This window comes from Arthrobacter sp. D2-10 (genome assembly GCF_054161285.1).
In genome coordinates this window covers 2464385-2521201 of the sequence record NZ_CP096431.1, presented here as the reverse complement: position 1 = coordinate 2521201, position 56817 = coordinate 2464385, and the positions used below count along the sequence as shown (strand labels likewise).

The 56817-nt window shown below is 64.6% G+C and carries 56 protein-coding genes and 1 pseudogene (2 of these 57 only partly in view); 38 read left to right on the top strand and 19 right to left on the bottom strand.

Annotated features, from left to right (window positions below; all coding sequences use genetic code 11):
• Positions 1-362 carry the end of an FAD-dependent monooxygenase gene (locus M1D74_RS11750; RefSeq protein WP_458115429.1) on the top strand. It extends 1189 nt beyond the left edge of the window, so the window shows 362 of its 1551 coding nt (coding positions 1190-1551); the start codon falls outside the window, past its left edge; its stop codon occupies positions 360-362.
• 9 nt (positions 363-371) lie between these two features.
• Positions 372-1418, top strand: a complete 1047-nt coding sequence (gene mgrA, locus M1D74_RS11745; RefSeq protein ID WP_309072539.1) for an L-glyceraldehyde 3-phosphate reductase — start codon at positions 372-374, stop codon at positions 1416-1418.
• A 51-nt stretch (positions 1419-1469) separates the two neighbouring features.
• On the opposite strand, the gene M1D74_RS11740 is transcribed toward mgrA, so the two are convergent.
• Entirely contained in the window at positions 1470-2816 is a 1347-nt protein-coding gene (locus tag M1D74_RS11740; RefSeq protein WP_458115428.1) for a family 4 glycosyl hydrolase, read from the bottom strand.
• A gap of 74 nt (positions 2817-2890) precedes the next feature.
• Between M1D74_RS11740 and M1D74_RS11735 the strand changes: the two genes are divergently transcribed.
• A complete protein-coding gene (locus M1D74_RS11735; protein WP_309124759.1) occupies positions 2891-3976 on the top strand; it encodes a PfkB family carbohydrate kinase in 1086 nt (361 codons plus the stop codon).
• Between the two features lie 19 nt (positions 3977-3995).
• Here the strand turns inward: M1D74_RS11735 and M1D74_RS11730 are convergent, their stop codons facing one another.
• Complete coding sequence (locus tag M1D74_RS11730; RefSeq protein ID WP_309124760.1) at positions 3996-4793, bottom strand: SDR family oxidoreductase; 798 nt, start codon at positions 4791-4793, stop codon at positions 3996-3998.
• Positions 4794-4893: 100 nt separating this feature from the next.
• Here M1D74_RS11730 and alr point away from each other — a divergent pair, with 100 nt between their 5' ends.
• Genes alr through tsaD form a run of 5 tightly spaced genes read left to right on the top strand, consistent with a single transcriptional unit; the run spans position 4894 to position 8774 of the window.
• Entirely contained in the window at positions 4894-6057 is a 1164-nt protein-coding gene (alr, locus tag M1D74_RS11725) for an alanine racemase (RefSeq protein WP_458115427.1), read from the top strand.
• On the top strand, positions 6054-6575 hold the full coding sequence (gene tsaE, locus M1D74_RS11720) for a tRNA (adenosine(37)-N6)-threonylcarbamoyltransferase complex ATPase subunit type 1 TsaE (RefSeq protein WP_458115426.1): 522 nt from the start codon (positions 6054-6056) through the stop codon (positions 6573-6575). The genes alr and tsaE overlap by 4 nt, the downstream gene beginning before the upstream one ends.
• Positions 6576-7229 carry a tRNA (adenosine(37)-N6)-threonylcarbamoyltransferase complex dimerization subunit type 1 TsaB gene (gene tsaB, locus M1D74_RS11715; protein ID WP_458115425.1) on the top strand — a complete coding sequence of 218 codons (654 nt, stop codon included), beginning with the start codon at positions 6576-6578 and terminating at the stop codon, positions 7227-7229.
• Positions 7226-7708 carry a ribosomal protein S18-alanine N-acetyltransferase gene (gene rimI / locus M1D74_RS11710; protein WP_458115424.1) on the top strand — a complete coding sequence of 161 codons (483 nt, stop codon included), beginning with the start codon at positions 7226-7228 and terminating at the stop codon, positions 7706-7708. The genes tsaB and rimI overlap by 4 nt, the downstream gene beginning before the upstream one ends.
• The gene (tsaD, locus tag M1D74_RS11705; protein ID WP_458115423.1) at positions 7695-8774 is read left to right on the top strand and encodes a tRNA (adenosine(37)-N6)-threonylcarbamoyltransferase complex transferase subunit TsaD; all 1080 of its coding nucleotides are present in this window, start codon (positions 7695-7697) and stop codon (positions 8772-8774) included. Before rimI ends, tsaD begins: the two co-directional genes overlap by 14 nt.
• On the opposite strand, the gene M1D74_RS11700 is transcribed toward tsaD, so the two are convergent.
• Positions 8771-9592 carry a helix-turn-helix domain-containing protein gene (locus M1D74_RS11700; RefSeq protein ID WP_458115422.1) on the bottom strand — a complete coding sequence of 274 codons (822 nt, stop codon included), beginning with the start codon at positions 9590-9592 and terminating at the stop codon, positions 8771-8773. The genes tsaD and M1D74_RS11700 overlap by 4 nt on opposite strands.
• 51 nt (positions 9593-9643) lie before the next feature.
• Between M1D74_RS11700 and M1D74_RS11695 the strand changes: the two genes are divergently transcribed.
• Entirely contained in the window at positions 9644-10210 is a 567-nt protein-coding gene (locus M1D74_RS11695) for a maleylpyruvate isomerase family mycothiol-dependent enzyme (RefSeq protein WP_309072532.1), read from the top strand.
• Positions 10211-10274: 64 nt separating this feature from the next.
• Here the strand turns inward: M1D74_RS11695 and M1D74_RS11690 are convergent, their stop codons facing one another.
• Positions 10275-11429 carry a glutamate--cysteine ligase gene (locus M1D74_RS11690; protein WP_458115421.1) on the bottom strand — a complete coding sequence of 385 codons (1155 nt, stop codon included), beginning with the start codon at positions 11427-11429 and terminating at the stop codon, positions 10275-10277.
• A gap of 222 nt (positions 11430-11651) precedes the next feature.
• Here M1D74_RS11690 and M1D74_RS11685 point away from each other — a divergent pair, with 222 nt between their 5' ends.
• Both M1D74_RS11685 and M1D74_RS11680 read left to right on the top strand, forming a co-directional pair.
• Positions 11652-12170, top strand: a complete 519-nt coding sequence (locus tag M1D74_RS11685; protein WP_309124546.1) for a DUF421 domain-containing protein — start codon at positions 11652-11654, stop codon at positions 12168-12170.
• Between the two features lie 4 nt (positions 12171-12174).
• The gene (locus tag M1D74_RS11680) at positions 12175-12996 is read left to right on the top strand and encodes a shikimate 5-dehydrogenase (RefSeq protein ID WP_458115420.1); all 822 of its coding nucleotides are present in this window, start codon (positions 12175-12177) and stop codon (positions 12994-12996) included.
• Positions 12997-12999: 3 nt separating this feature from the next.
• Here M1D74_RS11680 and M1D74_RS11675 read toward each other — a convergent pair whose 3' ends face one another.
• A complete protein-coding gene (locus M1D74_RS11675) occupies positions 13000-14211 on the bottom strand; it encodes a class I SAM-dependent methyltransferase (RefSeq protein WP_458115419.1) in 1212 nt (403 codons plus the stop codon).
• A gap of 79 nt (positions 14212-14290) precedes the next feature.
• On the opposite strand from M1D74_RS11675, the pseudogene M1D74_RS11670 reads away from it, so the two are divergent.
• The 4 genes and pseudogenes from M1D74_RS11670 to guaB form a co-directional block, all read left to right on the top strand.
• Positions 14291-14695: pseudogene (locus M1D74_RS11670) on the top strand (ABC transporter ATP-binding protein); the annotation flags it as partial.
• 458 nt (positions 14696-15153) lie between these two features.
• Positions 15154-15450 (top strand): co-chaperone GroES, encoded by a 297-nt coding sequence (groES, locus tag M1D74_RS11665; protein WP_309071550.1) that lies wholly within the window; start codon positions 15154-15156, stop codon positions 15448-15450.
• 89 nt (positions 15451-15539) lie between these two features.
• The gene (gene groL / locus M1D74_RS11660) at positions 15540-17153 is read left to right on the top strand and encodes a chaperonin GroEL (RefSeq protein WP_309071549.1); all 1614 of its coding nucleotides are present in this window, start codon (positions 15540-15542) and stop codon (positions 17151-17153) included.
• A gap of 297 nt (positions 17154-17450) precedes the next feature.
• Positions 17451-18968 (top strand): IMP dehydrogenase, encoded by a 1518-nt coding sequence (guaB, locus tag M1D74_RS11655; RefSeq protein WP_309124278.1) that lies wholly within the window; start codon positions 17451-17453, stop codon positions 18966-18968.
• Positions 18969-19074: 106 nt separating this feature from the next.
• Here the strand turns inward: guaB and M1D74_RS11650 are convergent, their stop codons facing one another.
• The 3 genes from M1D74_RS11650 to M1D74_RS11640 form a co-directional block, all read right to left on the bottom strand.
• Positions 19075-19608, bottom strand: coding sequence for a hypothetical protein (locus tag M1D74_RS11650; RefSeq protein WP_458115418.1), 534 nt, complete (start codon positions 19606-19608; stop codon positions 19075-19077).
• Between the two features lie 83 nt (positions 19609-19691).
• Positions 19692-20363 (bottom strand): hypothetical protein, encoded by a 672-nt coding sequence (locus M1D74_RS11645; RefSeq protein ID WP_458115417.1) that lies wholly within the window; start codon positions 20361-20363, stop codon positions 19692-19694.
• A gap of 51 nt (positions 20364-20414) precedes the next feature.
• The gene (locus M1D74_RS11640) at positions 20415-21290 is read right to left on the bottom strand and encodes a hypothetical protein (protein WP_458115416.1); all 876 of its coding nucleotides are present in this window, start codon (positions 21288-21290) and stop codon (positions 20415-20417) included.
• A 70-nt stretch (positions 21291-21360) separates the two neighbouring features.
• Here M1D74_RS11640 and M1D74_RS11635 point away from each other — a divergent pair, with 70 nt between their 5' ends.
• From M1D74_RS11635 to M1D74_RS11625, 3 genes are all read left to right on the top strand, one after another.
• Positions 21361-22500: a GuaB3 family IMP dehydrogenase-related protein gene (locus M1D74_RS11635; RefSeq protein ID WP_309071544.1), complete on the top strand. Its 1140-nt coding sequence runs from the start codon at positions 21361-21363 to the stop codon at positions 22498-22500.
• Between the two features lie 50 nt (positions 22501-22550).
• Positions 22551-24275, top strand: a complete 1725-nt coding sequence (locus M1D74_RS11630; RefSeq protein ID WP_458115415.1) for a glycerol-3-phosphate dehydrogenase/oxidase — start codon at positions 22551-22553, stop codon at positions 24273-24275.
• Between the two features lie 132 nt (positions 24276-24407).
• Entirely contained in the window at positions 24408-24848 is a 441-nt protein-coding gene (locus M1D74_RS11625) for a PTS sugar transporter subunit IIA (RefSeq protein ID WP_458117180.1), read from the top strand.
• Between the two features lie 20 nt (positions 24849-24868).
• Here M1D74_RS11625 and M1D74_RS11620 read toward each other — a convergent pair whose 3' ends face one another.
• A complete protein-coding gene (locus M1D74_RS11620; protein ID WP_458117179.1) occupies positions 24869-26629 on the bottom strand; it encodes an ABC transporter ATP-binding protein in 1761 nt (586 codons plus the stop codon).
• 19 nt (positions 26630-26648) lie between these two features.
• A complete protein-coding gene (locus tag M1D74_RS11615; RefSeq protein ID WP_458115414.1) occupies positions 26649-28367 on the bottom strand; it encodes an ABC transporter transmembrane domain-containing protein in 1719 nt (572 codons plus the stop codon).
• 129 nt (positions 28368-28496) lie between these two features.
• Here M1D74_RS11615 and M1D74_RS11610 point away from each other — a divergent pair, with 129 nt between their 5' ends.
• From M1D74_RS11610 to M1D74_RS11595, 4 genes are all read left to right on the top strand, one after another.
• Positions 28497-29330: an SURF1 family protein gene (locus M1D74_RS11610; protein WP_309071540.1), complete on the top strand. Its 834-nt coding sequence runs from the start codon at positions 28497-28499 to the stop codon at positions 29328-29330.
• A complete protein-coding gene (locus tag M1D74_RS11605; RefSeq protein WP_309071539.1) occupies positions 29327-29791 on the top strand; it encodes a DUF3817 domain-containing protein in 465 nt (154 codons plus the stop codon). The genes M1D74_RS11610 and M1D74_RS11605 overlap by 4 nt, the downstream gene beginning before the upstream one ends.
• A 45-nt stretch (positions 29792-29836) precedes the next feature.
• Positions 29837-31423, top strand: coding sequence for a glutamine-hydrolyzing GMP synthase (gene guaA, locus M1D74_RS11600; RefSeq protein WP_309071538.1), 1587 nt, complete (start codon positions 29837-29839; stop codon positions 31421-31423).
• A 110-nt stretch (positions 31424-31533) separates the two neighbouring features.
• Complete coding sequence (locus tag M1D74_RS11595) at positions 31534-35622, top strand: DUF4011 domain-containing protein (RefSeq protein ID WP_458115413.1); 4089 nt, start codon at positions 31534-31536, stop codon at positions 35620-35622.
• Here the strand turns inward: M1D74_RS11595 and cpaB are convergent.
• The 3 genes from cpaB to M1D74_RS11580 form a co-directional block, all read right to left on the bottom strand.
• Complete coding sequence (gene cpaB, locus M1D74_RS11590; RefSeq protein ID WP_309071495.1) at positions 35619-36299, bottom strand: Flp pilus assembly protein CpaB; 681 nt, start codon at positions 36297-36299, stop codon at positions 35619-35621. The two genes, M1D74_RS11595 and cpaB, sit on opposite strands and share 4 nt — an antisense overlap.
• 134 nt (positions 36300-36433) lie before the next feature.
• A complete protein-coding gene (locus M1D74_RS11585) occupies positions 36434-36739 on the bottom strand; it encodes an FmdB family zinc ribbon protein (RefSeq protein ID WP_458115412.1) in 306 nt (101 codons plus the stop codon).
• A gap of 117 nt (positions 36740-36856) precedes the next feature.
• On the bottom strand, positions 36857-37525 hold the full coding sequence (locus M1D74_RS11580; RefSeq protein WP_458115411.1) for a 5-formyltetrahydrofolate cyclo-ligase: 669 nt from the start codon (positions 37523-37525) through the stop codon (positions 36857-36859).
• 72 nt (positions 37526-37597) lie between these two features.
• Here M1D74_RS11580 and galU point away from each other — a divergent pair, with 72 nt between their 5' ends.
• The 4 genes from galU (at position 37598) to M1D74_RS11560 (ending at position 41347) form a co-directional block, all read left to right on the top strand.
• Positions 37598-38500 carry a UTP--glucose-1-phosphate uridylyltransferase GalU gene (gene galU / locus M1D74_RS11575; protein ID WP_458115410.1) on the top strand — a complete coding sequence of 301 codons (903 nt, stop codon included), beginning with the start codon at positions 37598-37600 and terminating at the stop codon, positions 38498-38500.
• Between the two features lie 8 nt (positions 38501-38508).
• Positions 38509-39132, top strand: coding sequence for a GNAT family N-acetyltransferase (locus tag M1D74_RS11570; RefSeq protein WP_309124356.1), 624 nt, complete (start codon positions 38509-38511; stop codon positions 39130-39132).
• Between the two features lie 249 nt (positions 39133-39381).
• Entirely contained in the window at positions 39382-40119 is a 738-nt protein-coding gene (locus M1D74_RS11565) for a hypothetical protein (RefSeq protein ID WP_458115409.1), read from the top strand.
• Between the two features lie 19 nt (positions 40120-40138).
• Positions 40139-41347 carry a phosphotransferase gene (locus M1D74_RS11560; RefSeq protein ID WP_458115408.1) on the top strand — a complete coding sequence of 403 codons (1209 nt, stop codon included), beginning with the start codon at positions 40139-40141 and terminating at the stop codon, positions 41345-41347.
• Positions 41348-41531: 184 nt separating this feature from the next.
• On the opposite strand, the gene M1D74_RS11555 is transcribed toward M1D74_RS11560, so the two are convergent.
• The 4 genes from M1D74_RS11555 to M1D74_RS11540 form a co-directional block, all read right to left on the bottom strand.
• Positions 41532-42203 (bottom strand): response regulator transcription factor, encoded by a 672-nt coding sequence (locus M1D74_RS11555; protein ID WP_309071488.1) that lies wholly within the window; start codon positions 42201-42203, stop codon positions 41532-41534.
• Positions 42200-43900 carry an ATP-binding protein gene (locus M1D74_RS11550; protein ID WP_458115407.1) on the bottom strand — a complete coding sequence of 567 codons (1701 nt, stop codon included), beginning with the start codon at positions 43898-43900 and terminating at the stop codon, positions 42200-42202. The genes M1D74_RS11555 and M1D74_RS11550 overlap by 4 nt, the downstream gene beginning before the upstream one ends.
• The gene (locus tag M1D74_RS11545) at positions 43893-44342 is read right to left on the bottom strand and encodes a hypothetical protein (protein ID WP_458115406.1); all 450 of its coding nucleotides are present in this window, start codon (positions 44340-44342) and stop codon (positions 43893-43895) included. The genes M1D74_RS11550 and M1D74_RS11545 overlap by 8 nt, the downstream gene beginning before the upstream one ends.
• A gap of 79 nt (positions 44343-44421) precedes the next feature.
• Positions 44422-44904, bottom strand: a complete 483-nt coding sequence (locus tag M1D74_RS11540; protein ID WP_309071485.1) for an Lrp/AsnC family transcriptional regulator — start codon at positions 44902-44904, stop codon at positions 44422-44424.
• Between the two features lie 148 nt (positions 44905-45052).
• Here M1D74_RS11540 and M1D74_RS11535 point away from each other — a divergent pair, with 148 nt between their 5' ends.
• The 3 genes from M1D74_RS11535 to M1D74_RS11525 all read left to right on the top strand — a co-directional run bounded on the left by M1D74_RS11535 (position 45053) and on the right by M1D74_RS11525 (position 47184).
• Positions 45053-46303 carry an MFS transporter gene (locus M1D74_RS11535; RefSeq protein ID WP_458115405.1) on the top strand — a complete coding sequence of 417 codons (1251 nt, stop codon included), beginning with the start codon at positions 45053-45055 and terminating at the stop codon, positions 46301-46303.
• Between the two features lie 63 nt (positions 46304-46366).
• Positions 46367-46993, top strand: a complete 627-nt coding sequence (locus tag M1D74_RS11530) for an ArsR/SmtB family transcription factor (RefSeq protein ID WP_458115404.1) — start codon at positions 46367-46369, stop codon at positions 46991-46993.
• On the top strand, positions 46990-47184 hold the full coding sequence (locus M1D74_RS11525) for a hypothetical protein (protein ID WP_458115403.1): 195 nt from the start codon (positions 46990-46992) through the stop codon (positions 47182-47184). The genes M1D74_RS11530 and M1D74_RS11525 overlap by 4 nt, the downstream gene beginning before the upstream one ends.
• Here the strand turns inward: M1D74_RS11525 and M1D74_RS11520 are convergent.
• Positions 47181-47669: an Lrp/AsnC family transcriptional regulator gene (locus tag M1D74_RS11520; RefSeq protein WP_309071481.1), complete on the bottom strand. Its 489-nt coding sequence runs from the start codon at positions 47667-47669 to the stop codon at positions 47181-47183. The two genes, M1D74_RS11525 and M1D74_RS11520, sit on opposite strands and share 4 nt — an antisense overlap.
• Positions 47670-47747: 78 nt before the next feature.
• Between M1D74_RS11520 and M1D74_RS11515 the strand changes: the two genes are divergently transcribed.
• Entirely contained in the window at positions 47748-48704 is a 957-nt protein-coding gene (locus tag M1D74_RS11515; RefSeq protein WP_458115402.1) for an N-acetylglucosamine kinase, read from the top strand.
• Between the two features lie 15 nt (positions 48705-48719).
• Here M1D74_RS11515 and M1D74_RS11510 read toward each other — a convergent pair whose 3' ends face one another.
• A complete protein-coding gene (locus M1D74_RS11510) occupies positions 48720-49688 on the bottom strand; it encodes a pirin family protein (protein WP_458115401.1) in 969 nt (322 codons plus the stop codon).
• 76 nt (positions 49689-49764) lie between these two features.
• Here M1D74_RS11510 and M1D74_RS11505 point away from each other — a divergent pair, with 76 nt between their 5' ends.
• From M1D74_RS11505 to M1D74_RS11470, 8 genes are all read left to right on the top strand, one after another.
• The gene (locus M1D74_RS11505) at positions 49765-50214 is read left to right on the top strand and encodes an NUDIX hydrolase (protein WP_458115400.1); all 450 of its coding nucleotides are present in this window, start codon (positions 49765-49767) and stop codon (positions 50212-50214) included.
• Between the two features lie 191 nt (positions 50215-50405).
• Positions 50406-51479, top strand: coding sequence for a ribosome small subunit-dependent GTPase A (gene rsgA, locus M1D74_RS11500; protein WP_458115399.1), 1074 nt, complete (start codon positions 50406-50408; stop codon positions 51477-51479).
• A gap of 280 nt (positions 51480-51759) precedes the next feature.
• Positions 51760-52878, top strand: coding sequence for an ABC transporter ATP-binding protein (locus M1D74_RS11495; RefSeq protein ID WP_309071497.1), 1119 nt, complete (start codon positions 51760-51762; stop codon positions 52876-52878).
• 1 nt (position 52879) lies between these two features.
• The gene (locus M1D74_RS11490; protein ID WP_458115398.1) at positions 52880-53590 is read left to right on the top strand and encodes an ABC transporter permease; all 711 of its coding nucleotides are present in this window, start codon (positions 52880-52882) and stop codon (positions 53588-53590) included.
• Positions 53590-54339: an ABC transporter permease gene (locus M1D74_RS11485; RefSeq protein WP_458115397.1), complete on the top strand. Its 750-nt coding sequence runs from the start codon at positions 53590-53592 to the stop codon at positions 54337-54339. The genes M1D74_RS11490 and M1D74_RS11485 overlap by 1 nt, the downstream gene beginning before the upstream one ends.
• Positions 54336-55307: an ABC transporter substrate-binding protein gene (locus M1D74_RS11480; RefSeq protein ID WP_309071474.1), complete on the top strand. Its 972-nt coding sequence runs from the start codon at positions 54336-54338 to the stop codon at positions 55305-55307. Before M1D74_RS11485 ends, M1D74_RS11480 begins: the two co-directional genes overlap by 4 nt.
• Before the next feature lie 78 nt (positions 55308-55385).
• Positions 55386-56603, top strand: a complete 1218-nt coding sequence (locus tag M1D74_RS11475) for a pyridoxal phosphate-dependent aminotransferase (RefSeq protein WP_309071473.1) — start codon at positions 55386-55388, stop codon at positions 56601-56603.
• A 35-nt stretch (positions 56604-56638) separates the two neighbouring features.
• Positions 56639-56817: the 5' portion of a polyphosphate kinase 2 family protein gene (locus tag M1D74_RS11470; RefSeq protein WP_458115396.1), read on the top strand. 676 nt of this gene lie beyond the right edge of the window; the window shows 179 of its 855 coding nt (coding positions 1-179); its start codon is at positions 56639-56641; its stop codon lies beyond the right edge, outside the window.

Genomic DNA, 56817 nt, shown 5'->3' with positions numbered 1-56817 from the left:
TGAACGACGCCGTCCCCTCGCCCGATGCGAGCAGTACCCGCGCGCGCAGGCGCCGGGGCCGGGTGGTCGGCAGGCGGTTGCCGTGGACGGGACCGAACTTCGAGCCCCTCCGCTCCGCGACGTGGCAGGTGCACACCTACGGTGAGATGGACTGCGAGGTCGCCGCCGCCGTCGGGCATGCCCTGCAGGTGCCGGTGCACAGCTTCGCGGCCGCCGCGGACAAGGGCCTCGAGGCGGGAACCTGCTATCTGGTGCGCCCGGACGGGTTTGTGGCCGGCGCCGCGCCGGTGGAGACGGCGGTGTCGCGACTCCGTGAGATGCTTCCGGATAGGTGGTTCGGGTCACACCAAACTTCAACCTAGGATGATTTCATGACCTATCATCCGGCGGAAAACCGCTATGAAACCATGCCCTATCGACGAGTTGGACGCAGCGGATTGCACCTTCCGGCTGTCTCCCTGGGACTGTGGCACAACTTCGGTGATGACAAGCCGTTCGATGTTCAGCGTGCCATCCTGCGTCGGGCGTTCGATCTCGGTGTCACCCACTTCGACCTCGCCAACAATTACGGGCCTCCCTATGGAAGCGCCGAGACCAACTTCGGCAGGCACCTCAAGGACGATTTCAAGCCCTTCCGGGATGAGCTCATCATCTCCAGCAAGGCCGGCTACGACATGTGGCCGGGCCCGTACGGCAATTTCGGATCGCGCAAGTACCTGCTGGCCAGCCTGGACCAGTCGCTGGACCGCATGGGCCTGGACTACGTCGACATCTTCTACAGCCACCGCCCGGACCCGGAGACCCCGCTCGAGGAGACCATGGGTGCGCTGGACACTGCGGTGCGTTCCGGCCGGGCGCTTTACGCCGGGATTTCCTCATACTCTCCGGAGAGGACGGCGGAGGCGGCGGCAATTCTGCGCGACCTCGGTACGCCCCTGCTGATCCACCAGCCCTCCTATTCCATGCTGAACCGCTGGGTGGAGAACGGCGAACCCAACCTGCCGGAGGTCCTGGAGCAGGTCGGTGCTGGGTCCATTGCGTTCTCGCCGCTGGCGCAGGGCCTGTTGACCAGCAAGTACCTGAACGGCGTGCCCGAGGATTCCCGTGCGGCGGCGCAGAAGTCGTTGTCCGAAGACCACCTGTCCGAGGACAACCTGCGCCGTGTCCGCGGCCTGAACAGCATCGCTGAATCACGCGGGCAGACTCTTGCGCAGATGGCGATCGCGTGGATCCTCCGTCCGCAGAGCAAAGGCACCCCGATCACGTCGGCGTTGATCGGCGCGTCGAGCGTGAAGCAGCTCGAGGACAGCGTGGGTGCGATCAACAACCTCGATTTCACCGGCGAGGAGCTGCACGCGATCGACGAGTTTGCTGTCGAGTCCGACATCAACCTGTGGGCAAGGGCGCTCGAGGCCTAGGGATCTGCTCCTTCCCGCTGCCCCTCGTTAGCAGGCAGGGGTAGCGGGAACCTAGCGCCAGAGTTTCGACAGTTGGGGGAAAGCCTTCTCATACCCGCGCAGCAGTCGCTGGGCGGTGTGTCCGGAGTCGATCAGCGGATGCAGGGCGAATGCCCGGACTGCCAGTGTCCGGTCTCCGTGCACGACGGCGGCGATCACGTCCCGCTCGGAGGCCTTCACCTGCGCCATCAGGCCGAGCTGGTGTGGTGTGGGCTCACCCGCCGGAAGCGCCGCAACCCCTGCACGGGTAACGCGGGCAGGAATTTCGACGACGGCGTCTGCCGGAAGCTGCGGTATCGAGTCACCGTTGCGGACGTTCACGATCAGTTCCGACGGCTCGTTCCGGGTGAGCGAACGCATGACGGTCAGGGCCACCTGCTCATACCCGCCGCCGGCCAGATCGGCTTCATCGCGGGACTCCTCGGCCGTGCGGGCTTCAGCGAGGTAGCCCTCTTCCCGGGAGCGGCGGGCCGCCTCCCACTCGGTGAACGGATCACGCGCGCAGAGGAGCCGGGGGTAGAGACCGGACTGCTGGCGAACCAGCGATTCTCCGCGGGTTTCGGCAGCGGCGGAGACGGAGCGTCGGGCTTCTGCATGGAAGTAGTAGTAGAACAGGTACTCGTTCGGCAGGGCGCCGAGCATGTGCAGGAACTGCGGACCGAAAACCCGCCCTTCCTCGAATGAACCCAGCCGGGCAGGATCGGCGAGCAGCGCGGGCAGGAGGTCGCCGCCGTCGTGCTTGAGGCTCCGCAGCCAGCCCAGATGGTTGAGTCCTACGTAGTCGACGCCGGTGAGATCTCCGAAAGGGAGCGGCGCACCGGCGGCGACGGACGCCCGGCGGACCAGCCCCGACGCCGAATCACAAATACCCACGACACGGCGGCCAAGCACGGGCTGCAACGCCTCCGTGATGATCCCCGCCGGATTGGTGAAGTTGATGACCCAGGCGTCCGGGCACGTGCGGAGGATCTCATCAGCCAGTTTCAGCATTTCCGGGATGGAACGCAGCGCATAGGACAGGCCGCCGGCGCCTACCGTCTCCTGTCCCAGCATGCCCTCGGTGATGGCAACTCGCTCATCCACGACCCTCCCTGCGGCGCCACCGGGACGGATGGCAACGAAGACGACGTCGGCTCCCGCCAGAGCATCTTCCAACCGGTCCTCGACGGAGAGAACGGGCGGTTGAGCGCCGTCGGGAAGCGGCATGTCCAGCGCGACGCGTGCGATCGCTGCCGAGCGGGAGGGGTCGGCGTCGTGCAGGCACACTTCATCGGCGAGTTCAGCAAACGCCCCCGAACAGAGCGCACGGTAGATGAGCGGAACCCGGAATCCGCCGCCGCCGATGACAGCCAACTTCATGATGTGCTCCTTCGGTCGCTGTAAGCCTGTCCTGCGCGCTGTGCCGTGCCGGTTGCCGGGGTATCGTGCCGTACATGGCCACGCCGCATCGATTCGACCCGCTTGCCTCCGCGCGAACCGCCGACGACCCTGAGTTCGATCTGTTGCTGACCGGCTCGGTGTTCTTCGACATTATCTTCACCGGGCTCGATACGCTGCCCACACCCGGCACCGAGGTATGGGCCGAGGGTATGGGCTCATGTCCGGGTGGAGTGGCGAACCAGGCGATCGCTGCCAGCAGGCTCGGCTTGCACACGACCCTCGCGGCGGCCTTCGGCGACGACGGGTACGGCGCCTTCAACCGGAGCATCCTGCAGGGGCAGGAACACGTTGACCTGTCCCGTTCGCGGACCTTCGAGCAGTGGCATTCGCCGGTCACGGTATCGCTGTCCGTCGAGCGCGACCGGTCGATGGTGACGCACGGCCACCCGTCACCGCTGTCAGCGTCCGAGCTCATTGCCGACCTTCCACGCTGCCGGGCGGCCATGGCCGAGGTAGGGGTGGAGGTGGAGCCCTGGGTTCCCGCGGCCTATGCCAAGGGCATGCGGCTCTTCGGCGATGTGGGCTGGGACCCGAGCGGCGCCTGGTCCACAAGTGCCCTCGACTCGCTGCAGTACTTCCACGCCTTCCTGCCCAACGAGGCAGAAGCGATGGCGTACACCAAGACCAGCGACCCGTGGGCTGCTCTGTACGCGCTCGCCGACCGGGTGCCGGTCGCCGTGGTCACTGTCGGTCAGCACGGTGCCATCGCCGTCGACTCTGTGACGGGGGAGGAAGAGTGGGTACCGGCTCTGCCCGTCAATGCCTATGACCCCACGGGCGCAGGAGATTGCTTCGGCGCTGCCTTCATCACGGGCGACCTTGCCGGCTGGCCGCTGGCGGACCGGCTGGCGTTCGCAAACCTCTGCGCCTCACTCTCGGTTCAGGAGGTGGGAGGATCCCTGGCCGCTCCCGGCTGGGGCGACATCGCCGACTGGTGGCGGCGGATGAGTGCAGAGCGCGACGGCGTCCGGAAGCAATGGCTCCGGCGCTACGCTTTCCTCGAGGACATTGTGGCGAATGTCCCGCCCGGAGCGGTTCGGAGGGCGACCGCCACCATAGCCACGCAGTCGGACGCCTGAGTGCGTCTACAGGGCCCGCTCAGACCGACCGCCAATCGTCACTGGTGATGTGCGAACCGGCCTGCGGTCCCATCTGCAGCATGCCGCCGTCGACCACCCAGGATGCTCCGGTGACGTAACTCGCCGCGGGGGAGGCGAGGAACGCAATCACGGCGGCGACTTCACGCGCATCGCCAGGCCGTCCCAGCGGTACGCCAGGTCGGCGGATCCGGTGGGGATCCTCGTCCTCGTTACCCGTCATCGGGGTTGCAATCTCCCCGGGCAGGACGGCGTTGGCAGTGATGCCGCGGTCTCCAAGTTCCAGGGCAATGGTCCGGATGAGGCCCCCCAGTCCATGCTTGGAGGCGTCATAGGCTGCAGCGCCTACTCGGGGCTGCTCCTGGTGGACACTCGTCACCGCAATGATGCGTCCACCGTTTCCGGCGCTGGCCATGCGCTGTGCGGCCCGCTGAATGCAGACAAATGCGCCGTCCAGGTCAGCTGCAACCGTTCCGCGCCAGGTGTCCCAATCGAGGTCGAGGAAAGGCGTTCCGTCGCCGGTGCCCGCATTGTTGACGAAGACGTCCACGCCGCCGAGCTCGTCCGCCAGCCGGTCGATGACGTCCCCGCAGGCGGGTGTGTCGGTGGTGTCGAGCTGCGCCACGGCGGCTTTGGTTCCAGCTTCCCGAACCAGTCGCGCGGTTTCCTCGGCTCCTTCCTGATCCGAGTGCCAGGTGATGCCGACGTCGCACCCTGCCTCTGCGAGCGCGACCGCGGTGGCGCGTCCAATGCCCGAATCGGAGCCCGTGACTATTGCTGTTTTCGGTGAGAATGTCATGTTCCATCGTGTCGTCGTCGGGAAGCTGAGCGCAAGGGCGGCCAGTACTGCTGAGCGGCCCGATTCCTGACCGACCGTTCATAGCTGACAGAATGGGCCTGTGAGTTTTTCAGCGGGACCCGTGCCGGAACGGCGAGTGGACATTGACCTCGCCGCGGTGCGGCACAACGTTCGGCATATCGCCGAGATCGCCAGCCCGGCGCGCGTCATGGCTGTCGTGAAAGCTGATGCTTACGGGCACGGTGCTGTCCCCATAGCGGAGGCGGCGCTGAAAGCGGGTGCGACCTGGCTCGGTGTGGCGCATATCGCCGAAGCCGTCGAACTGCGCCGGGCCGGTATCGAAGCACCGATCCTCGCCTGGCTGCACACCGGGACGAGCGACTTCGCCGCCGCCATCGAGCTTGGCGTGGACCTTGGTATCTCCGGCTGGGAACTGGCGCACGTGGTAGCCGAGGCCAGGCGGCTGGAGCGCCCTGCCCGCGTACACCTGAAGATTGACACCGGGCTCGGCCGCAACGGGTGCCCTCCGGAGCACTGGGAGGCACTGCTGGGCCGCGCGCTCGAACATCAGGAGCACGGGCTGCTGCGGGTCGTGGGCGTCTTCTCCCATCTTGCCGTTGCGGATGAGCCCGACAGGGAAGAGACCGACGAGCAGATTGAACGCTTCCGCGAGGCCGTGGCCGTGGCCGAGGACGCCGGCGTCGACCTTGAGGTCCGTCATCTTGCCAATACTCCCGGAACGCTCTCCCGGCCGGATGCGCACTTCGACCTCGTGCGGGTGGGGCTCGGTATCTACGGGCTCTCTCCCTTCGACGGACAGTCGTCGGCCGAGCTCGGCCTGCGTCCGGCAATGAGCTTCCTAACCACCATCGCCAACTGCAAGGAAGTTCCCGCTGGTCACGGAGTGTCCTATGGCCTGTCCTACCGGACGGACAAGCGGACCACCCTCGGGCTTGTCCCGGTTGGCTACGGCGACGGCGTCCCGCGTGTCGCCACGGGTGCACCAGTTTCGATCGGTGGCCGGATCTACCCGGTGGTCGGCCGCATCGCCATGGACCAGTTCGTGATCGACTTCGAGGAAACGGGAATCGCCGAGTCTGCGGACAGCCCGCTTGGTCAGGAAGTGGTCATTTTCGGCGCCGGGGACGGGACGCCCACCGCAGATGACTGGGCCCGGGCGAGCGGCTCGATCAACTACGAGATAGTCACCCGCATCAGCCGACGCGTTGCGCGCCGGTATATCGATTCGGACGCCGACCAGTGACCGCTCCCGTCTGGTCCCAGGAGTTCACGGTCGCCTCCGTCGACGAGCTGCAGCGCGCGGCAGCCGGCCTCGGCGCCCAACTCGCAGCCGGTGACCTGCTCATCCTGACCGGTGAGCTGGGGGCCGGCAAGACCACCTTCACCCAGGGTCTGGGTAGGGGACTCAACGTGCGGGAGGGCATCATCTCCCCGACGTTTGTGCTGGTCCGGAATCATCCGTCCCTTGCCGGCGGCCCGGCGCTCGTCCACGTCGACGCCTACCGCCTGGAATCGGACGCCGAGATAGACGACCTCGACCTCGAATCGACGCTGGATACATCGGTCACGGTTGTCGAATGGGGCGCCGACCGTGTGGAGCACCTCGCCGACAGCTGGCTCCACGTCACCCTGGTTCGCCCCGCCGTCGCCTTACCGGCCACGCCGGGAACAGAAACCGACGACGACGACGAACCCCGCTCCGTGCGGATTGACGCCTTCGGCCCACGCTGGGCCGCACTGCAGCTGGGAGCGCTGGTCTAGATGCTGATTCTGTCTTTGGATACCTCAGCGGCGGCCAGCGCAGCGGTAGTGCGTGACGGCGTCGTACTCCAGCGGTTCGCTTCGACCGACACGCGCTCGCACGCGGAAGTGTTGGCCCCCGCAGTAGAGCGTTTGCTCGCTGACGCCGGCGTGGCCGGGACGGCGTTGGATGCCATTGTCGTGGGTGTCGGGCCAGGTCCCTTCACGGGGTTGCGTGCGGGAATCGCGACCGCCCGCATGCTTGCCTTTGTGTGGAACGTGCCGCTGCACGGCGTCATGAGTCTTGATGCGGTGGCGCTCGACGCCGGTCACCCCGAGGGTGAGTTTGCCGTTGCCACCGACGCGCGGCGCAAGGAAGTGTACTGGGCGCGGTATCGGGCGGCATCGCCGCTGCCGGAGCTTCTGGACGGACCGCATGTCGGTCGCGCGGAGACCGTGCCCGAGCTGCCCGTTTATGGTCGGGGTGCGGGTATCTATGCCGACCGGTTGCCCGGGCCGGCGGCGGCTACCGAGCTCACCCCCGACGCGGCCGCTCTCGCCCTGGTGGCGGACCGTACCCTGGCCGCCGGCGGTACCCTCCGCCCGACCACGCCGCTGTACCTGAGGGAATCCGACGCCAAAGTGCCCGGTCCGCGGAAGAAGGCACTGCTGTGACCTTCGCCCTTCGACCGATGCGCCTGCACGATATTCCGTTGGTCGGACGCCTTGAGCAGCAGCTCTTTCCGGTCGATGCCTGGCCGCTCGAGCTGTTCTTCGACGAGTTCGCGCTGACCGAGACCAGGCAGTACCTCGTGGCCGAGGTGGACGGAGAACTGATCGGATACTGCGGCATCATGGTGGTCGGATCCACCGCTGATATCCAGACCATCGGCGTCCTGCCGCAGTATGAGGGGCGGGGAATCGGAACGGCAATGCTGACCAGCATGCTCGATGAGGCCCGGCGCCGGGGCGCCGCCGAAACCCTCCTTGAGGTGCGCGAGGACAACCCCCGGGCGCGGCGGCTGTATGAACGGTTCGGGTTCGAACACATCCACACCCGGCGCGGGTACTACCGGGACGGTGTCAGCGCGCACGTCATGCGACTCATCTTCAACACAGCCGACGCAGCGAAAGGTGACCATGAACCGGTCTGAACCCCTCGTTCTGGGAATCGAATCCTCCTGCGACGAGACAGGCGTCGGCATCGTCAGGGGAACCACCCTGCTGACCAACGCAGTGTCCTCCTCGATGGACGAGCACGTCCGCTTCGGAGGGGTCATCCCGGAGATTGCGTCGCGCGCGCACCTTGACGCCATGGTGCCCACGCTCCAGCAGGCGCTGGACGAGGCAGGGGTTTCCCTGTCCGACGTCGACGCGCTCGCCGTCACCTCCGGGCCCGGTCTCTCGGGCGCCCTCATGGTCGGGGTCGCAGCGGCGAAGGCACTGGCGGTGGCTACGGGCAAGCCCCTGTTCGCTGTGAACCACCTGGTCGCGCACGTCGGGGTTGGCCTGCTCGACGCCGGTACGTTGCCCGAGAATCTCGGAGCGCTGCTGGTATCCGGTGGGCACACCGAGATCCTTCGGGTGCGCAACCTTGCTTCCGACGTCGAGCTGCTGGGGTCCACTATCGACGACGCCGCCGGCGAAGCGTACGACAAGGTGGCGCGCATCCTCGGGCTCGGCTATCCCGGCGGGCCGGCAATCGATCGAATGGCGGCGCAGGGCGATCCTCTGGCGATCAGGTTCCCGCGCGGGCTGAGCCAGCCCAAGTACATGGGCACGGCCGAGCTGCACGGCCCGCACCGATACGACTGGTCCTTCAGCGGCTTGAAAACCGCAGTGGCCCGGTACGTCGAGGACTGCGAGGCGCGCGGCGTGGAGGTGCCGGTTGCCGATGTCGCGGCATCGTTCCAGGAGGCGGTGGTCGACGTGATCACCGCGAAAGCCGTGCTGGCGTGCACCGAGAACGGCATCACCTCGCTGCTCCTGGGAGGGGGAGTGGCTTCCAACTCGCGGCTCCGCCAGCTCACCCGGGAACGCTGTGACGCGGCGGGAATCACGCTGACCATCCCGCCGTCGTCGTTGTGTACTGACAACGGAGCCATGGTGGCGGCGCTCGCCGCGCGCATCATCATGGACGGGGGCGAGCCCAGCGGGATCGGCTTCGGAACCGACTCCTCGATGCCGGTCAGTACCGTCCACCTCTCAGCGACCGGCTAGGGATTGTTCTTCCTCAGGTACGCTCCCGGCGTCATCCCGATCACCCGCGAGAAGTCCCGGGTGAAGTGGGCCTGGTCTGCGTAACCCAGCTCGGCGGCCAGGTCGCTGACCGTGCAGTCTCCTGCGGCCAGCCGTGCACCGGCTTCCTGCAGCCGACGGCGCTGGATCAGCCACTTCGGACTCAGGCCCAGGCGTTTGCGCGTGAAGCGTTGCAGCGCCCGCTCGTCAAGGCCGGTATGGGCGGCGAGCTTGTCCACACGTGTCAGGGACGGCGTCGTCTCCACCTGGTCCGTGATGGAGTTGATGAGCCGTTCGTCCGAGTCGAGCGGTGAGCACCAGGGCCGCAGTGCTGCGGTCACGAGGTCGATGCAGCGTGCATGGACAGCCGACGACGACGGCGCCACGGACATCTCCGTCCGTACCGCCTTGATCACCTCAGCGAAGGATGGTGAGACCTCAGCAAGCGGCAGTTCACGTCCGACCAGCCCGGGTAGACCGGAGCCATGCAGCCGGTACCCGGCGGCGGCCTGGAACAGGATCCCGAAAGCCCATGACGTGCCGCTGAGATGCTTGTGCGAGAGTGCCGGTTCAGGCCCTTTGGCGATGGCGTAGTCGGGGGCGATGACGAGCAGGGTGCTGGGGTACTGCAGGACCTTCTGGTGGGAGACAACACCCTCAGGAAAGTCCCAGACGGGGATCCAGAAGTGGCGGATGATGTGCAGGTATTCGGCCGTCGGTGCATACCGGAAAAGCTGCGGTGCCGGCGTGGCCGGATCCTGCAGTTGTCCGCGGCTGATGGGGTCCGTCGAGGATGCCACGTGTCGGATTTTATCAATACGTCCCTGCGCAGCGCGGTCTACGGTGGGGCCATGACTACCAATTCGGAATTGTTTGGGACAGCGAACGCTCGATTGACGGAGATAGTCGAAGGTGTGGAGGACTGGACGGCATCTTCACCCTGCACGGGCTGGACGGTCCGCGACGTCCTCGACCACCTGATCGACACGGAACGCGACTTCCTCGGACAGCATGAGCTTGACGCAGGCCCGCGGCCTGATACCGCCCAGGAACCTGCCGACGGGTGGCGGACCCACTCGTCACGCGTCCAGGCAATCCTCGATACTCCTGAACTTGCTGAGACCCAGTTCGACGGCTTCTTCGGCCCGACAACGGTGGGAGCGACCCTCGCGAGGTTCTACGGATTCGACCTGGTGGTGCACCGCTGGGACATTGCACGCGGTGCGGGGGTTGACAGCAGGTTCACCGATTCGGAGCTCGACCTCATCGAGCAGTCCCTTGAGGGCTTCGGCGAGCACCTCTATATGGAGGGCATCTGCCGGCCGGCGCTTCCTGCACCCGCCGACGCGAGCCGGGAGACCCGACTCCTCGCGAGGATGGGACGCGACGCGCAGTGGCGACCGTCCGTCAACGCCTGACCAGCTGCGTTGAGTGAGCAGGACACACCCCTGAAAGGCATTCTCAGGGGTATGTCCTGCCAACTCATGACGGGGTCGGTCCCTCGCGCAGTTGGCGCACCAGATCCAGTACGACGGCGCTCAGGTCGCCGTTGTTCTCAGCGGCCACGCGGCGCTGGCGCTGGTACCCGGCACCGCGCTTCAGGATCTTCTCGACGTCGGCCAGCTCCTCCGAGCAGCCCAGCTTCGCCGCAACGGGCTCGAGCCGGTTGAGCTCATCCATCAGGTGTTCGGTGACCAGCCGTTCGGTGCCGGCAGCGTCGAGGATGATGATGGCGTCCAGTCCGTACCGGGCGGCGCGCCACTTGTTTTCCTGCACATGCCACGGAGGCATGGTGGGGATGGATCCGCCGTTGTTGAGGGCGGTGGAGAAGTCGTCAACGAGGCACTGGGTCAAAGCGGCGACGGCGCCGACCTCCTCGAGCGTGGACAGTCTGTCACACACACGCATCTCAATGGTGCCCAGGTTGCCGACCGGGCGGATGTCCCACCGGATTTCGCTCACCGTGTCGATCACTCCGGTGGTGAACATGTCCTGCACATAGGCCTCGTACTCGCTCCAGGTGGGGAACTGGAACGGCAGCCCGGCGGTGGGAAGCTGCTGGAACATGAGGGCACGCTGGGAGGCGTACCCGGTGTCCTCGCCGCCCCAGAAAGGGGACGAAGCGGAAATGGCCTGAAAGTGCGGGAAGTAGTTCACCAGGCCATCGAGCACCGGCAGGACCTTGTCGCGATGATCCAGGCCAACATGGACGTGGACGCCGTAAATCACCATCTGCTGACCCCACCACTGGGTACGGTCAATGAGTTTGGCGTAGCGTTCCTTGTCCGTCACCGGCTGGGAACGGGGCGCACTGAAGGGATGGGATCCGGCGGAGAAGAGTTCGACACCCATCGGATCCGTCACTTCGCGGACAGCGGCGAGCGAGCGGCTCAGGTCTTCTTTCGCTTCCGCGACGGTATGGCAGATTCCGGTCACGATCTCAACGGTGTTGAGGAGCAGCTCCTGTTTGATGTGCGGGTGTTCGTCGTCGGCCTGCAGTTCAGGGTGCCGCTCGTTGACGCCCCGGAGGACTTCCTTCGCTACTGAAACGAGGTCGCCGTTGTACCGGTCGACGAGTGCGAGTTCCCACTCAACCCCGAGGGTCGACTGCTCGGACTTCGCGAACTCTAACTTCAATGCTGTGCTCCTGACCGGTACCGGACGGTGGGTGATTGCTGCCTCGGTATCGCGCCATCGCGGGTGAGAACTGAGCCCAATAGTAGTGCAGGCGGCCTGTCGAACCCTCGCTGAAGTCTTCCGCGCCACCTAGTGTGAAGAACATGTCTTCGCGAGCTGGTGGGGAAAACCGCCACGGACAGGGCGGCCGCGTGAGCGTTCAGGAACAGGGAAGGAATCGGTATGTGGTTCGATAGCTGGGCTGATATTGGGCGGATACTCCTTGTAGGATCGGCTGCCTACGCGCTTCTCGTCGTGGTTCTTCGGGTGTCGGGCAAGAGAACCCTCAGCCAGCTCAATATCTTCGACTTCATCGTCACTGTTGCCTTCGGGTCGACCCTGGCGACCATCCTGCTCAATTCGGATGTCTCGTGGACGGAGGGTGCGTTCGCACTCGCCCTGCTGGCGGGGCTGCAGTTCATGGTGGCTTTCGCCTCGTCCCGCCGCCCGGGCTTCAGGGAATCGATCACTTCGCGTCCGGCTCTCCTGTTCAAAGACGGCGAGATACTCGAGGCAGAGCTGCGCAGGAATCGTCTGACCAAGTCGGAACTGCTACAGGCAGCGCGCATGCAGGGCAACGGTGACCTCTCACAGATAGCGGCAATCGTGCTTGAGACGAACGGCAAAGTCAGCATCATCTCCACCCAGAAGTATGGGGATGGTTCCGCGTTGGAGAACGTACTGGGGCCGGAGCATAATTGAGCGGGTGCCGATCCTGAACAAAGACATGGTCCTGTGTATCTCCCTTGCAGCGAGGCCGAGCAACATCGGAACCCGGTTCCACAACTGGCTGTATGACGAACTGGGGCTGAACTACATCTACAAAGCGTTCACCACCACTGACCTGCCGGCAGCCATCGGCGGAGTGCGTTCGCTGGGTATCCGCGGCTGTGCCGTATCGATGCCGTTCAAGGAGGACGTTATTCCGCTCGTCGACCGGATGGACCTTTCAGCGACCGCGATTGATTCTGTGAACACCATCGTGAACGATGACGGTGTCCTCACCGCTTACAACACCGACTACCTGGCCGTCGCGGAACTGATCGGACAGCGCCGGGAGGTGACGCCGTCGTCGTCTGTTTTGTTGCGCGGATCCGGCGGCATGGCGAAGGCCGTTGCGGCAGCCGTGCGGGATGCCGGCTTCACCAGGGTCACCGTCGTGGCGCGGAACGAGGACGCCGGGCGGAGACTGGCGGAGCTGTACGGCTTCGAGTGGCAGGCAGAGCCCGGGAATACCACGGCAGACCTGCTCATCAACGTGACACCGCTCGGGATGACCGGTCAGGACGAGGACGTCCAGTCGTTCAGCGATGAAGCGGTGACGGCGGCTTCGCTGGTGTTCGACGTCGTTGCGCTGCCGTCCGAAACACCCCTCATCCGCGCAGCCCGCCGGGCAAACAAGCCGGTGATAACCGGTGCGGAGGTCATTGCGCTGCAGGCAGCCGAGCAGTTTGTGCTCTACACCGGGGTCCGGCCGACGGCTGAGCAGATCCGCCTGGCGGGCGAGTTCTCGCGCCAGCTCGCCTAAAAGTCAGCCCAGAACTGGTTCGACGACGACGGCGACCCTCTCCTCGCCGATCCTCGTCAGCACCAGCGTGGCCTTACGCACGGACTTCCTGGAGCCGGTGAGCAGCTGTTTGCGCAGCTCCTCCGGGGTGACGGAAGTGCCGCGCTTCTTGATGTCCAGGACGCCGATGTCGTTGGCCTTGACCCAGGCTTTCAGGGCCTTCACGTTGTAGGGCATGACGTCCAGGACACGGTAGGGCCGGGCAAACGGCGTCTCCACGAGGTTGGGCGCGCAGATGTAGGCGATGTTGGGGTCGACAAGGTGTCCAGCGATCTGGCGGGCGACGTTGGCGACCAGCCCGGTACGGATGATGGCGCCGTCGGGCTCGTAGAGGTACCCCTCAGCGGGGCCGATCGGGGCGTCGTCGTCCGCTCCGAAGTCACTCTCACTGGTGAGTTCCGTCGCGCCATCGGTACGGATGAGCAGGGCGCTCCGGCGCACGTTGTCGCGGCGGAGTGCGTTGAACCACAGGACCACTTCCGCGACATCGCCGTCCACCGATACCCACTGCGCTTCGCAGCCGGCAGGAATTGCCTCGTGGGGGATACCCGGGCCGAGCTTCACCCCGACGGGCATACCTGTGTCAGCGAGCGCTTCGACGAAGGACAGCGGCGGGGAGAACGCTTCGGGATCGAACAGGCGCCTGGTGCCGGAGCTGGAAGTGGTCCGCCGGGCGGGATCCAGCCAGACGCCGTCGTACCCCGCGAGGTCTACAGCTGACGCATCGGCATTCAGGACCGTCGCATTGGACCAGGGCAGGAGGTTCATCGTGGCGGCAGCTGCGGTGGTTTCATCGAGCTCGACGGCGGTGACGTCCCTCTCAAGGGTGGCGAGCGCCATCGAGTCGGCACCGATCCCGCAGCCCAGGTCGGCAACCTTCTGCAGCCCGGCGGTCACGTAGCGCTGGGCGTGCCGGGCAGCGACGTTGAGTCGGGTCGCCTGCTCAAGGCCAGCGGGCGTGAACAGCATCCGCGCCGCGAACGGGCCAAACTTGCTCTGTGCCTTGGCACGAAGGCGGGACTGCGTGAGGGCGGCGTTGACCACATCAGGGGCATGACCTGCCGCGCGGAGCTGCTCATTGAGGCGGAGACTGTCCGCTTCGGAGTAGGGGCCAAGCGAGTTGAGCAGTTCCCAGCCCTCGGGAGTCAGGACGGGCTCAAGAAGGTTCTGGGTCAAGATATCGCTTTCCGCTGGGCTTTCGGCTGAAGTTTGGAACGGCCTACGCCGGGTCCTTCAGTTTAGGGCGTCTGTTGACGGCAAGCGGCAGCGCGTGTGGATTGCGATGGCTCTTGCACAGCAGACAGACGTACTGCTGCTGGACGAGCCGACGACGTTCCTTGAAGTCACGCACCAAATTGATGTCCTCGATCTGCTGATCGACCTCAATCACATGCGCGGGACGACGATCGTTATCGTTCTGCACGACCTCAATCTCGCGGCGCGCTATGCGGATTACCTGGTTGCCATCGCTGAGGGCCGCATTTACGCGATGGGAACGCCGGCGGAAGTTCTGACGGAGGACACCATCCGTGCAGTGTTCGGGCTAGACAGCCGGGTGATCATCGATCCCACCTCCGGCGCGCCACTTATGTTGCCGCTCGGCCGCCATCACGGCCGACATACGGCAGAGCTGGCAGAACCGGAGTCGGCCCGGCGGTGACAGTTTCTGCTGCCAGGCCGGGCGGTGACACGGGGGTGCCGCTGCCCGGTCATGTTGCTGGTGATGTCCGGTTTTTCACTCGTTTACACCTTCGAGCGAAAATGTCGGTGGTGGGTGATCGACTTGTTTCATGACTATGAAGGAGCAGTGCCCTCCGGATGCTGATGGTGCGCGGATTGGGCTGACATCGGTGTGGGAGGGTTCCTCGGTGCCGGCTCCTGCCGGTCCGCCTGGACACGCGGCCTGTCGAAGTGCGCGGGGCGTCGCGTCGTCGTGCCCGGATTTACACCCCTCTGGCACTCGCCTTGACCGAGTGCTAACCGTTTGCATAAAGTCAGACTTGGCACTCTCGCTATGAGGGTGCTAATCCTTCGAGGATGCGCCAACCGGCACCGCGACGACGGTCAGCGCCTGCTCGATACCCCGATTCATTCAAACCAAGTGAAGGAGAGGTCCGAGTGTCGGTCTCTATCAAGCCTCTTGAAGATCGTATTGTTGTCCGCCCGCTGGAAGGCGAGCAGACCACCGCTTCCGGTCTGGTCATCCCGGACACCGCCAAGGAAAAGCCCCAGGAGGGCGAGGTCGTCGCAGTAGGCCCCGGCCGCGTTGACGACAACGGCAACCGCGTTCCGGTCGACGTTGCTGAAGGCGACGTCGTCATCTACTCCAAGTACGGCGGAACCGAGGTCAAGCACGGCGGCCAGGAGTTCCTGGTTCTCTCCGCTCGCGACGTTCTGGCGATCGTCGTCAAGTAGTTGTGCAGAAGAACCCCGGTCGCATCAGGCCGGGGTTCTTTCCTGTAAGTACACATCCCTGCACACGCCTGAAAGGAACGTAACAAACAATGGCAAAGCAGTTGGAGTTTAACGACGCCGCTCGCCGCTCGCTGGAAGCCGGCGTCGACAAGCTGGCCGACACCGTCAAGGTGACGCTCGGCCCCCGCGGACGCAACGTCGTCCTCGACAAGAAGTGGGGCGCCCCCACCATCACGAACGACGGCGTGACCATCGCCCGTGAGGTTGAGCTGGACGACCCGTACGAAAACCTCGGCGCTCAGCTCGCCAAGGAAGTTGCCACCAAGACCAACGACGTCGCCGGTGACGGTACGACGACGGCCACTGTCCTCGCACAGGCACTGGTCAAGGAAGGCCTGCGCAACGTTGCAGCCGGTGCAGCACCGGGTGCATTGAAGCGCGGCATTGAAGTTTCCATCGAAGCCGTTGCGGAGCGCCTGCTGGAGAACGCCCGCGAGGTCGTCGGGAAGCAGACCGCAAACGTTGCCGCCATCTCGGCCCAGAGCCAGGAAGTCGGCGACCTGCTCGCCGAAGCGTTCGAGAAGGTCGGCAAGGACGGCGTCATCACGATCGAGGAATCCTCGACCACGCAGACCGAGCTGGTCCTCACCGAAGGTATGCAGTTCGACAAGGGCTTCCTGAGCCCCTACTTCGTCACCGACGCCGAGCGTCAGGAAGCCGTCCTCGAAGACGCGCTGATCCTGATCAACTCCGGCAAAATCTCCGCTCTGCAGGAATTCCTGCCGTTGCTGGAGAAGGCGCTGCAGGCCGGTAAGCCGCTGTTCATCATCGCCGAAGACATCGAAGGCGAAGCACTGTCCACCCTCGTGGTCAACAAGATCCGCGGCACTCTGAACGTGGTTGCGGTCAAGGCTCCCGGTTTCGGTGACCGCCGCAAGGCCATGCTCCAGGACATCGCCACTCTCACCGGTGCGCAGGTTGTTTCCCCGGATCTCGGGCTGAAGCTGGACCAGGTCGGCCTCGAGGTGATGGGATCGGCACGCCGTATCACCGTTACCAAGGACAACACCACCATCGTTGACGGTGCCGGCAGCGAGCAGGATGTTGCCGATCGTGTTTCGCAGATCCGCGCCGAGGTTGAGCGCACCGATTCTGACTGGGACCGTGAGAAGCTCCAGGAGCGTCTCGCGAAGCTGGCCGGCGGCGTCGGCGTCATCAAGGTCGGAGCAGCCACCGAGGTTGAGCTCAAGGAAAAGAAGCACCGCATCGAGGACGCAGTGTCCTCAACCCGCGCCGCCCTTGAAGAGGGCATCGTGGCAGGCGGCGGTTCTGCCCTGATCCACGCGTCGAAGGTCCTCGACGAGGACCCGAACGTTCTCAAGCTTGAGGGCGATGCGGCAACCGCCGTCGGTCTCGTCCGCCGCGCTCTCGTCCAGCCGCTGCGCTGGATCGCCGAGAACGCGGGCTTCGAAGGTTACGTTGTCATCGACAAGGTCAGCCAGCTCGAGGTCGGCCACGGCTTCAATGCCGTCTCCGGAGAGTACGAGAACCTGGTCGACGCCGGCATCATTGACCCGGTCAAGGTCACCCGCTCCGCACTGCGCAACGCAGCGTCAATCGCCGCGCTGGTCCTCACCACCGAAACACTGGTGGTCGAGAAGCCGGCCGACGACGAAGAGCACGGTCACGGCCACAGCCACTAGCTGCAACTGCAACTGTGCCCCTGCGACGCCCCGGTCCCTCGGACCGGGGCGTCGTTGTCTTCATCACCGACGCCAGCGTCAGTGAATTTGATCACTCGATAGGGCGCCGAAAAGCCGGTGATACCCGGGATCACCAACTTTGCGTGCTGTGCCCGGCGGGCACATGCTTGGTGAAAGCGCGGTGGTCGAACCGCCCGGAATAGGGAGCGCCGTCCGTTCGTTACGATAGAACCCGCACAACCGGCGAATCGAAGCCGGTGGTCCCGTCCTCCACATCTCCCTGAAAGAGGCGCCGCGTTGAGCGAACAGTCGACTCCCCATGATCCCTTTGGCTTCGTCGGCCTGACCTACGACGACGTCCTTCTGCTGCCCGGCCACACCGACGTCATCCCGTCGGAAGCCGACACCAGCTCTCGGGTGTCCAAGCGCATCATCGTTCAGACCCCGCTGCTGTCCTCCGCCATGGACACGGTGACCGAAGCCCGCATGGCCGTGGCAATGGCGCGTCAGGGTGGCCTCGGTGTCATCCACCGCAACCTTTCGATCGCCGACCAGGCCGAGCAGGTTGACCGCGTGAAGCGCAGCGAGTCCGGCATGATCACCAACCCGGTCACCATCGGCCCCGACGCAACCCTCCGCGAGCTCGATGACCTGTGCGGTCACTACCGCGTGTCCGGACTCCCAGTGGTCGACGGCCAGGGCAAGCTTCTCGGCATCGTCACCAACCGCGACACCCGCTTCGTGTCCGAATCGGAATTCCCCCACCGTCTGGTCCGTGAAGTGATGACCCCGATGCCGCTGGTTACCGGCCACGTCGGCATCAGTGGCGAAGACGCTATCGGCCTCCTCGGCAAGAACAAGATCGAGAAACTGCCGCTGGTCGACGACGACGGCGTCCTCCGGGGCCTCATCACCGTCAAGGACTTCACCAAGGCGGAGCAGTATCCGCTGTCAACCAAGGACGACGAAGGCCGCCTCCGCGTCGGAGCAGCCATCGGCTTCTTCGGTGACGGTTGGGAGCGCGCCATGACACTGGTCGACGCCGGTGTGGATGCGCTCTTCGTGGACACCGCCAACGGTCACAGCGCCGGCGTGCTGGAGATGATCGCCCGGCTGAAGGCAGAGAAGTCCGCCGCGCATGTCGACATCATCGGCGGCCAGGCTGCCACCCGCGAAGGCGCCCAGGCACTGATCGACGCCGGTGCCGACGGCATCAAGGTGGGCGTGGGTCCCGGATCCATCTGCACCACCCGTGTTGTGGCGGGTGTCGGCGTTCCTCAGGTCACGGCCATTTACGAGTCGGCGAAGGCCGCCATTCCTGCCGGTGTACCCCTGATCGCCGACGGCGGTCTCCAATACTCGGGCGACATCGGGAAGGCACTGGTCGCCGGTGCTGACACCGTGATGCTCGGCTCCCTCCTCGCGGGTTCGGCCGAGGCACCGGGTGAGCTGATCTTCGTCAACGGCAAGCAGTACAAGACCTACCGCGGCATGGGCTCCCTGGGTGCAATGCAGACCCGCGGCAAGAACACCTCGTACTCCAAGGACCGCTACTCGCAGGGCGATGTGATCGGCGATGACAAGCTCATTCCCGAAGGCGTCGAAGGCCGCGTGGCCTACCGCGGGCCGCTGTCGTCGGTTGCGCACCAGTTGGTTGGCGGCCTCCGTCAGACCATGTTCTACACGGGCGCACGCACCATTCCTGAGCTGAAGGCCAAGGGCAAGTTCGTGCGGATCACTTCGGCTGGTCTGAAGGAGTCACACCCGCACGACATCCAGATGACGGTGGAAGCACCTAACTACGGCTCCAAGTAGCCCCCGAGCACGCAAAAGCGCCGGTGCCGTGCAGGATCGTGGGATTAGTTCCACGAACCTGCACGGAACCGGCGCTTTTGTCTTCCCTGGAGCGCTTGACGTGCTCCTACAGCGGTCCGAACTGCAGGCTGCCGCCCTGGCCTTCGTGCGTCAGGGCCAATTCCTCCAACGACTGCCTCAGCTCGGGTTCACTTTCGATCCGGGTGCGGAAGAGACGCGTTGCATTCTCGATGTGCCATGCGGGAATGAGGAGGGTCCCGGCAAAGAATGCGATGACGAAGAATACGCCGATAACGGCGCCGGCAACGGAACCCGGACTGAGGCTCGCTTCCCCGGAGAGTCCGAGCGCCACCATGATCCCGCACGAGCCGAGGGCCACCAGAGCAACTCCCGTCCAGGCACCACTCATCCTACGCGGAGCCCTCGACGACGCCGGGTGGCCGGACGAAGGGACCTTCCTGCTCCGCCGACGGGCCTGAAGTACCGCTGCAATGGCGCCGGTGATCAGGGCACCCGCAACGGCGTAGGGAACAGCGTCCGGTGCGGCGAAGGCAGATATCACTGCAATCAGAGCCAGCCATGCGCACCAGAAGTACATCATGAGGCAGGTTGCCCGGCTCTGTGCATCATTGAGCGCCATGCGCCTCAGGATGCTTGTGGTGCCCTGCCCGGAGGAACTGAGTTGGGGTGACATCCAATACTCAAGGCGACGCGAATACTGGTTCACGCCGAGCCTTCGGTAGGGCGATCCAGATCCAGTGCTTCCTCGAACAGCTTCAGCGCATCGGATTCGCTGACTTCGCGCTGGGTGGCTTCGTCACCTTCACCTGTAGCCAGATGCCATGCGCCCGATTCATCGACCAGCAGGTTCGCTGTCCTGGGTTCGACGCCCAGGCCATGGTGCTTGATCTGTGCGGCCACCGGACGGGGTTGAGGGCGACCGTTCGCCTCCGAACCAGGGCCTGAGTTGCGCAGGTAGTGCGCTGCTGCGTCGACCCCGAACTTCAGGACAGGATGATCGTTCTTCAGCGGGGTGAATCCGTGCGTGCCGTTCCCGTTCACGTTCGCCACGAAGACACCTCCCGCGGAGGCGACGACGAACATCACGTGATTGCCGTTGGGGGTCAGCAGGGCGATCTCGAGCCACTCGCCGGCGGTAACCATGACGGCCGCAATGAATTCCGCTGGTCCCGAAACGACGAGGTCATCACCGTTCATCTGGGCCAAACCCCGCACCAGGAGCGTCGTCATGCCGGCTTTGGTCAGCTGCTCGTTGTCCGCCAGGGGAGTGAGCCGGAAGATGTCGCGACTCAGCGTGATCGACTCGCCCTCGTTGAAGGCCAGGAGGGCGAGGATCTCGTGTTCCGTCAGCTGGAGTGAATCCGTGGTGGACAATGCTCTCTCCGGGATCGATGGGGTTTGGGCAGGGTTCTCTTCACGACGCTACTATCCGAAGGCCCAGTTCCATGCATCTTCGGCTCCCTCCGCGAGGGCGTCCGCGCCATCGGAGATGACGTCGCCCGCATCGGATGCAAAGTCGGTAATTCTTTCGGTGACCGGCACGTCCCCGGACAGGAACTGCGCACCGGCCCACACAAGCGAGGCCGCTGCGAAGAAGGGAGCCGCGGGGGTGGGTGTGAGGCTGCCCGCAGCGAGGATGGTGGTGATGGCGCCATCCGCGACTACATGGCCGTCTCCCGACTGGATGCCCTGATAGGCCTGTCCCAGACCGGTCAGGATACTCAGTCCGCCGGCGAACTTGCCCGCGAGGTTCAAGGCGTTGAGAGTCTGGGTTCCGCGCAGGTAACCCACGCCGGCCGCGGTGCCGAAGTCGTCCGTCAGCAGACCGGCACGGTACATCGCGTTCAGGAGGCGCTCCGAGGAGAAGCCGCCGGCAGAGGTGATCCAGTTCGCGATCTGGAACGGCGGCCAGGCGCCCAGATCGCCCACCGCGTTTCCGAACAGGTCGAGAAGATTCTCATTCCCGGAGCCCTCGGTACTGCCGCCGTCCGCGCTCGCGCGTGTCCCGTCAAAGCCGCCGGCACCGCCGCCCTCGTCACTCGCCGCTTCCTGATCGTCCGCCTGGCCCATCAGTGTACGGGACTGCGTTTCGAGCATCGCCGCAGCCTGATGCAGTTGCACCCGGAAGCTGGAATGCCACTGCGAACGGAAGCGATCCGCGTCGCCGCCCTGCCACGGGACGCCGTTCAGCGCCGCCGTGATGGTTTGGTCGGCGGAGGCGATCGTGTGGCCGAAATTCCCCATGGACTGGGCGAGGCTGCGCAACTGTTCCGGGTTCGCGCCGAGCGTCTCACTTGTCATGTTCTGACTGTAAGCACCAATGCCAACCCGCCGCGATGGGCAGGTCTCCCCGCTGGGATAACCTAGACCGGTGACTTACGAGATTGAGATCGGCCGAAGCAAGCGCGGACGCAGGGCGTATTCCCTCGATGACATTGCAGTGGTCCCGTCCCGCCGGACCCGTGACCCGCTGGACGTTTCGGTGCAGTGGCAGATCGACGCCTATCAGTTCGAGATGCCGGTCATCGCGGCGCCGATGGACTCCGTGATGTCGCCGTCCACCGCCATCACCATGGGCGAGCTCGGCGGCCTTGGCGTACTCAACCTCGAGGGCCTTTGGACCCGCTATGAGGATCCGGAGCCCGTGCTGGAAGAGATCGCCTCGCTCTCCACGGAAAGCTTCAGCCCCGCTGCAACCCGCCGCATGCAGGAATTGTATGAGGCGCCCATCCAGGCCGAACTGATCACCAGTCGCCTGGCCGAGATCCGCGAAGCCGGCGTCACGGTCGCAGGGTCCCTGACCCCGCAGCGTACGCAGGAGTTCTACAAGACGGTCCTGGCTGCCGGTGTCGACATCTTCGTCATCCGCGGCACCACAGTGTCCGCCGAACACGTCTCCAAAAATGATGAACCGCTCAACCTCAAGCAGTTCATCTACGAACTCGATGTCCCGGTGATCGTCGGCGGGGCCGCCGGTTACACACCGGCGCTGCACCTCATGCGCACCGGTGCAGCAGGCGTGCTGGTCGGCTTCGGCGGAGGAGCGACGACGACGACGCGGCGCGCCCTGGGCATCCACTCGCCCCTTGCCTCGGCCATCTCCGACGTCGCAGCCGCCCGCCGCGACTACCTTGACGAATCAGGCGGCCGGTACGTCCACGTCATCGCAGACGGTGGAATGGGAGCAAGCGGCGACATCATCAAGGCCATCGCAGTTGGCGCGGACGCCGTCATGCTCGGCTCTGCATTGGCGCGGGCCGAGGAAGCCCCCGGAAAGGGTTGGCACTGGGGGCAGGAAGCGCATCACAGCGAACTTCCACGGGGCGATCGGGTCAACGTCGGCACCGTCGGGCCGCTCAAGGAAGTGCTATGGGGACCCTCGCATCACACTGACGGCTCGTCGAACATGATCGGTGCGCTGCGCCGCGCAATGGCCACCACCGGGTATTCAGACCTCAAGGAGTTCCAGCGGGTGGAGGTCGTGCTGTCGCCCTACCTTTCGAACGGCTAATTGCCTAAAGTTGGGGAACCAATCCGCAACAACGAAGGTGGATATCGGCCATGACCAGAGGTGCACTCAGCCCGCAGCAGCGCGACGAATCTCTCGCCGCACTGAAGTCCACGACCCAACCCGGCAAGGAACTGGACATCCTGATCGTGGGAGGCGGCGTCGTCGGCGTCGGCTCTGCCCTCGATGCAGTGACGCGGGGCCTCGATGTAGGGATCGTCGAGGCCCGGGACTGGGCAGCAGGCACATCCTCTCGGTCTTCAAAGCTGATCCATGGCGGGTTGCGCTACCTCGAAATGCTCGATTTCGCCCTGGTTCAGGAGGCGCTGAAGGAACGCGGGCTGCTGATCCAGCGAATCGCACCGCACCTGGTCCGCCCCGTGCCTTTCCTGTACCCGTTGACCAAGCGTTTCATTGAGCGTCCGTACGTCGGGGCGGGCATCATCCTCTACGACACCATGGGCATGACGTCCGGCAACTCGCGCGGTGTCCCCATGCACAAGCACCTCACCCGCAGGGGAACGCTTCGGGCCGCGCCAAGCCTCAAGGATGACGCCATGGTCGGCTCCATCCGCTACTACGATGCTCAGGTCGACGACGCACGCTACGTGGTCAACATGATGCGCACCGCCGCGTCGTACGGAGCGAAAGCCGCGAACCGGGTCTCGGTCGAAAACTTCCTTCGGGAAGGCGAGCGCGTGGTCGGAGCACGCGTCAAGGACCAGGAGACCGGCGAGGAATTCGACATCCGCGCCAAGCAGATAGTCAATGCGACGGGCGTCTGGACCGACGAGACACAGGCCATGGTCACCGACCGCGGTCAACTGAAGGTCCGGGCGTCCAAGGGCATCCACCTCGTGGTGCCGCGGGATCGCTTTCAGTCGACCGTCGGACTCATCCTCCGCACCGAGAAATCGGTCCTGTTCGTCATCCCCTGGGGACGGCACTGGATCATCGGCACCACTGACACCGACTGGGACCTGGACAAGGCGCATCCGGCAGCATCGTCGTCGGACATCGACTACATCCTCGAACATGTCAACCGGGTGCTCAAGCGGCCGCTGACGCGGGAGGACGTCGAAGGCGTCTATGCCGGCCTGCGTCCGCTCCTCGCAGGGGAGAACGACTCCACTGCCAAGCTTTCCCGCGAACACGTGGTCGCGCACCCGGTGCCGGGCCTGGTGGTGGTAGCCGGCGGCAAGTGGACCACGTACCGGGTCATGGCGAAGGACGCAGTGGATGAGGCATCGCGCGCCCTCGACGAGCGGGTCCCTGACAGTTGCACCGAGACAGTTCCCCTGCTGGGGGCTGAGGGGTACAAGGCAGCCTGGAACAAGCGGGCACGGATGGCCGAAGAAGCCGGTGTCCACGTAGCGCGCGTCGAGCATCTACTGCAGCGGTACGGAACTGACGCTCACCATGTGCTCTCACTCATCAGGGAGAATCCGACACTCGCCGAGCCGCTGCCTGGAGCCGATGACTATCTCGGCGCCGAGGTGGTCTTCGCGACCACCTATGAGGACGCCCGCCACGTCGACGATGTTCTGACCCGCCGAACCCGCATCTCGATCGAATCCTGGGACCGCGGCGTATCAGCGGCCCCCGTTGTCGCCGACCTCATGGCGCCCCACCTGAACTGGAGTGAAGCGCAAATCGACCGCGAGGTTAAGCACTACCTCGCACGGGTCGAAGCCGAGAGGCTGAGCCAGCAGCAGCCCGACGACGTCTCAGCCGACAGCGCACGCATGGGAGTCGAGGACATCGTGCCGCTAAGCTAGTACCCGGATCGGCGCGCCGGTCAGGCACTGGCGTCGGGCGCATCCGTCCTGACGTAAAGTTCCCGAATTCCCCGTGAGAGGCCGGTTGTGACACCCCTCGACCTGCATGACGCCGAATTGACCACACCGGAGATGGTGATCCTCGACATGGTGGCGGAGGATAAGGCCGACGCCGCTGCCCAGTTGGCTGCCCGCTTGCATGCGTGCGGGCGGATTTCAGACCTTGAGGCCTTCCTCGCGCAGGTCAACTCGCGCGAGCACCAGATGGCCACGGGACTGCCCGGCGGCATCGGCATGCCGCACGCCAGAAGCGATTACGTGAACCAGACCTCGATCGCAGTGGGTGTCACCCGCTACGGACACAGCCTTGATTTCGGAGCGATCGACGGACCGGCAACCCTGATCCTCCTGATCGCCACACCGGCAGGGTCCTTTTCGGAGCATCTGGAGGTGCTCGCCACGCTGGCGCGGTCCCTGTTCAAGGAGAACTTCCGCGAATCGCTCCGCAGGGCGCACGACGCCGAAGTGATCAGTGAGCTCATCAACTCCTCCCTGGTGTTCTTCGACCACTGATCAATCCGGAACTATGGCGCCTATTCAGTTCGCCAGGAACGCCACAAAGCGGCATACGATCCCCCGAGCGCCAACAGCTCGTCATGGGAACCGAGTTCCGTAATGTTGCCGTTTTCCACCACAGCCACCCGGTCGGCGTCGTGAGCGGTGTGGAGACGGTGGGCAATGGCGACGACGGTACGTCCTTCCAGCACCGCGCTGAGCGATCGCTCGAGGTCGCGGGCAGCCTGCGGGTCAATCAAGGACGTTGCCTCATCAAGTACCAGTGTGTGCGGGTCCGCCAGGACCAACCGTGCCAGTGCAACTTCCTGCGCCTGCGCCGGCGTTAGCTCGTAGGCACCGGATCCCACCTCCGTCTCCAGCCCTTCAGGCAAGGCGCGCGCCCAGGTCAGGGCGCCGACGTCGTCGAGGGCCTTTTCAATCTCGGGCGTTGAGGCGTCGGCCTTCCCGAGCCGGATGTTGTCGGCCAGCGAGCCGACGAACACGTGGTGCTCCTGGGTGACCAGCGCAACCTCGCGGCGCAGCGCATCCAGGGGTCGATTCACCAACGGCACTTCACCCACTGTCACGGACCCTGCCGTGGGCGGATGGATACCGGCGATCAGCCGCCCCAGCGTCGATTTACCGGCTCCTGACGGACCCACCATTGCGAGGCGTTCGCCGCGCCGCAGTGTGAGGTCAACACCGTGCAGAACGTCGTGTCCGGGCCGGTAGGCGTAGCGTGCGCCTGAGACCATGATGTCCTCTGATTCCGGTTGCTCGCCGGTGGCCGTCCGGTCTGCTGGCACGTTCTTGATGCCGATGATCCGCGCCAATGACGCTGCACCCACCTGGATTTCATCCGTCCACATGATCAACAGATCCACCGGGTCGATGAGGCGAACCGCAAACAGCGCCACGGTTGCCACGGCACCCGGACTCACCACATCATTCGCAGCCAGCCAGCTGCCCCACAGAAGGACACCTGCCACCGGAAGCCAGAAGGCCGTGTCCGCAGCAGGGAAGAGCACAGACCGCAGCCACAGGGTGTACCGCTCCGCGGCGAAACTACCCGAAAGCGCCTCGTCCATCCTGTCCCGGCGCAGGGCTCCGAGACCGAGCGCGTCGACGGTCCGGGCGCCCTCGATCGTTTCCGTGATCGACCCGTTGACTACGGCATAGCTCTCCCGCTCGGCCTTGTAGCCGGCGGAACTGCGCTTGAGGTACCACCTCGTCGCCGGGTAGAGCAGTGGAACGCCGATCAACAGTGCGAGCGACAGCAGGGGAGAGGTCAGGATCGCGGCGGCCAGCGTGATGATGATGGTCACCACCGAAACCACGACCTGCGGAACGCCGAAACGGACGGTGTGGGAGACCGAGTCGACGTCATTGGTGGTTCGCGAGACAAGGTCACCGGTGCCGGCCTTCTCCACGGTGGACAGCGGCAGCGAGGTGACCTGCGCCATGAAGTCCTCCCGCAGTTCTGCGAAGACCCTCTCCCCGAAAATCATGCCGGCACGGACTGCGAGCATGCGCAGGAGCGCCTGAACCACCAGGAAACCCAGCATCAGCAACGACATCGATGCGATGAATCCCGAGGTGGTTCCGGCAACCACGGCATCCACCACTTCGCCGAGGATGAACGGCCCAACCAGTCCCGCGGCTGCCGAGCCGACATACAGGAGGACAACCTTGGCGAGCCCGCCGCGGTGCTGACGGATGAGGCGCAGGGACTCAGCTTTCACCTCGCGGGCGTCGGCGACCGGCAGTTTGTCGGACGCCTCACTGCCCTGATCGGCCATGGGTTCCAATACCTGGGTGTCACTCACTGCGGATCACCACATTCCGGTAGGCGGGGTTCGAGGACATCAGCTCCTGATGTGTTCCTTCAGCTCGGCGGCGGCCATCCTCAAGGAAGACAACGTGGTCCATGGCTCCGAGCATCAACGGGCTGGCAGTGACGACGACGGTGGTTGCGCCACCGGCGCCGCGCGCCCCTCCCAGCCGCTCAGCGATCCGCGATTCGGTGTGTGCATCGACCGCGCTCGTCGGTTCGATCAGCACGAGCGTCTCGGCATCGGTCAGTAGCGCCCTGGCGAGGACCAGGCGCTGTCGCTGTCCGCCGGAGAAGCCTCGACCGCGTTCCGTGACCATGGAGTCCAGGCCTGCATCCAGTCCGTCAAGGATGTCCAGCGCACTTGCCGCTTCCAGGGCCGCGAGGATTTCCGCGTCGCTGTGCCGCCCATGGGGATCGAGTTGGCTGCGCAAGGTTCCGGTGAACAGTTGCGGGTTCGCTTCGCTCACGACAATCCGGCGACGTACCTCATCGAGGGGAATCTCGTGCAGCGCTGCGTCACCCCAACGGACCAGTGCTTCCCTCAGCACGGCGTCGTCGAAACGGCCCAGCCGCACTGCAAGGTCAGCTGAAGCCGCGGGGTCGGCTGAAACCAGCGCGGTCAGCCTTCCCGGAGTGAGCACAACATCGCTCGAGGTGTCTACAAGGGGAGCGGGCCCGGAGGGAGCGGGGGCTGCGGCGTCGTCAGTGACGTTCGCGTCCACCGAAAGCACGGTGATGATCTTCCGGGCGCCCACAAGCGCGCGGATGGAGTGCGAAACCCCGTCAGCTGCGCTCCTGATGGGCGTCATCAGGAATATCGAGTAGCCGAACAATGCGACCAACTGTCCCGGCTCAATCGCACCGTCCAGGACCAGGGTGGCACCTACCCAGGTGAACACCACACTGAAGGCGCCGGCGATGAATACCTGCGAGGCTTCGAGGGTGGCCAGCGAGCCGGCAACCCGGATGCCGGCGTCGCGGGTTTCTGCGGACCGCGTCCGGTATCTGCCGACAAAAATGTGTTCGCCTCCGATCCCTCGCAGTACGCGGAGACCGGCAACCGTATCCGCACCAACGGCGGTCATTTTTCCTGAGGCCTCGCGCTGTTCGCGCTGCCGTGCCTGCAGCGGCCGCACCACGAAGAGCAGCAGCGCGCAGCACACCGGAACTCCGATGAGCACAACAACGGCCAGCGTCACCGAGCTCAAAGCGATCAGCGCACAAACCACAAGCCAGGACACGAGCGCTCCTGCGAGCCGGGCGGCTACATAGAAGATTTCGCCGAGCCGCATCGCATCCGATGCCGCCGTCGACACCACCTCCCCGGTGGAAAGCCGCTGCGGAAGCGCATCCCCGGTGCGGGTGATCTTGTACCCCACGAGACGGATCGACTTGAAGGCGGCCTGCATCCAATTGCTGATTGCAGCGCGGTGCGCGAGCATGCCGGCGAAGGCCTGGCCGATCGTAAGCGCTACCAGGATGCCCGCCCACAGGAACAACGCGTCCCAGTTCCGCCCGATGATGCCCCGATCGATGGCGCGGCCCAATGCGAAGGGGACCACCGCCTGCGCCACCATCAGGAGCGTTTCCAGTACGACGGCGCCGGCCAGCGTGCCCTTCTGCCTGGACGCAAGCCACACCAGATAGCGGGAGGGCGACCGGAGATTGGGGGGACCCGGGTCTGGGTAGGGATATGAGCGCACGACAGTCCATCGTAGCGACTAATCCTCCGAAGTGATAGACAATTCCCAATCACTTCTGGAAAGTGATATCCATCTCGCTTCGCGGGCTGCAATTCGTTCCGTTTGGACGGCAGCGAGTACCGTTAAGAAGTGTTGAAAACCGCGCTCAAGCCGCGATGGATCCTCTCCCTGGTCCTCGCCATGGCTATCGCCGCGCTTTTCGTACTGCTGAGCCAGTGGCAGTTTTCGCGGTCGCAGGACTCCGCTCCGCCGCCCCCGAGCACCACCGAGGTCGTCCGGCCCCTTACCGAGGTTTTCCAGCCCGGCGTGCCCATGACTGCCGGCATTGCAGACCAGATGGTCCGCATGGAAGGCACTTTCCTGCCGGACACCCGGGTGCTGGTGCAGACCAGGTTGCAGGGAGACCGCGACGGTTTGTGGGTGGTCTCTGCGTTCGAAGTAGACGGTTCCGGAGAGCCGGCCGCCGTGATTCCGGTGGTCCATGGCTGGATCCCCGATCCGGACTCGTCCTCCCAGGTTCCGGAAAGCGTCGGCGCGGGCATTGTCGAGGGACGGTTACTTCCTTCAGAGGCACCGGTGGTCCAGCGTCCTGTTCCCGGTCAGGTTCCTACACTCTCTGTCGCGCAACTCATCAATGTGTGGGACGTACCCGTCATGTATTCCGGCTTCGTGGTGTCTTTCGAAACCGCCCTGAACGGCAGCACCGCCCAGCCGGAGGCGCCTCTAGAAGCCGTCCGTGTCGGACCGCAGCCGCAGGAGACGCCGATCAACTGGCTGAACATCTTTTACGCCGTGGAGTGGTTCGTCTTCGCAGGCTTCGCCTTCTTCCTGTGGTGGCGGCTTGTCGCTGACGATCACCGGCGCACGCTGGAAGAGGAACTCGACCGGCACAGCGGCATCGACGACGCCTTTCCCAACGAATCCAGCCAGAACGAACCCACCACCGACGAGGTAAGAACGTGACCGAATCTGCACCCGCGAAGAGTCCGGCCGGCAAGCGCCGTTTCGGAGGAACCCACGCGCAAATCCTCTCAGCGCTCAGCTTCTATAAAGTACTCGCCTACGCCACCGGCGTCATGCTGCTGCTGGTCGTCGTGGAGATGGTGGCCAAGTACGGGTTTGGGGCAGAGATCATCGCCGGAGGATCAGCAGGAGCCCTTGGACTCGTCGAGGAAGCCCAGGTTGACGGCGCGGGCGGCTTCAACCTGTCGACGGCGGTCCTCATCGTCCACGGCTGGCTGTACGTGGTGTACCTCATCGCCGATTTCAGGCTCTGGCAGTTCATGCGCTGGCCGTTCTCCCAGTTCGTCATCATTGCCCTCGGCGGCGTGGTCCCGCTGCTGTCGTTCATCGTCGAGAAGCGCGTCCACCGCCGTGTCGAAGAAGAACTCGCCGCCCACCCCGAAGCAAAGACGAGGTACTGACAAGATGATGTGCAGCCTTACGCCCACTACCACTATTGTTGACGCGTGACTACCCCCGCTTCCGCTCCTGAACATCCGCCCGTACTCGTTGTCGATTACGGCGCGCAGTACGCCCAGTTGATTGCGCGCCGCGTTCGGGAAGCGGATGTCTACTCGGAGATCGTCCCGCACACTCTCAGCACTGAGGAGATGCTGGCACGCAATCCTGTGGCCATCATTCTCTCCGGGGGCCCGTCCAGCGTGTACGCAGAAGATGCTCCCCGCGTGGACCCTGAACTGTTTGACGCCGGTGTGCCCGTCCTCGGTATTTGCTACGGCTTCCAGGCCATGGCGTCTGCGCTGGGCGGTACGGTCGCGAAGACCGGCCTGCGCGAATACGGTTCCACCGACGTCACAGTCGCCAATGGTGCGCGGTCCATCCTCGAGGGGACTCCTGACCACCAGAACGCCTGGATGAGCCACGGTGATTCGGTGCATGAAGCGCCCGCGGGCTTCGAGGTTCTGGCCAGCACGGCAGGAGCGCCGGTCGCGGCATTCGCACATGAAGGCAAGCAGTTGTACGGCGTGCAGTGGCACCCCGAGGTCAAGCACTCCGCCCACGGTCAGCAGGTGCTCGAAAACTTCCTGTTCAAAGGAGCGCGCCTTCATCCCAACTGGACCACAGGCGACATCGTCGAGGAACAGGTCGAGCGAATCCGCCAGCAAGTGGGCGATGCCCGGGTGATCTGCGGACTTTCCGGTGGCGTGGACTCGGCTGTTGCGGCGGCTCTGGTTCAGCGCGCGGTCGGTGACCAGCTGACCTGTGTGTTCGTTGACCACGGACTGCTCCGTGAAGGTGAAGCAGAGCAGGTGGAGCGCGACTTCGTCGCCGCCACCGGTGTCAACCTCTACGTTGCGAACGAGCAGAAGCGCTTCCTCGACGCCCTTGAGGGTGTGGAGGATCCGGAAACCAAGCGCAAAATCATCGGACGCGAATTCATTCGCGCATTCGAAGAGGCTGAGCGCGCCATCATCGCCGACGCTGAGGCGCACGGGGAGAAGATCCGATTCCTCGTTCAGGGCACGCTGTATCCGGATGTCGTCGAATCCGGCGGCGGTGAGGGAGCGGCCAACATCAAGAGCCATCACAACGTCGGCGGGCTCCCGGAAGACCTGCAGTTCGAGCTCGTGGAGCCGCTGCGCACTCTTTTCAAGGACGAGGTCCGTGCCGTCGGCGCGCAGCTCGGCCTCCCGGCGGAGATTGTGGGACGCCAGCCGTTCCCGGGCCCGGGCCTTGGAATTCGCATCGTGGGGTCCGTCAACCAGGAGCGCCTTGAGCTGCTCCGAAAGGCTGACGCCATCGCGCGTGCCGAGCTCACTGCCGCGGGCCTCGATAACGAAGTCTGGCAGATGCCGGTCGTTCTCCTCGCCGACGTACGAAGCGTCGGTGTCCAGGGCGACGGCCGGACCTATGGGCACCCGATTGTGCTCCGTCCGGTGTCCAGCGAGGATGCGATGACCGCGGACTGGTCGCGGCTGCCGTATGAGCTGCTTGCCCGGATCTCCAACCGGATCACCAACGAGGTCGACGGCGTCAACCGCGTTGTCCTCGACGTGACGAGCAAGCCGCCGGGCACCATCGAGTGGGAGTAAGGCCGGCGCCCGCAACGGGCGTCGGTGAGGCACATGGACCGGCAGGTAAATTCCCGCCGGTCCGCGTTGCTTGCAGGGTCTGCGAGGCAGCGTCGGATAGCTTGTAAGACATGCCTATCTGGTCAAGATCAGGCCGTGAGGCCGTAGGGAAGAGGACAACCGTGCCGGAGCTGGATGCCGGGGACTCCGCTGAGGACTTCCTCATTCCGTGGCTGCGCAGGCTAGGTCCCCACGCAGGGACGGACACGCTGCTGCACTTCACGCCGTCGCGCTCCAACAGCATCGACCTGACCCATGCCCATCCGTCCGGTCTGGCGCAGCTCCTGGCCGGCCGGCGTACGCGGTTGTCAACGCTCCTTCGTGATTCAGACCAGTACGCCGCCGCCATGAAGGCTGCGCGGCTGCTGCGCGCCAAAGTGTATGAACTTGCCACTGAGCGCGGTATCGACGTCGGTTACCTGGCCGCCGGTACTGCCTCCTGGCGCACAGTGGACGACGACGGCCGCACAGACTCGCTGACCGCGCCGGTCCTCCTGACCTCCGTTGCGCTGACGGTGCACAGCTCCCAGGACGACTACGAGCTTCAGCTAACGGAAAAGGCCCGGCTCAACCCGGCGCTGGTGCGTACGCTGCACAAGGATCACGGCATCGACTTCGATCCCGACGCCGTTGCTCAGCTCGCCTACAGCACCGCGCGTTTCGATCCCCATCCGGTGCTGGATCGGCTCCGCGCACTGACCGACAACGTCCGCGGCATGACCGTCGAGCACCACATCCTCGTGTCGACCTTTGCGGACCTCGCCGACGTCGGAGCTGATACCGCAGTCCGTCCGGACCATCCACTCCTCGCCGCACTCATGGATGCGGCCCGTGAGGGTATCGACACTCCGTCCGGTGCTGAGGCGCCGTCCCGGGATACCCCGCTCGATGAGCGGCACCCGTCCACCGAATTCCTGATCCTTGACGCAGATCCCGGACAGCAGCGCGTCCTTGACGCTGTCGCCGCAGGGGGTTCCGTCGTCGTCTCCGCTCCTCCCGGGACGGGGCAGACCCAGACAGCCCTGAACACAGCTGCGGCATTGGCGGAGCAGGGCAAGAGCGTGCTCGTCGTCGCAGAGCGGCGGGGAACCCTGAACCAGTTCGTTCAGGAACTCGATGCGTTGAATCTGGGGTCGCTGGTGCTCCAGCTCAATGCGAACAGCAATCCCGCCCAGTTGAAGGACCAGCTCCTCCGGGCAATTGTGCGCAATGAGAAAGCCGTACAGCCCAAACTGGCGACGCTGCACGAGACCCTCGTATCGCATCGGCACAAGCTCCTTGATCACGTCCGATCGCTGCACAACGTGCGCTCACGGTGGGGGTGTTCGCCGTACCAGGCCATGCAGTCCCTCGCTGAACTCACGTCGCTGAACCCTGCCCCGGCTACCACCGTGCGTCTCAAGCGCAGCGTCATGGACAGCATTCCCAATCGCGCGGAGCTCACCGGTCGGCTCCGCCGGGCGGCCGAACTGGGCGGGTTCAGCCGGGAAGCTACGCAGAGTCCCTGGTACGGGGCAAAGCTGCGCAACCGCAAGGAAACCGAGCACGCACACAGTCTGGCGGCTGACCTGGCCCGGGACATCCCGCTGCTGCGGGAGAAAGTCCGGGCAGTAGCTGAACACTCGCACATCGAGCTGGGGACCACTTTCGAGGAGTGGGGCGGCCAGCTGGATTTGCTGGTCGCGGTGCGCGCCAGCCTCGACAAGTTCACCCCGGACATTTTCGACCGGCCGGTCACAGACCTCATCTCAGCGACCGCGCCCTCAGCCTGGCGGCGGGAGCGCACCATCGAGATGAGCTCGATGACTCGATCGCGTCTCCGCAGGGTCGCGAAGGAGTACATCCGACCCGGGGTTCATATTTCTGATCTGCACCAGTCCCTGGTGCAGGTGCAGGAGCAGCGCACGCTGTGGACCAAGTATGCGACGACCGAGCGCCACCCTTCAGTGCCCACAGGGTTGGCGGAGATCAACAGCTTCTATCGCTCGGTGGACACCCGGCTGAACGAACTCGCGTCCGTTGTTGCAGACACCCCGGGGGAGTCCAAGCTTCCCCGCATGCCGCTCGATGAGCTGGAGTCCCGCCTCGCTGAACTCGCCCGGGACAAGCAGAGCCTTGCAACGCTGCCCGAGCGCACGCTGCTCCTTGATGAGATGCGGGAAAGCGGCCTCGGGGAGCTCCTCGACGACCTCGCGGCCCGCGAAGTGGGTGCCCGCCAGGTTGGGGGAGAACTTGAGTTGGCATGGTGGCAGTCCGCACTCGAGGCAATGATCAGTGGGGATGATTACCTCGCCATGTCCGACGGCGCCAGCCTGCGCACCCTTGAAGCTGAGTACCGGCTCGCTGATAACGCCCATGTCGCGTCCGGCGCAGGCAGGATTCGTTGGGCGCTGGCTGAACGCTGGCGAGCAGCGCTGGAAACCATGCCGGCGGAAGCTGACCAGTTGCGTGAACTGCTGCGCGAAGGCGAGCCCGGGTTGGACGCGCTGTGTGTGCAGGCAGACGAGTTGGTTACTGCACTGATGCCCGTCTGGGCCGCCAGCCCGCTGGTGTTGCCCCTGGTCCTTCCGCAGGACAAGACATTCGACGCCGTCATCGTGCTCGATGCCGAATCGATCTCCCTGCAGTCGGTGGTGCCCGCTCTGGCCAGGTCGCGGCAGGTCATCGCTTTCGGCGACGACCGCCTCGGCGGACCCCGCAGCTTCACCGTCTCGGTCGAAGACGGGCGCCGTCACACGCCGGAGCACCTTCCGAGCGCCTACCGGGCGCTTGCTGCGGTGCTGCCCTCGCTCGCGCTTCGGGACGTCTATCGCGGGGTCGACAAGGAGCTCATCCGCTTCCTCAGCGAGCGGTTCTACGGGAACGAGCTCTCACGCCTGCCCTCCGGGTCGGAGATCACGGGCGTCGAGCGGGCTTTGACGGTCGAGTACCTGCCCGATGGAACGGGTATGCCAAGCTCGGATCAGGACGGCGTTGAGAGCGTCGCTGCCGAGGTCACCCGGGTTGTGGACCTGGTATTCGAACACATCCGCCGCCGGCCGAGCTTCTCGCTTGCAGTGGTCACAGCCAGCGCACGCCATGCGCAGCGCGTCGGTGAGGCTGTGCGGCTGTCGATGGCAGATGCGCCGTGGGCTGCTGATTTTTTCAAACCCGGCAACGAGTCCTTCCGGGTCGTCCCGATCGACCGCGCCGCCGGCCTGACCAGGGACGCCGTCATCTTCTCGTTGGGGTTTGGGCGGACGCCGCACGGGCGCGCGCTGCATAATTTTGGACCGCTTTCTGCTCCGGATGGCCGGGGGAAGTTCGTGGCGGCGATGACTCGTGCCCGGCACCGGTTGCACGTGCTTACCTGCTTCCGCCCCGAGGACCTCGATCCTGAGCGCTTGGGCCATGGCGCCCTCGACTTCTACGAGCTCCTGCGCCGGGAACTGTCCACGGATGCTCCTTCTGCCGGCAGCGGCCAGCAGGAATCGGCCAACGAGGATCCGTTGGTGGCGGATCTCGTGGAGCGACTCCGTCACCGTGGGGCAGCTGTGCACAGCAATTACGACGGCGTGCTCGACATCGTTGCCGCATCAACGGGTGGCGCGGGCAACGGGGAGGACGTGTTCGTTCAACCCGTCGCCATCGAGTCGGACGGCTCGGACCGCTATCGTGGCATGACAGTACGGGAGCGAAGCCGGATCCGTCCGCAGCTTCTGGAACGGATGGGCTGGCGCTACATGCCGTTGTGGACCATTGAAGTCTTCACTGATCCGGAAGGGTGTGCTGAACGAATCTCGGGATATCTTGGTCTGGAAGAGTCTGTCCGTCAGAATCCACTCCGGGCAGTTCAGGAGACGCCGGCAGGAAACGGAGACGCCATGGACAACGGAGCCGAGCAGGAGCAGGCCGCCGGGGAAGACCGGACTGCTGATCAGGCCATCGGGGAAGACAAAACTGCCGACCGTGAACCGAACGACACGTCGGAGGATGCTTCGGACGCCGCGAAGGCTCCTGCCGCAGTAGCGCAACCGAGTTCCGAAGCCACCACCAGCACTGCCCCGCACGGTGACGTTCTGCCACAGCGCGCGGCTGAGGATGACCCCCGATCGTGGAATGACGATGACGGCAACCACGAGGAGTGGTTGAAGGAGCAGAAGCCTCCGCACTGGAGCTAGCTCGCGTCGCCCTCCGCAGTGAGAACAAGGTGAACCTGGCCGGTGCTTGATGCACCGGCCAGTGCTGCTGCCTCGTCTGGATTCGCCGCGACAACCACAAGGCCGTCCTCAGACCCCGAGGGCGGTGCGAACGGACCGGCGCCGGGCTCATCCGATGTCCAGAGCACAGGAAGCCCGCGCGCCAGCACAGTGTTCTTTGCGGATGTCTCGAACCCGTTACCGGTACTGAGGACCACATCCACTCGCTGGCCCGGCGAGAGCAACTGCACCGTGGAGGCATCAGCGGGTCGGAGAGGGACAGCAACGGTACCTTTCGGGCTCCCGGCAAGGAGGCCTGCGCCAACAAGGAAATTCTGGGCCAGCACGTCGCCGGCGTAGACCGGGGTTGCCAGTTGCTGGCCGGCAACGAGCTCACGTGCTGTGAAGGAGTGCTCCGGGACGGCCGCTTCGGGCACCCTGACAAGAGCGAGCTGGTCCTCGGTAAGCACCGTGCCCACCGGCAGGTCCGTTGACGCAGCGACTACCTCCATCGTTGCCGGTTCGTGGGGCAGCAGCGCTTCCACGGCCACGCCTGCCGCCGCACACAGTGCGGCGGCAGCAAGAAGACGCCGTTTCCGAAAGATGAAGGCGCGAAATCGGCTTTGCAGAGGTTTGATGGCGGGAGCTGGCTTATTCATGAATCCAACGCTAGGAATGCCCTGGATCCGGCGCCGCACATACCGGCCTCATGTGGAAAAACCGCCCCGGGAGAACAGGCTGTGCAGGACAACCGGTCTTCCCGAGGCGGAGGAGTTTTTCGGCTCCGGGCGGCTTAGGCTGGAGCCGCTGCTGCGGGCGTACTCGTTCCAGTCTTGGTCCCGGAGGAAGCAGACGAGCTGTCCGCAGTGGACGGCGTCGAGGACGGCTTCGGTGACGCTCCGGTTTCAACCGACGAGGAGGTCGATCGCGAGTCGGTGCGGTAGAAACCCGAGCCCTTGAAGACGACGCCGACGCTGTTGAACTTCTTGCGCAACCGGCCCTCGCACTCGGGGCAGACCGTCAGCGAATCATCCGAGAATGACTGTTGGACATCGAAGGCGTGGCCGCAGTCCCTGCAAGCGTAAGCGTATGTAGGCATGGACAATCCTCCTGTGGGAAAGCTGTTTGTGGGCCGTGCCGGTGCCGTAGCCGATCAGAACTTGGCACTCAACCCGTCCGAGTGCCAATTCTACACTGCCCAGTGTCATGATGCCTATCAGCGCGGGGAAGAGTGGTACAGGCGAGCGGGAGTGAAGGCACCCGGCAGCGGCATGTCGAGCGGAGTGGCTTCAACGCTTCCGGCGGGCAGGATCTCCTCGTCGTACAAGTACCCGAGTTGTTGCACCTCAGGCTGTTCAAGCGTGAGTTGCGCCAGGAAACGGTCGTAATACCCACCCCCCTGACCGATCCTGTTTCCTCCTTCGTCCATGGCAAGGCCAGGAACAAGCACCAGCCGGAACGGCAACAGGGCCTCGAAATGGGAGCGTTCTCCGACAGGTTCCCAGAGCGGCGCCCGGGGGCTCTTGGCTAGCTGGACTCCGGGCCTCCACCGCACCCAGCTCAACTGGTACCGGGGTTCGCACACGGGCACCACGACGTCGTAACCGGCCTCGACCAGGGCAGGAAGCAGCACCTCGGTGCCGGGTTCCGGCGGTGTTGACAGGTAGGCGGCAATGACACTGCTTTCTGCAGAACTTTCTGTGGAATTCACCGCAGACGGTCCGGTGCGCAGCCAGTCGAGCACCTGACCAGCCAGCGCCGCTGCCGCGGCCTGCTGCTCCTCACCCCGCAGACGACGACGCCGCTCCCGCAGCGCGCGCCGTAATTCCTCCTTGAGGGCCGAAGAACTCGCTTGGGGTATTGACGATGGCGCAGACGGATCCATGCTGGCACTGTACAGGGACTCCGCTGCGTCGCACGTGCATCCATTGAGCGGTCGATTATGTAGTGTTGTTGCATGACTGAGCGACCAAGAGTGAACAAGGCCGTCATTCCTGCTGCTGGCCTGGGGACCAGATTCCTGCCTGCAACCAAGGCCATGCCGAAAGAAATGCTTCCGGTCGTGGACCGGCCGGCTATCCAATACGTAGTAGAAGAAGCTGTCGACGCCGGCATCAATGACATTCTGATGATCACCGGACGCAACAAGAGGGCACTTGAAGACCACTTCGACCGCGTGCCCTTCATTGAGCAGACTCTCGAGGACAAGGGTGATCTCGAGAAGCTTGCGTCGGTTCGCCGGGCTTCCGAACTGGGCGATATCCATTACCTTCGTCAGGGCGATCCCAAGGGCCTCGGCCATGCGGTCCTTCGCGCCAGGCTTCATGTTGGAGCCGAACCGTTTGCGGTTCTCCTCGGTGATGACCTCATCGACGAACGGGATGAACTCCTCGAAACGATGATCGACGTCCAGGCCAAAACCGGCGGCTCTGTCATCGCTCTTATCGAGGTCGATCCGGATCAGATCAGCGCCTACGGCTGCGCGGACGTCTCCTCACTGGAAGGGGAGGGCTACGTCAGGGTCAACAAGCTCGTCGAGAAGCCGTCGGTTGCTGAGGCGCCGTCCAACCTTGCAGTCATTGGCCGTTACGTCCTGCATCCCCGGGTCTTCGAAGTACTCGAAGAGACGGGGCCGGGCCGCGGCGGCGAAATCCAGCTGACCGACGCGCTGCAGACCCTTGCGGCCGCCGACGGGGAAGGCTCGGGCGTCTTCGGCGTCGTCTTCCGCGGACGTCGGTATGACACGGGAGACAAGCTGAGCTACCTCAAGGCAGTAGTAACTCTCGCTTCCGAGCGCGAAGACTTCGGCCCGGACCTGAGGAACTGGCTGCAGGAGTTCACTGACTCCATGGACGGCTAAGCACGGAAATGTGGGGTCGGTTCGCCTGGCCGGTCACCCTGGAAGCCGGCAACATTGTTCTTCGTCCGCTCCGTCATCGCGACAAGAGCGAGTGGACGAGGGTTCGCCAGCGTAACCTCGAGTGGCTTTCGCCGTGGGAAGCCTCCAACCCCGCTCCGGGCGGTTACCTGCCCACGTACCATGAGATGGTCCGTGCACTGAATGCCCAGGTGCGGGCCGCCTCGGCCATGCCGTTTGTCATAGCGGAGAGGCCCGAGGGCGGCGGCCGGCCGGAGATGGTCGGCCAGCTCACCGTTTCGGGAATGGTATGGGGTTCGGCGCTGACCGCCACTCTTGGCTACTGGGTGGACAAGGACCGGGCGGGCAGGGGAATTGCTCCCACCGCGGTCGCCCTGGTGACGGACTACTGTTTCTGGCAACTGGGCTTGCACCGCATGGAAATCAACATCCGGCCGGAGAATGCCGCGAGCCTGCGGGTAGTACAAAAGCTCGGCTTCCGCGACGAGGGAATCCGGAAGTCGTACCTCCATATCGCCGGCTCGTGGGCGGACCATCGCTCTTTTGCGTTGACTGCGGAGGAGACCCCCGGCGGCCTGTTGCGTCGGTGGCAGGAAACCGCGCCGCGGCTGTAGCCAAACTATTCGATTTACCCTCGGACACACCGCGGTCAATGAGGGACCCACGAGACATCTGCTCCTAACGTTTTGTAGGTGGACTTCTCTCTGAACAGCTCAGTTGTACTGGCGGCGATCGTCGGGCTCTGGCTCATTTGGGTTGCTCCATATTTGCTGCGAAGCCGGCAGCCTTTCCCCGTGGCCGGCCCCGTACATTCCGCATTCTCAGCCACGACAACCGGGGACGCCGTGTTGCAAAGGAGCGTCATGACCAGGTCCGCCGCCGACGATTCAGAGTCCGTGACAGGGCCATCGACCGCAGGGAAGGCAGGCGAGTCATCCCGGGTCGGAGGATCGGCCGCCAATTTCAGGATCCGCTGGGATCGAGTCGCCATTGCACTGGTTGGAGCGACGGCGCTGGTAATTGCTTTGGTCACCTCTGTGCTTGCCGTTGTGGGGCTGGTCGCTTCGGTGGTTCCCGTGTTCGCTCTCGTGCTCGCCATCGCGAGCGTTGTGACGCTTCGCACGTTGGCGGTGAGGGGCCGCCGTCGTACGCCGCAGCCGGACGCTGGCGCTCCGGAACGCATCGTGCGCCAGGAGGAATCCGATGCACCGGTAGTTCACCGGCCCACCACGCTGTTCAATGCGGAGGAATCCGAGGAAGCTGAGGACAAGAACGACGACGTTCAGGCGTCGGCTTCTGCGCCCGTTCAGTTCACGGCAGCCGAGTTGCGGGCCGCGGCCCTGGCAGTGGCAGCTGAAGCGGGCGAGAAGCCGGCCGGCACGGGCACGCCCTGGCAGCCGGTCGAAGTTCCGAAGCCCACCTATGTCGAGGCTCCCAAGGCTGATCGGGAGGATCCGGCACCGCTGGATCTGCCGGAGGCACCCAGGCCGCAGGCAAAGACCCCGATCAAGAACGCTGCCGTGGCTCCGAAGGCGGAAACGTCTGTGTCCGCAGCTCCCCGGATGAACCTGGACGAAGTCCTCCAGCGTCGTCGGGCGTAACTGCCGGACTCGGCGTTCAGTGTCCGAGATCGACGAACGTGCCTTGTTGGAAGGGCCGGCCATCGAGCCGGCCCTTTCTGCAGCGGCAGGTGCCCTGCTGGGTACCTTGGAGGCGTGGTCGCTGCGGGGGCTGCATCACCGGCCGGGCGCGGGTATTACGGGTATCTATGCTGTCCGATGCGCGGGCGCGGACGGTCTCTTCGACGGGTTTCTGTGCGTCAGCACGCGGAACATCGAGGGTGACTTCCGTCGTTCAGTCCGGCTGGAGGGGCCAGGCTCCATCCCGCTCCTGGTGTGGAGTCATCCCAATGATCCGCTTCTGCCGGATCTGCCGTGGGCGTGTGATGCGCCTTCTGTCGGCCGTGATCTCTTCGGGGTTCCCGCCGCCGCTCTCACGACTCTTGGGTACCGACCCATGAGGCGGGCCGTCCTGCGCGCCGAGGCTGCGGGGGAGCTCCGTTTCCTCAAAGTCGTGCAACACGGCCGTGCCGCCCTACTTCGCCACCGCCACGAGCTGCTTCACAACGCGGGCATCCCTGTTCCTCCGCCCGTCGACTCGCCTGCACACGATGTTGTCGTGACCCTGCCGGTGCCGGGTGTTCCGCTGGCTCAACGCCTCATGGTGAACGGCGCATCGGAGCTTGATCCCCGGGCGCTGGTCGGCCTGCTCGCACAGCTCCCGCCTACGGCGAGAAACCTTCCCGAGCGGCCGCCCTGGTCTGCCCGCGTCCAGGATTACGCGCGCGCTGCAGCAGTAGTGCTTCCCGCAGAAAACGAGCGGATCCTCGTCCTTGCCTCCCGGGTGGAGGAGATGATCCGTGCCGCTCCATCAGGTCCTGTGGTACCCACCCACGGGGATTTCTACGAGGGAAACCTCCTGGTGCGGGACGGCTCTATCACGGGCGTACTCGATCTCGACAGCGTAGGCCCTGGCCACCTTGTGGACGATCTGGCGTGTTTCCTGGCGCATCTTGCCGTTCTGCCGTGCGTGGACGCGCGCTACGCCGAAGTGCCTGCGGCGTTGGTTCGGTTCCAGCAGGCCTTTGAAGAGGTAACGAACCCGTTCGCGCTTCGGGCACGGGCGGCAGGAGTGGCACTAACCCTGATCGCTGGTGCGCGAAGGCCAGGGCAGGACGCCGTCAGCGGCACGTGGAGGGCCGACGCGTTGGGCAGACTGCGCGTGGCCGAGGACTTTCTGAAGCCGGGTGGGACTTCTCCGGCTTCGTGAGAGTTTTCTCATCGGGCTCTCCTCAAGTTCTCACAGTGGGGCGCCATGCTTGGAGCACCAGACCCGTGGCCCTCGCAGACAACAGGTTGTTCTGCAGGCCACCTCCCAAGGACCCGGGTGCGTTCCCCCAACCGCACCCGGGTCCGACCACGTCCGAACCCGACGAACCTATGGGGTGGCGGTATCAGGAATCGTCCGCAACCAGGCGGTACCCCATACCCCTCACCGTGGCGAATCGCTCGGCACCCAGCTTGTTCCGCAGGTAGCGCACATAAACGTCGACCACGTTGGAGCCCGGGTCGAAGTCGTAGCCCCATACGCGTGAGAGCAGTTGTTCCCTGCTGAGGACCTGGCCGGGATTACGCAGGAAGGCCTCGGCGAGTGCGAATTCCCGCGCGGAGAGATCCACTTCTTTCCCGTTGACAAGAGCCCTGCGGGACCGGAGATCCAGTTGGAGGTCCTTGTAGGAGAGCACGGAGGTGTCAGCGGATGGAGCTTCCTGGCGGAGCCGCAGCCTCACCCTCGCGAGCAGCTCCTCGAATCTGAAGGGCTTGGACATGTAGTCGTCCGCACCGCCCTCCAGGCCCGCTACTGTGTCGTCCACCGAGCTGCGTGCAGACAGGATGATGACCGGTGTCGTATTTTTTGACTCCCGTAACCGCCGAAGGACGGTGAAGCCGTCCTGGTCGGGCAGCCCGAGATCCAGCACAATCAGCTCGAAGTCTCCGGTTTGGGCGAGCTGATACCCGTCCCGGCCGTTGTCCGCGACTGTCGGAACATACCCGGCGGAGCGCAGCCCTTTCGCAATGAAGGAGCTGATGCGGTCTTCGTCTTCGACAATCAGGATCTGGCTCATGGCCGTTCTCCCCTTTCGGTCGAAAGGGCAGGCACAGCGGAAGGTGTGGTGGGGGAGGGTACGGGCAGGAGAGGGATAACCATGGTGAACGTGGCGCCCTTCCCAGGGGCTGATCTGAGCTCCACCTCGCCGCTGTGAGCCTCGGTGATCGCGCTGACTATCGTCAGGCCGAGTCCTGCTCCTTCGGTGCGTTTACCGCTGCGTCCGCGCTCGAAGCGTTCAAAAATCCGCTTCTGGTCCTCCCTGGCGATTCCTGAGCCTTCGTCACGTACCCAGAGGCGGATACAGTCGTGGTCCTTCCGGGAGCCGAGCGCAATGGTTGTTCCCGCATCGGTGAACTTTACTGAATTGGCGGCCAACTGCAGCCAGGCCTGCGTGATGCGGCGGGCGTCCAGCACGGCAATAGCTTCCGCACGTGCATCGATGATCCATCGTCGGGCCCCAAGGGTGCGGGCCTTGTCCATCACGTCGTCGGTCAGCCTGCCGAGATTCACCGGTTCCGGACGCACGAAATCGGGGCCCGCAATTCCTGCCAGGGTCACCAGGTCATCCACCAGTAGGCGCATCCTGTCGAGCTCATCCAGGGCAATGTCGCGAGCAGCCTCGACGTCGCGTGGATCCTGCGAATCCTGCAACTCCAGGTGCCCCTGCACAATGGTGATCGGTGTACGCAGCTCGTGCCCGACGTCGTCGAGCAGCCGGCGCTGGGATGTGAAGGACCCCTCCAAACGGTCGAGCATTGCATTCACGGTGCGTGTGAGGTCGGAGAGGTCGTCGTTGCCTGTCACCTCGATCCGCTGGGAGAGGTCCGTTTCCGTGATGCGTTTCGCCGTCGTCCTGACTCTTCTGATCGGATCGAGCAGCTTCCCCACCAGGAGGAAGCCGACCACTCCAATCAGCACCAGCGTGGCGAAGCTGATCAACGCGTAGGTGCCGAATGTTCCGTTCAGTTGTTGGTGCTCCGCCTCGGCATCGAACCCCAGGACGAAGAAGGTGGGATCGGTGTCATTGGCGAGCATCACCGGTGCCACCAAGACCCGATAGTTTGTGAAGGCGGTGCGCTTGGACTGTATGGTCACGGAATCCTGAGGCGCCTCATTGGTGACGTAGTCGACCAGCTCAGGGTCATCTTCGAGCCGGACTTCAACTTCTGCGTTCGCGTAGAAGATCACCTGCCCGTTCCGGACTGCCATCATTCCCTCGTTCGGTTGGGTGAGGGTCCGCTCCATGACGAGGTAGACCAACTGGTTTGCCTCCACGAACGGCTGCAGCGTGTCCGGGTCGATGCCGGTAGCGAGCAGGGTCTGGAACTCCTGGAAACTGCGCTCCAGCGAATCATCCATATCCCGGTTAAGATCGTTCCGCTGAAGGGCGAAGGCCGTTGCTCCTGCGAGCAGAAGACCAAGGGCGCTCAGCACCAGCATGGCCATGAGAACGCGGGCTCGCACCGACGAGTACCCGCGAACCGACTTTCGAAGTTGCGCCCACACGCTCGGCCGCCCGCCGGCTTCCGTGTCAACCTCGGATGACTCTTTCGCATCCTGCGGGACCTTGACCAGGATGGTCGGCTCCGCGGACATCAAGCGGTCCCTCCGGATGGGCTGGGTAGGCGGCGTGCCTTCGCGCGAGGGCGAGGCCTGCGGGCCGTCCGTCGGCGTTGGTTCGGCCTGAGTCGCAGGGGCATCGGGCTTAGTCATCGTCGAAGTCCCCTTCGTCCTCGTCCTCGAATTCAACGTCGTCGCCTGCCTCGTCATCGCCCCCGCGGCCGCGGCCGCGGTCGTCCTCCAAAATCACGGGCGGCGGCGCCGGAACAACGGCGGGGGGCGGTTCAGCTGCCGGCGGCGCGGTCGCACTGATCGTGGCATCAGGAGTGGGCTCAGGAGTGGGCTCAGGTGCCGGCGATGAAGGCACGCGGGACGGCGAAGGGGAAGGGGTCGGCGAGCTGGACGCGGTCGGTGAGGGGGTGGGAGAGAGGGTGCCGGGCGGCGCCGGAGACTGGGTGACGCTTACCCCCACGACCGGGCCGAGAATTTGCGGCGCGGGACTGCGAAGCGCGCCCACCATCGCCACACCCACCGCAACGACGGCGCCCGCACTGGCCGCCGTGATGAGCCAGGTGTGCAGTTGCGACCGTTTCATGCAACAAGTATCCCCACACATCATGAGATGCGGATGAGAACCGGTTGACACTTCTTGTGAGGCCGCCCATGCGCCCCGACTACTGCTTCTCCTGCGATTTCTCCGCCAACAAGCGATCCAGCAACGGTTCGACGCGATACGGGATGTGTTCGTGCAGCGCCAGTACGGTTTCTGTGCGGATCACGCCCTTGATGCGCAGTATCGACCGGAGGGCGGACTGCAATTGATGCGTATCCCGGGCAGCAACCCTGCACCATACATCACCGCGGCCGGAAATCTCGTGGACTTCGAGCACTTGTTCCAAGGTTCGCAACGCTGAGATGACACCGTCCAGTTCCCGGTGGTTAACCTCAATCGTCACGAAGGCGACGACGTCGTATTCCAGGCGCGCCAGGTCCAGTTCCCGCCCGCTTCGCCGCAGGATGCCGGACCTGAAGAGCCTCTGCATGCGTGCCTGCGCCGTGTTGCGTGCCATACCGAGCGTCTCGCTGAGCTGGCTGACCTGCGAGCGCGGGTCGCGAACCAGTTCACGCAGGAGCCGGATGTCTGTCTTGTCCAACATGCGGTCAACTCCTCGTTCAGCCCATCAGGGAGCCGGTTCTCCCGCAACTTTTGAGCACGATGATCAGAGTATGCCCGATCGAGCTTCCAGCCCAACCTCCAACCGTCACCATCAAGAGTAGTAATGGTAGGAAAGACGGAAGGCGAGCATGAGCGTCATCAGTGAATTGCGGATGCGCCCTGCGCTGGTCCAGTCCCCGCGCTGGAATGCCTCCACCCGCACGCGGCTGGCGCTCGCCGTCGTCGTGATGGCCACCCTGCTGGTAGGTGCAAACCTCGCGACGCCGCTCTATCCGCTCATTCGGGCCAACCTGCGCCTCACTGCCTTCGACACGACGGCGGCATTCGCTGCGTATGTGCTTGTCCTGGTCGCGGGCCTATTGTTGGTCGGCCACTGGTCAGATCACATCGGACGGCGCGCGGCGTTGGTCCTCGCCGTACTCACCGGAGTACTCGGAGCCGCCGTCTTCGGCAGTGCGACCACTCTTCCGATGCTTGTCCTCGGCCGTTGCCTTCAGGGAGCAGCGGTGGCGTGCGCTACCGGAGCAAGTTCGGCCGCGCTGCGCGACCTGTTGCCGCATCGCCCTGAATGGGCGTCGCGGTTCACGCTAGTCGCTTCGGCAGGGGGAGTGGCAGCTGGACCGATGATCGGCGGATTACTGTCTCTGCTGCCTGAACCCACGCGCCTGCCGTTCGGCATCTATGCGCTCTTCCTTGGGTCGCTCCTGATTCCCCTCGTACTCCTCGAAGCCCGGCCGCCCATCAAGGCGGCACTGCCGGAAAGGCCTCTGTCCGCCCTGAAGCCACGTCTTCCAGTGGTTTCCCGGACCGCACGCAGCGCGTTCTGGTCGGCCGCATGCGTCGGGTTCCTCAGTTTCGCCGTTTTCGGCTTCTCGCTGAGCCTGATGCCCACCTACCTCGCCGGTATCGCTGGAGACCTTGGCAGGCCTTCGCTGGGCGTGGTCGCCGGCCTGGTATTGGCGGCATCAGCAGCCAGCCAGTTGTTCCGGCAGGGCACGTCAGACGCGGCGAAGGCGGGCGTGCTGGGGTTGTTGGTGATGGCCGCAGGAGTTGCGCTCATTCCCATCGCCGGCAGTCTGGCCAGCGTCCCGCTCCTGATCTCCGCGATGGTCCTCGCCGGTGTGGGGCAAGGAGTGGCCTTCCGGACCGTCTTCAATGCGGTGGCACAGCAGGTCGAAGGTTCCCAGCACGCGCAGATCATCAGCACCGTCTACGTCATCACCTACCTGGGGAGCGCTGTGCCGGTGTTGGGCCTTGGCCTGGCAGCAGACGCCATGGGCTTATCCGGCGCGGTTGCGTTCTTTGCAGCGGGCGTTGCTGCAGCCTGTCTTTGTGTCGCCGTCTTCCTCTGGAGCAGCGCCCGCCGGAGCCGCCCGTAACCGCAAATAGTCCTTTGCAAACAAAGTGTTGCAAATAAATCTTTGCACGAGTACGCTCCTTCTATGGAGTCAGCAAAGCCGAACGACCGCACAGTCGACGTCAACGCCCTCAAAGCTCTCTCGCACCCGCTCAGGATGCAGCTCCTCGAGGCGTTGTCCCAGTTCGGTCCGCAGACGGCCAGCGCACTCGCCTCCCGCCTTGGGGAGTCGAGCGGTTCGACCAGCTACCACCTGCGGCAGTTGGCCAAACATGAGCTCGTCCGTGAAGTGGAGGGCCGGGGATCAGCGCGTGAACGCTGGTGGGAGCGGCCCCCTGGCGCTCTCAACCTTTTCTCGAGTGAGCTGGCAAAGGATCCCGGCGCCCGGGACATCGCAGCCATCGTCAATCGCGAGTTCAGCCACAACCGGGCTGCTCTCCTCGAGGACTATATGGAACGCGGGCCGATGGTGCTGCCCGAGGAGTGGCTGGACGCTTCAGTCATCTCAACGATGAACGCACGCCTCACTGCGGCGCAGCTCGCCGAGTTGTCCGAAGAGCTGATGAGCCTTGCTCGCAACCTCTTCGAGAAATACCGCCCGGACAGCAATCCTTCGCCGGATGCCAAAGCGGTACAAATTCACCTCAACACCTTTCCGATTATCCAGGGCCAGTTCCCTGAAGCATCCTCGCGAAAAGAGCACACGCCATGACTACGCTCACCGGACTCTGCCCAACCGTTCAACCCTCCGGCTTTGATGCCATGCTCATACGTGTCGGCCGCTGGCTGGTCAGCACGGGTGAGCATTTCGCCTCCCGGGAAAACACAGTCGCGGACCACTCCGAATATGAGGATCGGGTTCGGGATGGAATGGCCATCCGTCACTCTGGGCTGTGGATCTAGTCCGGAACCGGAAGCAGGCCCGCGTTGCCGTCCATACGATTGAAAACCAGAGTGGTTTCGGTGTGCCCTACCACCGGGTCAGTGGTGAGGTAGTCCAGCACCCAGTCCCGGAGCGACTCCGTATCGGGAACAGCGAGATGGATCAGGTAGTCAACCGAACCGGACACGTGGAAGGTTGCAACCACTTCCGGCAAGGCCGGCACACGGGACGTGAACCTGTCGATTTCCTCGCGGTTGTGCCCCTTCAGCTGCACGGAGATCAGGGCCTGCACTGAACGTCCGATCGCCGCCAGATTCAGCTCGGCGTGGTATCCGGAGATGACACCGCGTTCGGTGAGCTGGCGGGTCCTCAGCAACGCAGTGGAGGGTGCAACTCCCACCTTCTCGGCGAGCTGGGCGTTGGTGATCCGAGCGTCCGCCAGCAGTTCCTGAACGATGCGACGGTCCACCGGATCCAAGCCGTCCGGTCTGCCACTCTTCGCCATGCGGGTGCTCCTGACTCGCCTGTGGTGGTACCTGCGGGAATTCCTCCAGCCTACCGGCGGGTGCGTAACCTTGTGCCCATGCCGGACAAACCGTTCCCAGAAACATTGTTCACTGGCCCCGCCGCCGGAAAGGGCGGCGGTGCCGTTGGAATCGGCGTGAACGACGTCGTTGGTTTGGACATCGGAGGCACGAAGACTCACGGGGTCCGATGGAGCGGAGGGAAGGTTTCCGCTGAGGCGAAGAGCGGCAGCGCCAATGTCCAGAACGTCACCCAGGCGGAAGCAGCCGGCAGCCTCGCTGAGATCTTCGCAGCGCTCGGCGGTAACGTCCGGCGTGTGGTTGCAGGGTCCGGAGGTGTGGACACCGAGTCAGACGCCGCTGCACTGCGGGCACTGATCGCCGAGCAGGTGCCGGACGCACACATTGACGTGGTTCACGACACCCGCCTGATCCTCGCCGCCGGCAACGCCGCCACCGGCATTGCGGTGATCGCAGGCACGGGATCCGTAGCGTGGGGTCTGGATGCTGAGGGAAGGCAGGCACGATCCGGTGGCTGGGGCTACTTGCTCGGCGACGAGGGAAGCGGTTACTGGGTCGGCAGGGAAGCGGTGCGCGCCACCCTCCGGCGCTACAACAGGGCCGAACCGCTCGGCGTCCTGGGCGAGGCCGTACTTCAAGCCAATGAGGTCCAGAGTCCCGAGGAGCTCATCGCCCTGTTCCACAGGGAATCCCGCCGGCGGCATTGGGCAGGGCAGGCGCATCTCGTGTTTGACGCTGCCAGGGCAGGAGACCGCGTCGCTCAGGGCATTGTCGACGACGGCGTACGCCACCTCTGTGGTCTCATCACCGACGTCGGCTCCGTGCTTGCGATCCGTGGTCCAGTTGTCATCGGGGGCGGCCTCGCCGTGCACCAGCCGGCGCTGCAGAATCTCCTCACAGCAGCGCTCGCAGCGGAGGGTTTTGACGAGGTGCGCTTTCTCGACAGGGATCCGGTGTACGGCGTTGACTTCCTGTTGCGCAGCGGTGCTGTCTAGCTGCTCGGCACCCGCTCAGGTGTGACCTGGAGCCTGCGGGCGCCGTCGTCGTGGTGTCAGTCTGACGCCGGGAAGGGCGGGGGCGGGTATGCGCTCCCGGCCGTGCCCGTGTACGGTGCCGAAGCGCGGGTGCCCGTTCTCCCAGTCCTCGCGTGCCTGGGCGATCTCCTCGTGGCTCCGGCCCACGAAGTTCCACCACATCAGCAGCTCCTCCGTGAAGGGCTCGCCTCCAAGCAGCACCCACCGCGCACCGCTCGAGGCGTCCGCACGCAGGACCGACCGGCCGGTTCCCAGGTACGCCAGCGGTCCGGGACCCACAGACTCCCCGTCAACGGTGAGGGTGCCTTCCAGGACAAGGATGGCGTGCTCGAAGGTCTCCTGGAGCGGCAGTTCAATCCCGCCGCCGTCGTGTGACGTCAGCTCCGCCCCCACGAGGGGCGAGTAAACCGTAGCCGGGCTCGAGACCCCGGCAAGGGAACCCACGAGGACAACGCCGCGGAAGCCCGGGCCTGAGATGACCGGCAGGTCGGTGTGCCGCTCGAACGACGGCGGAGCGGAGGCCGCAGACGCCGGCAGCGCTACCCAGAGCTGGAGTCCGGACAGGGTTCCGCCCTCCGGGCTGAACTCGGAATGTGAAATTCCCGCACCTGCCGTCATGATGTTGAGCTCGCCCGGCCGCACCACGACGTCGGACCCGACGCTGTCCCGGTGATGCACTTCGCCGACCAGCGGCCAGGTCACCGTCTGCAGGCCGATATGCGGATGCGGCAACACCCGCATGGCTATCCGATCGGGGCCGAAGGAGTCCAGGAAGCACCAGGCACCCACAGTGGGCAGCGAGCGTTGGGGGAGCGTGCGGCGCACATTCATGGCCCGCACACCGCCGAGCGGAACCTCGCGGTCCGGTAGCAGTTCGACGGTGAAATTTTCCCTGGCGGCGGTTTCGCAGACGCTGGGTGCTGGATGAACATCCAGGTTACTCATGGCGCTCCTGTCCATCTGTCGATGGCATCAGAATACGCTCGTTCCGTGACCGGCCGCCCCGTTTAGACTGGGTCTCATGACTCAGGAGTGGGATACCCGGGTAGGTGCGTATGCCGTCGTCGTGCGCGCTGACCACATCCTGCTTGCGCACTGGAACGAGCGCGGCAGAGAGGCGTGGACACTGCCCGGCGGTGGCCTGGAGTTGGGGGAGGACGCTCCCACCGCAGCGGTCCGCGAGGTGCTCGAGGAGACGGGTTACGTCGTCGAACTGGATGAGCTCCTCGGAGTGGACAGCCTGCAGGTCCGGCCCGAAGACCGCCTGAACGGATCCGGCCGTCCCCTGCACGCGTTGCGGATCATCTACCGCGCCCACCCAGTGTCGGGCGAGCTTGTCCATGAACTCGGAGGTTCCACGGACGAGGCCGCCTGGGTTCCGCTCGCTGACGTGCCCAACCTGACCCGTGTCGACTTGATTGACAAAGCTCTGGAACTCTCTTACCAAAGTCCTGCCCGGGCGCTACGATGAGACCCTCTGTTTAAGACCTGACCGGTGGGTGACTTTCCACTTTGCCAGGCGAAAGTGAGTGCCCTCGGCGCTGAAGGAGGTGACGTGATGAACCCGGTTTCCGAAACCCCCGTCATGACTCACGCCTCCCGCCTGCATCTGCTCTGACCGCACAGTGCGCTGCGTGGAAGGCCCTTCCAGAGGACTTTCCCTTGAATACCCTTCTTGATTACGGCTTCACGGACCGCATCCGTGGTCTCTTCTCTTATTCCTTTCCATCACCCGATACCTCTAGCCCTGAGCCGGCGCGCGTCATCCGCGCGGACCGCGGACGGGTGCTGCTGATGACCGGCAGCGGTCCGTTGCAGGTCGAAACCGGTGCCTCGATCGTGACGGGGGACTGGGTGGCGCTCGCTCGCAACGACGACGACGGCGCCTTACCGCCCGCCGTCGTCGGCACCCTGCCGCGCTACTCGACCCTGCAGCGCAAGAGGGCCCATGATCCGCTGTCCGAGGCGCAGGTGCTGGGAGCCAATATCGACCTCGTCGGCGTGGTGGTGCCGATCGACCGTCCGCTGTCTGCCAACCGGCTGGAGCGCACCCTCGTTGCAGCCTGGGACTCGGGAGCGGTTCCTCTCGTCATTCTCACCAAGGCCGATCTGACCAGCCGCTTCGATGAGGTAGTCGCACAGACTGTGGAGCGTGCCCGCGGCGTGGAGGTCTTCACGACGTCAGCCGAGGCGGGTGACGGCCTTGATGCGTTGCACGCGAGGATCGGCAGCGGCAGCACCCTGGCGCTGATCGGTCCCTCGGGTGCCGGCAAATCGACGCTGATCAACGCGCTCGTCGGATTTGAGGCACAGCACACCGGTGACGTGCGGGCCGGCGACGGCAAGGGCAGGCATACGACGACGGCCCGTGAGCTCATCCCGTTGGGTGCGGGTTCCGTCCTGATGGATACCCCGGGCGTTCGAGGGTTTGCGCTGTGGGATGCCGAGGACGGGCTGGAGGCGGTCTTCGGGGATATCGAGGAGCTCTTCAGGAGCTGCCGGTTCAGGGACTGCGCCCATGATTCTGAGCCCGGCTGTGCAGTACGGGCGGCGATCGAATCCGGGGTGGTGGAGGAGCGCCGCTGGCTCAGCTACCGCAAGATGCAGCGCGAACTGGCCAGTCTGCACCGCCGGCAGAGTGTCGCGGAGCAGCGACGGCATGACCGGTCCTTCCACAGGATTGCGAAGGAGGCAGCCCTGGCGAAGGACTATCGCAACCGTTTCATCGAGGGGTGAGCTCCGACGTCGGGGGCCCGTGCGGCAGCTTCGGTCGGCAGGGAACCGGTTCCGTCTTAACGATTCGAGACAAAGTTCTTCACCGGCCCATACAACTGCTTGTGTGCAACGAACGCCTAGCTAGACTCAACAAGACGGTGTCCGCTGTGCGATTTCGCAAGCCGCGGGTACACACAATCGCCAGGGAGCGGCCACGGCCGGGCCTGACGTCGATGAAAGGTGTGGCTTCATGACTGGCGTGACTTCCGGGCCCGGTGCGGGTAGCTCAAGCTCTCCGGCGATGATCGAGTTCCGGAGCGTATCCAAGAATTACGGGGGCGGGACAGCCGCCGTCGAAAACCTCACCATGGACATCGACCGGGGCGCCATCACTGTCTTCGTCGGGCCGTCCGGATGCGGCAAGACGACGTCCTTGCGCATGATCAACCGGATGGTGGAGCCCAGCTCCGGTTCCATCCTGGTTGACGGCAAAGACGTCAGCCGACAGCGGGCAGCCGAACTCCGACGATCCATGGGCTACGTCATGCAGTCCTCGGGTTTGCTTCCGCACCGCACCGTGCTGGACAACATCATGACTGTGCCGCGGCTGAACGGTGTCCCCAAATCGACGGCCAGCAAGCGGGCGGCTGAACTGCTGGACGTCGTCGGGCTGGCATCGGTGCTGGGGAAGCGGTACCCGGGTCAGCTGTCCGGAGGCCAACAGCAGCGGGTGGGGGTTGCGCGTGCACTGGCGGCGGACCCGCCGATCCTGCTGATGGACGAACCGTTCAGCGCCGTCGACCCGGTGGTGCGCCACGAGCTTCAGGAGGAGTTGCTTCGGCTCCAGCGTGATCTTGCCAAGACCATCGTGTTCGTCACGCACGACATCGATGAAGCCACCGTCCTCGGGGACAAAGTCGCGGTATTCGCCACAGGCGGGCGCCTAGCCCAGTACGCCGCGCCCGAGGAGATCCTGCGGGCTCCGGTGGATGAGTTCGTGGCGGGTTTCGTCGGCAGGGACCGCGGGTTTCGCCGGCTGTCCTTCCAAGGCGGCGAGGGCGTGCAGGTCCACCCCGTTGAGACCGTGAGAGTTAGTCGGCTCGCCGATCCGGCTGTCGCCGTGGATTCCTCCTGGACCCTGGCTGTTGACGACGACGGACGCCCTCAGGGGTGGGTGCCGCGGGCCAAGCGGCACCAGATAACCTCACTCTCCGACCTCGTTCCCGGCGGCTCACTGTACCGACGCGGCGATTCCCTTCGCCGCGCGCTGGACGCGTCGCTGTCCGCGCCGTCCGGGCTCGGCGTGGCCGTCGATGACGACGGTCGCGTGATCGGCGTGGTCGAGGCTGCCGAAGTGCTTGAGCTCATCGAGGAAGCACGCCTCGACCGCGGCCGGGCTGACCACAACACGGCGGTCTGACGTGGAGTGGTTCATTGACAATTTCCCCTACGTTGCAGAACTGACCGGATACCACCTGATTCAGGCAGTCCTTCCGCTGGTGTTCGGCGTCGCCATCGCGATCCCCGTGGCGCAGGCTGCCCGGCTGAGCAAACCTCTTCGCGGCATCATCCTCACCACGTCGGCACTGCTGTACACAGTGCCCTCGCTTGCGATGTTCGTGTTGCTTCCGCTGATTCTCGGCACCAAGGTTCTGGACATGCTGAACGTCATCGTCGCACTGACCATCTATGCGGTTGCGCTGCTGGTGCGATCAACGCTCGATGCGCTCAATTCGATTGACGACGGCGTGCGGCAGGCAGCAGTAGCGATGGGATTCACGCCGCTGCGCCGTTTTCTTACGGTTGACCTTCCGCTCTCACTCCCGGTCCTCTTCGCCGGTCTGCGGGTCATCTCGGTCACGAACATCTCGCTCGTCAGCGTGGGTGCGCTGATTGGGCTTCCGAGCCTGGGAACCCTGTTCACCGACGGGCTGTTCCGATCGTTCCCCACCGAAATAGTGATCGGGATTATCGTGACCCTGGTACTGGCGCTCGTCATGGACCTGATGCTCGTGGCGCTTGAACGGGTGCTTACGCCATGGGCACGCAACGTCAGGACGCCGGAACCGATGCTCATCACCAAAGAGACGCAGCTTTCGGTGGACGCCCCACGGGCAGGGAGCGCCTACTGATGGATTACTCCAGCAGCAATCTCCTGGTCCAGATGTTTGAGTGGCTCACGTTCGCCGCGAACTGGAGCGGACCGGCCGGTATCCCGGTACGAATCCTTGAGCACCTCGGTTACACCGGGCTGACCATTCTCATCGCCGCGGCCATTGCTGTGCCGATCGGGCTGGTGGTCGGACACACGGGAAAGGGGCGGGTCGTCATCGTCTCCGGCGTGGGCATCCTGCGCGCGCTGCCCACCCTCGGCGTCCTGATCCTGTTTGTCCTGCTGGCCGGCCTTGGGCTCATGCCGCCCATCTGGGCCCTGGTGCTGCTCGCCATACCGCCGATCCTCGCGGGCGTGTACGCCGGTATCTCGTCGGTGAATCCGGCGGTGGTGGACGCTGCACGCAGTATGGGGATGAACGAGTTGCAGGTACTGTTCCGCGTCGAACTGCCGAACGGGCTGCAGGTGATACTTGGCGGCTTCCGGGCCGCGGTGCTGCAGGTTGTCGCGACGGCCGCCGTCGTCGCCTTCATCAATCTCGGCGGGCTCGGAGTGTTCCTGATCGAGGGCACCCAGTTGCGCGACAACGGCCGCCTGTTCGGTGGGGCCGTCGTCATCGCCGTCGTGGCTATCGCCGTCGATGGCGTCATGGCGCTGCTACAAAAATTTGCCGTCTCGCCCGGCCTGCGGTCAGCCCGCGTGCCGGCGGAACCGTCAAAGACCGGTGGGCAGGAAGCCCACGCACGTTCACAAGGAGGAACACCATGACCATCTCATCCACGCGCAGCTTCCGGCGTGGCCTGCTCGGCCTCACCGCAGGTCTGACCGCGGCGCTCGCCCTGTCAGCGTGCGGTGCCAACTCAGATCCGCAGGGCGGCACCGAGAGTGAAGGCGCAGAGGGCACCAGCGGGCCGGTGACTGTAGGTTCTGCTGACTTCCCGGAGAGCCAGATCATCGCCGAAATCTATGCCGGCGCGCTCAACGCGGCCGGTATCGAGGCGGACACCCAGCCCAACATCGGATCCCGCGAGATTTATTACCAGGCGCTCGTGGACGGATCGGTGGACATCATTCCCGACTACAGCGGCAACCTGCTGCTGTTCCTCGATTCCGAGGCAACCGCGGAGTCCGCGGAGGACATCGTAGCGGCGCTGCCGGATGCGCTCGCGGCTGAGTCCCCGGACGTCAACCTCGGGGTGCTTGAGCCTTCCGAGGCTGAAGACAAGGACGCCATGGTGGTCACCGCCGCCACCGCCGAGAAGTACGGATTGACCTCGCTCGAGGACATGGCTGAGGTGTGCGACGAACTGGTCATTGGCGCCCCGGCCACGTTCGCCGAACGGGCGTACGGTCTGCCCGGACTTGAGGAGAACTACGGGTGCGTCCCGAAGTCCTTCGAAGCCATCAACGACGGCGGTGGTCCTGTGACGCTTGAGGCGCTCCTGAATGACACCATCCAGGTGGCGGACATCTTCACCACCACACCGTCAATCGCTGACAACGATCTGGTGGTGCTCGAAGACCCGGCCAACAACTTCATCGCCCAGCAGGTCCTGCCACTCGTGAACCTGGACACCGTCGGTGAAGACGCGCAGGCCGTCCTCAACGAGGTTTCCAGCGTCCTCACCACGGAGCACCTCATCGACCTCAACCGCGAGGTCAGCGGGGATGAGAAGCGTAACCCCGCTGACGCCGCCGCCGACTGGCTCGAGGAAAACGGCCTGGCAGGCGAGTAACGCCCTTCAGCCCGGGTCCGCTCAGTTGCCTTGATCACAATGCAGGGGCGCGGGCCCGGGCTATGGCATTCTTTGTTAATGGCCGAATTCAAGCAATCAGACAAGCTGCACAACGTCCTCTACGACATCAGGGGGCCGTTGCTTGAGCACGCCAAGCGCATGGAGGCGGAAGGCCACCGCATCCTTAAGCTGAACATCGGCAACCCGGCGCCTTTCGGGTTCGAGGCGCCCGATGCCATCCTCGTCGACATGATCCGGCACCTCCCCAAGGCCCAGGGATACAGCGATTCACGCGGAATTTTCTCCGCCCGCACGGCAGTGGTCCAGTACTACCAGAGCCGCGGCATCCAGAACATCGATGTGGATGACGTCTACCTGGGCAACGGCGTCAGCGAGCTGATCACCCTGTCACTGCAGGCCTTGCTGAACAACGGTGAAGAGATCCTGGTACCTACGCCGGACTACCCGCTCTGGACTGCGTCAGTGAGCCTCGCCGGAGGCACCGCCGTCCACTACCTGTGCGACGAAAGCAATTCCTGGTGGCCTGATGTCGAGGACATCGAGTCGAAGATTACCCCGCAGACTCGGGGCATCGTGCTGATCAATCCGAACAATCCCACCGGGGCCGTTTACCCGCGTTCTGTGATCAAGCAGATCGTGGATCTCGCCCGCCGCCATGACCTCATCATCTTCGCCGATGAGATTTACGAAAAGATTCTGTACGACGACGCCGTGCATGTGAATGCTGCGTCCGTCACCGGTGACGACGTGCTGTGTTTGACCTTCAGCGGGCTGTCGAAGGCCTACCGCATTGCCGGCTTCCGCAGCGGGTGGATGGCCATTTCCGGGCCGAAGCACCGTGCCGCTGACTACATCGAAGGCATCAACCTGCTGGCGAATATGCGTCTCTGCGCCAATGTCCCCGCTCAGCACGCAATTCAGACCGCGCTTGGCGGCTACCAGAGCATCAACGACCTGATCCTGCCTGGTGGACGCCTTCGCCAGCAGCGGGACAAGGCATACGAGCTGCTCAACGCCATCCCCGGCGTGTCCTGCGAACTGGCCAAGGGAGCCCTCTACCTTTTCCCGCGTCTGGATCCTGATGTTTATCCGATCAAGGACGACGAGCAGTTCGCGCTGGACCTTCTCAAGCAGCAGAAGATTCTGATCTCACACGGCACCGCATTCAACTGGATCAATCCGGATCACTTCCGGATGGTCACTCTGCCGAGCGTCAAGGACATCGAGGACGCAATCGGACGACTGGCGGAATTCCTGAGCACCTACAAGCCCTGACCTGCGCCCTGGCGGTGCCCGAACGAGGAGGTTCCATGCACACTGCTCCCAATTTCACTGTCTCTCCCACGCAGTCGCTGCTTGCGGGGCCCGATTTCGATCTTGCACGAATCGACCCTGCATCGACTCCCGGTTTCACTGGCGGGAAGCAGGAAGGGAAGGCTCGGCTCGCGGCGGGCACGGACCGGCTGTCCGAGCTGCAGGAAAAACTTTT

Bases quoted from the DNA above. Each gene is read 5' to 3' on its own strand.
- M1D74_RS11510 (WP_458115401.1), bottom strand. From the start codon at position 49,688: ATGAGTAACCTGGATGTTCATCCAGCACCCAGCGTCTGCGAAACCGCC.
- M1D74_RS11540 (WP_309071485.1), bottom strand. From the start codon at position 44,904: ATGTTGGACAAGACAGACATCCGGCTCCTGCGTGAACTGGTTCGCGAC.
- M1D74_RS11620 (WP_458117179.1), bottom strand. From the start codon at position 26,629: ATGGCCGATCAGGGCAGTGAGGCGTCCGACAAACTGCCGGTCGCCGAC.
- M1D74_RS11480 (WP_309071474.1), top strand. From the start codon at position 54,336: ATGACCATCTCATCCACGCGCAGCTTCCGGCGTGGCCTGCTCGGCCTC.
- M1D74_RS11650 (WP_458115418.1), bottom strand. From the start codon at position 19,608: ATGGCGCTCAATGATGCACAGAGCCGGGCAACCTGCCTCATGATGTAC.
- tsaD (WP_458115423.1), top strand. From the start codon at position 7,695: ATGAACCGGTCTGAACCCCTCGTTCTGGGAATCGAATCCTCCTGCGAC.
- galU (WP_458115410.1), top strand. From the start codon at position 37,598: ATGACTGAGCGACCAAGAGTGAACAAGGCCGTCATTCCTGCTGCTGGC.
- M1D74_RS11630 (WP_458115415.1), top strand. From the start codon at position 22,551: ATGACCAGAGGTGCACTCAGCCCGCAGCAGCGCGACGAATCTCTCGCC.
- cpaB (WP_309071495.1), bottom strand. From the start codon at position 36,299: ATGAATAAGCCAGCTCCCGCCATCAAACCTCTGCAAAGCCGATTTCGC.
- M1D74_RS11475 (WP_309071473.1), top strand. From the start codon at position 55,386: ATGGCCGAATTCAAGCAATCAGACAAGCTGCACAACGTCCTCTACGAC.
- M1D74_RS11545 (WP_458115406.1), bottom strand. From the start codon at position 44,342: ATGAAACGGTCGCAACTGCACACCTGGCTCATCACGGCGGCCAGTGCG.
- M1D74_RS11495 (WP_309071497.1), top strand. From the start codon at position 51,760: ATGATCGAGTTCCGGAGCGTATCCAAGAATTACGGGGGCGGGACAGCC.
- M1D74_RS11520 (WP_309071481.1), bottom strand. From the start codon at position 47,669: ATGGCGAAGAGTGGCAGACCGGACGGCTTGGATCCGGTGGACCGTCGC.
- M1D74_RS11530 (WP_458115404.1), top strand. From the start codon at position 46,367: ATGGAGTCAGCAAAGCCGAACGACCGCACAGTCGACGTCAACGCCCTC.
- M1D74_RS11695 (WP_309072532.1), top strand. From the start codon at position 9,644: ATGACTACCAATTCGGAATTGTTTGGGACAGCGAACGCTCGATTGACG.
- M1D74_RS11565 (WP_458115409.1), top strand. From the start codon at position 39,382: ATGACCAGGTCCGCCGCCGACGATTCAGAGTCCGTGACAGGGCCATCG.
- M1D74_RS11570 (WP_309124356.1), top strand. From the start codon at position 38,509: ATGTGGGGTCGGTTCGCCTGGCCGGTCACCCTGGAAGCCGGCAACATT.
- mgrA (WP_309072539.1), top strand. From the start codon at position 372: ATGACCTATCATCCGGCGGAAAACCGCTATGAAACCATGCCCTATCGA.
- M1D74_RS11730 (WP_309124760.1), bottom strand. From the start codon at position 4,793: ATGACATTCTCACCGAAAACAGCAATAGTCACGGGCTCCGATTCGGGC.
- M1D74_RS11625 (WP_458117180.1), top strand. From the start codon at position 24,408: ATGGTGATCCTCGACATGGTGGCGGAGGATAAGGCCGACGCCGCTGCC.
- M1D74_RS11525 (WP_458115403.1), top strand. From the start codon at position 46,990: ATGACTACGCTCACCGGACTCTGCCCAACCGTTCAACCCTCCGGCTTT.
- M1D74_RS11555 (WP_309071488.1), bottom strand. From the start codon at position 42,203: ATGAGCCAGATCCTGATTGTCGAAGACGAAGACCGCATCAGCTCCTTC.
- M1D74_RS11585 (WP_458115412.1), bottom strand. From the start codon at position 36,739: ATGCCTACATACGCTTACGCTTGCAGGGACTGCGGCCACGCCTTCGAT.
- M1D74_RS11595 (WP_458115413.1), top strand. From the start codon at position 31,534: ATGCCTATCTGGTCAAGATCAGGCCGTGAGGCCGTAGGGAAGAGGACA.
- groL (WP_309071549.1), top strand. From the start codon at position 15,540: ATGGCAAAGCAGTTGGAGTTTAACGACGCCGCTCGCCGCTCGCTGGAA.
- M1D74_RS11685 (WP_309124546.1), top strand. From the start codon at position 11,652: ATGTGGTTCGATAGCTGGGCTGATATTGGGCGGATACTCCTTGTAGGA.
- M1D74_RS11535 (WP_458115405.1), top strand. From the start codon at position 45,053: ATGAGCGTCATCAGTGAATTGCGGATGCGCCCTGCGCTGGTCCAGTCC.
- tsaB (WP_458115425.1), top strand. From the start codon at position 6,576: ATGCTGATTCTGTCTTTGGATACCTCAGCGGCGGCCAGCGCAGCGGTA.
- M1D74_RS11485 (WP_458115397.1), top strand. From the start codon at position 53,590: ATGGATTACTCCAGCAGCAATCTCCTGGTCCAGATGTTTGAGTGGCTC.
- M1D74_RS11515 (WP_458115402.1), top strand. From the start codon at position 47,748: ATGCCGGACAAACCGTTCCCAGAAACATTGTTCACTGGCCCCGCCGCC.
- M1D74_RS11505 (WP_458115400.1), top strand. From the start codon at position 49,765: ATGACTCAGGAGTGGGATACCCGGGTAGGTGCGTATGCCGTCGTCGTG.
- M1D74_RS11580 (WP_458115411.1), bottom strand. From the start codon at position 37,525: ATGGATCCGTCTGCGCCATCGTCAATACCCCAAGCGAGTTCTTCGGCC.
- M1D74_RS11735 (WP_309124759.1), top strand. From the start codon at position 2,891: ATGGCCACGCCGCATCGATTCGACCCGCTTGCCTCCGCGCGAACCGCC.
- M1D74_RS11640 (WP_458115416.1), bottom strand. From the start codon at position 21,290: ATGACAAGTGAGACGCTCGGCGCGAACCCGGAACAGTTGCGCAGCCTC.
- M1D74_RS11740 (WP_458115428.1), bottom strand. From the start codon at position 2,816: ATGAAGTTGGCTGTCATCGGCGGCGGCGGATTCCGGGTTCCGCTCATC.
- M1D74_RS11550 (WP_458115407.1), bottom strand. From the start codon at position 43,900: ATGACTAAGCCCGATGCCCCTGCGACTCAGGCCGAACCAACGCCGACG.